This window comes from Luteolibacter algae (assembly GCF_042683045.1).
Lineage (GTDB): Bacteria > Verrucomicrobiota > Verrucomicrobiia > Verrucomicrobiales > Akkermansiaceae > Luteolibacter > Luteolibacter algae.
The window spans coordinates 172,457-229,634 of record NZ_JBHUIT010000001.1; the positions used below are offsets into that span (position 1 = coordinate 172,457).

The 57,178-nt window shown below is 52.6% G+C and carries 54 protein-coding genes and 1 tRNA gene (2 of these 55 cut by a window edge); 33 read left to right on the forward strand and 22 right to left on the reverse strand.

Translation table 11 applies throughout. The features are described from left to right. The 3 genes in view from ACFSSA_RS00810 to ACFSSA_RS00820 are tightly spaced (at most 21 nt apart) and all read left to right on the forward strand, a layout consistent with a single transcriptional unit that may run on beyond the window. A protein-coding gene (locus ACFSSA_RS00810; protein WP_386817864.1) for a hypothetical protein crosses the window boundary here: on the forward strand, positions 1-71 show its end. 436 nt of this gene lie to the left of the window's left edge; 71 of the gene's 507 nt are visible here — the last part of the coding sequence; its start codon lies off the left edge, out of view; it ends in the stop codon at positions 69-71. A 21-nt stretch (positions 72-92) separates the two neighbouring features. Beyond that, positions 93-767: a DUF1573 domain-containing protein gene (locus ACFSSA_RS00815; RefSeq protein WP_386817865.1), complete on the forward strand. Its 675-nt coding sequence runs from the start codon at positions 93-95 to the stop codon at positions 765-767. Next, entirely contained in the window at positions 764-1,204 is a 441-nt protein-coding gene (locus ACFSSA_RS00820) for a rhodanese-like domain-containing protein (RefSeq protein ID WP_386817866.1), read from the forward strand. Before ACFSSA_RS00815 ends, ACFSSA_RS00820 begins: the two co-directional genes overlap by 4 nt. Here ACFSSA_RS00820 and ACFSSA_RS00825 read toward each other — a convergent pair. Continuing rightward, positions 1,179-2,435 (reverse strand): hypothetical protein, encoded by a 1,257-nt coding sequence (locus ACFSSA_RS00825; protein ID WP_386817867.1) that lies wholly within the window; start codon positions 2,433-2,435, stop codon positions 1,179-1,181. The two genes, ACFSSA_RS00820 and ACFSSA_RS00825, sit on opposite strands and share 26 nt — an antisense overlap. 616 nt (positions 2,436-3,051) lie before the next feature. Here ACFSSA_RS00825 and ACFSSA_RS00830 point away from each other — a divergent pair. The 9 genes from ACFSSA_RS00830 to zigA all read left to right on the forward strand — a co-directional run bounded on the left by ACFSSA_RS00830 (position 3,052) and on the right by zigA (position 10,314). Further along, positions 3,052-3,384, forward strand: a complete 333-nt coding sequence (locus ACFSSA_RS00830) for an HU family DNA-binding protein (protein WP_386817868.1) — start codon at positions 3,052-3,054, stop codon at positions 3,382-3,384. Positions 3,385-3,398: 14 nt separating this feature from the next. Continuing rightward, positions 3,399-3,935: a septal ring lytic transglycosylase RlpA family protein gene (locus tag ACFSSA_RS00835; RefSeq protein WP_386817869.1), complete on the forward strand. Its 537-nt coding sequence runs from the start codon at positions 3,399-3,401 to the stop codon at positions 3,933-3,935. A gap of 64 nt (positions 3,936-3,999) precedes the next feature. Continuing rightward, positions 4,000-5,211: a tetraacyldisaccharide 4'-kinase gene (gene lpxK, locus ACFSSA_RS00840; protein ID WP_386817870.1), complete on the forward strand. Its 1,212-nt coding sequence runs from the start codon at positions 4,000-4,002 to the stop codon at positions 5,209-5,211. Positions 5,212-5,478: 267 nt separating this feature from the next. Then, complete coding sequence (locus ACFSSA_RS00845; RefSeq protein ID WP_386817871.1) at positions 5,479-6,447, forward strand: ABC transporter ATP-binding protein; 969 nt, start codon at positions 5,479-5,481, stop codon at positions 6,445-6,447. Between the two features lie 178 nt (positions 6,448-6,625). Then, on the forward strand, positions 6,626-7,225 hold the full coding sequence (locus tag ACFSSA_RS00850; RefSeq protein ID WP_386817872.1) for a hypothetical protein: 600 nt from the start codon (positions 6,626-6,628) through the stop codon (positions 7,223-7,225). Beyond that, the gene (locus tag ACFSSA_RS00855; protein ID WP_386817873.1) at positions 7,222-7,662 is read left to right on the forward strand and encodes a hypothetical protein; all 441 of its coding nucleotides are present in this window, start codon (positions 7,222-7,224) and stop codon (positions 7,660-7,662) included. Before ACFSSA_RS00850 ends, ACFSSA_RS00855 begins: the two co-directional genes overlap by 4 nt. Before the next feature lie 8 nt (positions 7,663-7,670). After that, positions 7,671-7,883: a hypothetical protein gene (locus ACFSSA_RS00860; RefSeq protein WP_386817874.1), complete on the forward strand. Its 213-nt coding sequence runs from the start codon at positions 7,671-7,673 to the stop codon at positions 7,881-7,883. Continuing rightward, positions 7,880-8,884, forward strand: coding sequence for a CobW family GTP-binding protein (locus tag ACFSSA_RS00865; protein WP_386817875.1), 1,005 nt, complete (start codon positions 7,880-7,882; stop codon positions 8,882-8,884). The genes ACFSSA_RS00860 and ACFSSA_RS00865 overlap by 4 nt, the downstream gene beginning before the upstream one ends. Positions 8,885-9,108: 224 nt before the next feature. Beyond that, positions 9,109-10,314, forward strand: a complete 1,206-nt coding sequence (gene zigA / locus ACFSSA_RS00870) for a zinc metallochaperone GTPase ZigA (RefSeq protein ID WP_386817876.1) — start codon at positions 9,109-9,111, stop codon at positions 10,312-10,314. A 15-nt stretch (positions 10,315-10,329) separates the two neighbouring features. Here zigA and ACFSSA_RS00875 read toward each other — a convergent pair whose 3' ends face one another. From ACFSSA_RS00875 to ACFSSA_RS00900, 6 genes are all read right to left on the reverse strand, one after another. Beyond that, positions 10,330-11,865 (reverse strand): YifB family Mg chelatase-like AAA ATPase, encoded by a 1,536-nt coding sequence (locus ACFSSA_RS00875; protein ID WP_386817877.1) that lies wholly within the window; start codon positions 11,863-11,865, stop codon positions 10,330-10,332. Positions 11,866-12,015: 150 nt separating this feature from the next. Beyond that, the gene (locus ACFSSA_RS00880) at positions 12,016-13,620 is read right to left on the reverse strand and encodes a sulfatase family protein (protein ID WP_386817878.1); all 1,605 of its coding nucleotides are present in this window, start codon (positions 13,618-13,620) and stop codon (positions 12,016-12,018) included. A 28-nt stretch (positions 13,621-13,648) separates the two neighbouring features. Then, entirely contained in the window at positions 13,649-14,770 is a 1,122-nt protein-coding gene (locus tag ACFSSA_RS00885; protein WP_386817879.1) for a glycoside hydrolase family protein, read from the reverse strand. A gap of 27 nt (positions 14,771-14,797) precedes the next feature. After that, positions 14,798-16,522 (reverse strand): sulfatase family protein, encoded by a 1,725-nt coding sequence (locus tag ACFSSA_RS00890; RefSeq protein WP_386817880.1) that lies wholly within the window; start codon positions 16,520-16,522, stop codon positions 14,798-14,800. A 93-nt stretch (positions 16,523-16,615) separates the two neighbouring features. Continuing rightward, positions 16,616-19,117, reverse strand: coding sequence for a DUF1588 domain-containing protein (locus ACFSSA_RS00895; RefSeq protein WP_386817881.1), 2,502 nt, complete (start codon positions 19,115-19,117; stop codon positions 16,616-16,618). After that, entirely contained in the window at positions 19,110-20,363 is a 1,254-nt protein-coding gene (locus ACFSSA_RS00900) for a DUF1552 domain-containing protein (RefSeq protein ID WP_386817882.1), read from the reverse strand. Before ACFSSA_RS00900 ends, ACFSSA_RS00895 begins: the two co-directional genes overlap by 8 nt. Before the next feature lie 100 nt (positions 20,364-20,463). Here ACFSSA_RS00900 and ACFSSA_RS00905 point away from each other — a divergent pair, with 100 nt between their 5' ends. From ACFSSA_RS00905 to ACFSSA_RS00915, 3 genes are read left to right on the forward strand one after another with little or no spacing between them, the layout of a single operon-like run. Further along, on the forward strand, positions 20,464-21,018 hold the full coding sequence (locus ACFSSA_RS00905; RefSeq protein ID WP_386817883.1) for a sigma-70 family RNA polymerase sigma factor: 555 nt from the start codon (positions 20,464-20,466) through the stop codon (positions 21,016-21,018). Continuing rightward, entirely contained in the window at positions 21,015-22,364 is a 1,350-nt protein-coding gene (locus tag ACFSSA_RS00910) for a FecR family protein (RefSeq protein ID WP_386817884.1), read from the forward strand. The genes ACFSSA_RS00905 and ACFSSA_RS00910 overlap by 4 nt, the downstream gene beginning before the upstream one ends. Positions 22,365-22,413: 49 nt before the next feature. After that, positions 22,414-23,091 (forward strand): pseudouridine synthase, encoded by a 678-nt coding sequence (locus ACFSSA_RS00915; RefSeq protein ID WP_386817885.1) that lies wholly within the window; start codon positions 22,414-22,416, stop codon positions 23,089-23,091. 25 nt (positions 23,092-23,116) lie between these two features. Here the strand turns inward: ACFSSA_RS00915 and lipB are convergent, their stop codons facing one another. From lipB to ruvC, 3 genes are all read right to left on the reverse strand, one after another. Next, positions 23,117-23,767: a lipoyl(octanoyl) transferase LipB gene (gene lipB, locus ACFSSA_RS00920; RefSeq protein WP_386817886.1), complete on the reverse strand. Its 651-nt coding sequence runs from the start codon at positions 23,765-23,767 to the stop codon at positions 23,117-23,119. Positions 23,768-24,018: 251 nt separating this feature from the next. Then, positions 24,019-24,615 (reverse strand): methyltransferase domain-containing protein, encoded by a 597-nt coding sequence (locus tag ACFSSA_RS00925; protein ID WP_386817887.1) that lies wholly within the window; start codon positions 24,613-24,615, stop codon positions 24,019-24,021. Between the two features lie 30 nt (positions 24,616-24,645). Then, entirely contained in the window at positions 24,646-25,176 is a 531-nt protein-coding gene (gene ruvC / locus ACFSSA_RS00930) for a crossover junction endodeoxyribonuclease RuvC (protein ID WP_386817888.1), read from the reverse strand. A 91-nt stretch (positions 25,177-25,267) separates the two neighbouring features. On the opposite strand from ruvC, the gene ACFSSA_RS00935 reads away from it, so the two are divergent. From ACFSSA_RS00935 to ACFSSA_RS00950, 4 genes are all read left to right on the forward strand, one after another. Continuing rightward, entirely contained in the window at positions 25,268-26,014 is a 747-nt protein-coding gene (locus ACFSSA_RS00935; RefSeq protein ID WP_386817889.1) for a hypothetical protein, read from the forward strand. Positions 26,015-26,209: 195 nt separating this feature from the next. Continuing rightward, on the forward strand, positions 26,210-26,896 hold the full coding sequence (locus tag ACFSSA_RS00940; protein ID WP_386817890.1) for a hypothetical protein: 687 nt from the start codon (positions 26,210-26,212) through the stop codon (positions 26,894-26,896). Between the two features lie 115 nt (positions 26,897-27,011). After that, positions 27,012-27,368, forward strand: coding sequence for a metallopeptidase family protein (locus ACFSSA_RS00945; RefSeq protein ID WP_386817891.1), 357 nt, complete (start codon positions 27,012-27,014; stop codon positions 27,366-27,368). Positions 27,369-27,387: 19 nt separating this feature from the next. Further along, complete coding sequence (locus tag ACFSSA_RS00950; protein ID WP_386817892.1) at positions 27,388-28,011, forward strand: hypothetical protein; 624 nt, start codon at positions 27,388-27,390, stop codon at positions 28,009-28,011. Here the strand turns inward: ACFSSA_RS00950 and ACFSSA_RS00955 are convergent. The 3 genes from ACFSSA_RS00955 to ACFSSA_RS00965 form a co-directional block, all read right to left on the reverse strand. Further along, entirely contained in the window at positions 28,008-28,925 is a 918-nt protein-coding gene (locus ACFSSA_RS00955; protein ID WP_386817893.1) for an AAA family ATPase, read from the reverse strand. The two genes, ACFSSA_RS00950 and ACFSSA_RS00955, sit on opposite strands and share 4 nt — an antisense overlap. After that, entirely contained in the window at positions 28,922-29,503 is a 582-nt protein-coding gene (gene purN / locus ACFSSA_RS00960; protein ID WP_386817894.1) for a phosphoribosylglycinamide formyltransferase, read from the reverse strand. Before purN ends, ACFSSA_RS00955 begins: the two co-directional genes overlap by 4 nt. Before the next feature lie 83 nt (positions 29,504-29,586). Then, positions 29,587-30,360: an IclR family transcriptional regulator gene (locus ACFSSA_RS00965; protein WP_386817895.1), complete on the reverse strand. Its 774-nt coding sequence runs from the start codon at positions 30,358-30,360 to the stop codon at positions 29,587-29,589. 189 nt (positions 30,361-30,549) lie between these two features. Between ACFSSA_RS00965 and ACFSSA_RS00970 the strand changes: the two genes are divergently transcribed. The 3 genes from ACFSSA_RS00970 (at position 30,550) to ACFSSA_RS00980 (ending at position 35,176) form a co-directional block, all read left to right on the forward strand. Further along, complete coding sequence (locus ACFSSA_RS00970) at positions 30,550-32,346, forward strand: cytochrome c peroxidase (protein WP_386817896.1); 1,797 nt, start codon at positions 30,550-30,552, stop codon at positions 32,344-32,346. Between the two features lie 134 nt (positions 32,347-32,480). After that, positions 32,481-32,915: a hypothetical protein gene (locus tag ACFSSA_RS00975; RefSeq protein ID WP_386817897.1), complete on the forward strand. Its 435-nt coding sequence runs from the start codon at positions 32,481-32,483 to the stop codon at positions 32,913-32,915. Next, on the forward strand, positions 32,912-35,176 hold the full coding sequence (locus ACFSSA_RS00980) for an HzsA-related protein (protein ID WP_386817898.1): 2,265 nt from the start codon (positions 32,912-32,914) through the stop codon (positions 35,174-35,176). Before ACFSSA_RS00975 ends, ACFSSA_RS00980 begins: the two co-directional genes overlap by 4 nt. 130 nt (positions 35,177-35,306) lie before the next feature. Here the strand turns inward: ACFSSA_RS00980 and ACFSSA_RS00985 are convergent, their stop codons facing one another. From ACFSSA_RS00985 to ACFSSA_RS01020, 8 genes are all read right to left on the reverse strand, one after another. Beyond that, a complete protein-coding gene (locus ACFSSA_RS00985) occupies positions 35,307-35,903 on the reverse strand; it encodes a hypothetical protein (RefSeq protein ID WP_386817899.1) in 597 nt (198 codons plus the stop codon). Positions 35,904-36,239: 336 nt separating this feature from the next. Continuing rightward, complete coding sequence (locus ACFSSA_RS00990) at positions 36,240-37,211, reverse strand: sulfatase-like hydrolase/transferase (RefSeq protein WP_386817900.1); 972 nt, start codon at positions 37,209-37,211, stop codon at positions 36,240-36,242. Between the two features lie 15 nt (positions 37,212-37,226). Then, on the reverse strand, positions 37,227-38,162 hold the full coding sequence (locus ACFSSA_RS00995) for a kappa-carrageenase (protein WP_386817901.1): 936 nt from the start codon (positions 38,160-38,162) through the stop codon (positions 37,227-37,229). A gap of 119 nt (positions 38,163-38,281) precedes the next feature. After that, positions 38,282-40,111: a sulfatase-like hydrolase/transferase gene (locus ACFSSA_RS01000; protein WP_386817902.1), complete on the reverse strand. Its 1,830-nt coding sequence runs from the start codon at positions 40,109-40,111 to the stop codon at positions 38,282-38,284. Between the two features lie 49 nt (positions 40,112-40,160). Next, a complete protein-coding gene (locus tag ACFSSA_RS01005) occupies positions 40,161-40,889 on the reverse strand; it encodes a 3-keto-alpha-glucoside-1,2-lyase-like domain-containing protein (protein WP_386817903.1) in 729 nt (242 codons plus the stop codon). Positions 40,890-40,912: 23 nt separating this feature from the next. Beyond that, positions 40,913-42,394 (reverse strand): sulfatase family protein, encoded by a 1,482-nt coding sequence (locus ACFSSA_RS01010; protein ID WP_386817904.1) that lies wholly within the window; start codon positions 42,392-42,394, stop codon positions 40,913-40,915. A 40-nt stretch (positions 42,395-42,434) separates the two neighbouring features. Next, positions 42,435-43,925 carry a sulfatase family protein gene (locus ACFSSA_RS01015; RefSeq protein ID WP_386817905.1) on the reverse strand — a complete coding sequence of 497 codons (1,491 nt, stop codon included), beginning with the start codon at positions 43,923-43,925 and terminating at the stop codon, positions 42,435-42,437. Positions 43,926-44,162: 237 nt separating this feature from the next. Further along, positions 44,163-46,280: a glycoside hydrolase family 36 protein gene (locus ACFSSA_RS01020; RefSeq protein WP_386817906.1), complete on the reverse strand. Its 2,118-nt coding sequence runs from the start codon at positions 46,278-46,280 to the stop codon at positions 44,163-44,165. A gap of 450 nt (positions 46,281-46,730) precedes the next feature. Between ACFSSA_RS01020 and ACFSSA_RS01025 the strand changes: the two genes are divergently transcribed. The 3 genes from ACFSSA_RS01025 to ACFSSA_RS01035 all read left to right on the forward strand — a co-directional run bounded on the left by ACFSSA_RS01025 (position 46,731) and on the right by ACFSSA_RS01035 (position 50,754). Further along, on the forward strand, positions 46,731-47,945 hold the full coding sequence (locus ACFSSA_RS01025) for a glycoside hydrolase family protein (protein ID WP_386817907.1): 1,215 nt from the start codon (positions 46,731-46,733) through the stop codon (positions 47,943-47,945). A gap of 193 nt (positions 47,946-48,138) precedes the next feature. Further along, positions 48,139-49,350, forward strand: coding sequence for a glycosyl hydrolase family 28-related protein (locus tag ACFSSA_RS01030; protein WP_386817908.1), 1,212 nt, complete (start codon positions 48,139-48,141; stop codon positions 49,348-49,350). Between the two features lie 75 nt (positions 49,351-49,425). Beyond that, positions 49,426-50,754, forward strand: coding sequence for a hypothetical protein (locus ACFSSA_RS01035; protein ID WP_386817909.1), 1,329 nt, complete (start codon positions 49,426-49,428; stop codon positions 50,752-50,754). Positions 50,755-50,783: 29 nt separating this feature from the next. Here the strand turns inward: ACFSSA_RS01035 and ACFSSA_RS01040 are convergent, their stop codons facing one another. Then, the gene (locus ACFSSA_RS01040; RefSeq protein WP_386817910.1) at positions 50,784-52,109 is read right to left on the reverse strand and encodes an NAD(P)/FAD-dependent oxidoreductase; all 1,326 of its coding nucleotides are present in this window, start codon (positions 52,107-52,109) and stop codon (positions 50,784-50,786) included. Between the two features lie 169 nt (positions 52,110-52,278). Between ACFSSA_RS01040 and ACFSSA_RS01045 the strand changes: the two genes are divergently transcribed. The 8 genes from ACFSSA_RS01045 to fusA form a co-directional block, all read left to right on the forward strand. Further along, positions 52,279-52,722 (forward strand): YHS domain-containing (seleno)protein, encoded by a 444-nt coding sequence (locus ACFSSA_RS01045; RefSeq protein WP_386817911.1) that lies wholly within the window; start codon positions 52,279-52,281, stop codon positions 52,720-52,722. A 166-nt stretch (positions 52,723-52,888) separates the two neighbouring features. Further along, positions 52,889-53,518, forward strand: a complete 630-nt coding sequence (locus ACFSSA_RS01050; RefSeq protein WP_386817912.1) for an RNA polymerase sigma factor — start codon at positions 52,889-52,891, stop codon at positions 53,516-53,518. Continuing rightward, positions 53,515-53,757 (forward strand): hypothetical protein, encoded by a 243-nt coding sequence (locus tag ACFSSA_RS01055; protein WP_386817913.1) that lies wholly within the window; start codon positions 53,515-53,517, stop codon positions 53,755-53,757. The genes ACFSSA_RS01050 and ACFSSA_RS01055 overlap by 4 nt, the downstream gene beginning before the upstream one ends. Positions 53,758-53,848: 91 nt before the next feature. Then, on the forward strand, positions 53,849-54,313 hold the full coding sequence (locus ACFSSA_RS01060) for a hypothetical protein (protein WP_386817914.1): 465 nt from the start codon (positions 53,849-53,851) through the stop codon (positions 54,311-54,313). A gap of 94 nt (positions 54,314-54,407) precedes the next feature. Continuing rightward, positions 54,408-54,482, forward strand: a tRNA-Met gene (locus ACFSSA_RS01065). 575 nt (positions 54,483-55,057) lie between these two features. Then, positions 55,058-55,441, forward strand: coding sequence for a 30S ribosomal protein S12 (gene rpsL, locus ACFSSA_RS01070; RefSeq protein WP_386817915.1), 384 nt, complete (start codon positions 55,058-55,060; stop codon positions 55,439-55,441). Between the two features lie 32 nt (positions 55,442-55,473). Then, positions 55,474-55,947, forward strand: a complete 474-nt coding sequence (gene rpsG, locus ACFSSA_RS01075; RefSeq protein ID WP_386817916.1) for a 30S ribosomal protein S7 — start codon at positions 55,474-55,476, stop codon at positions 55,945-55,947. Between the two features lie 40 nt (positions 55,948-55,987). Continuing rightward, a protein-coding gene (gene fusA / locus ACFSSA_RS01080; protein ID WP_386817956.1) for an elongation factor G crosses the window boundary here: on the forward strand, positions 55,988-57,178 show its 5' portion. Its footprint extends 957 nt past the window's final position; only the first 1,191 of its 2,148 coding nucleotides appear in the window; the start codon lies at positions 55,988-55,990; its stop codon lies off the right edge, out of view.

Sequence of the window (57,178 nt, forward strand, 5' to 3'; positions counted from 1 at the left end):
CCTTGTATGTCTTGGGGCCAGAGTGGCGCGGAGGGTGTTTAATCATCGCAGTCGCACTTGCGCCACAGTAGGTTCGGGTATCATATTGACGCATGAAATGTTTTTTCACGATATGGTTGGCACTGACAACTTTCCTCAGTGCCGCAGGCCTTAAATTCGAGAGTGAGCTTATTGAAGTGGACGCCGCAGTCGATGCGAGCGTTGTCACCAGTGACTTCAAGTTCACCAATAGCGGATCCGAGGATATCAAAATCGTGAACGCCGATGCCGGATGTTCATGTCTTTCGGTTCAGGTTGCCGGTGGAAAACTGATCTACAAGCCCGGTGAATCCGGTGTATTGCGCGCCACTTTTGAAGTCGGCAGCTTCCAGGGGGAAGTCAATAAACCTATTCTCATCTGGCTGGAGGGAGATAGCGAAGAAAAGCCATCCGCCCAGGTGATGCTCCGGGTCCATGTGCCTGTGATGATTAATCTTGAGCCGAAAACGCTTAAGTGGGAAGTCGGCGATCCGGCACAGCCGAAATCCATCGAAGTGACGATGGACTATGAAAAACCGATCAAGGTTCTATCGGTTTCCACGAGTAATACAGATTTTGAGTCTAAGCTGGTCGTCGTAGAAGAAGGAAAAAGCTACAAAATCGAGGTGACTCCTAAGACAACATCCTCTCCCAGCCTAACCATCGTTCGCATAGAAACCGATACGGATGTGAAAAAGCAGCGTGTTCAGCAGGCATTTGCCGTAATCCGGGCACCATTGAAAAAATGAAGACCTTGACGCAGTTGGCAATCATTGGAGTGCTCGCGTGTGCTGCCGCAGGAACGACTTTTTTGATAAAGGGGCCACCCGAGTCTCGTGTCATTTTCTGTGATCCATCGACTTTGCGGCCCGATGAAATTTGCCTGGCCGATGTGGAGAAGGATGCGCTTTGGATCGATGCCAGATCGCGCTCCGAATGGGAGAAAAATGGTTTGGATGGATCGATTTTATGGAATCTCGATCCAAATGAAGATTCCAATGCCTTCGAAGCGGAAGCGGCGATGCATCTTATCGATGCAAGGCAGGTCGTGGTTTACTGCGGAAGTGAAGCGTGTGGCACGAGCCGCCAGATTGCTGACAGAATCCGCAGCCTACAATTTGGGCCGGAGGTCAAAGTGCTGTTTGGCGGCTGGGAGGCGATCAAGGATTCCAATTCAAAGCCTTGATATCCAGTGCTTCCAGAAATGGTTTTTCTGGATCCTCCTCGGTGTTCCATCTCATAAAAACGGTGCAAGGCTTCGGCTGGCCGTAGGCTAGGCCAGAGGTTTCATCCTCCAACATATAACCGATTTTCGATTTTTTCCCAAAATACGCTTTGGCTATTTCTTTCGCATCTTCCCGTGCGAGAATTTTCAAAGTGAACTTCTTCTCGGGGTTCGGGACATCGTCATAGCAGAAGGCCCCCGCGGAGATGATTACTTGAAACGTGCCGGCGTCTTTGCCCGGGCTGGCGGCGAAATTTGCGAAACGTCCGCCGTATAAATCAAGGAAAGGATCCACCACGACCTTTGGTGGCCCGGTGCCGCGGGTGCGCACAAGCATCGTTTGGAGATTGGGAGTTCCCGACTCTGTGGCAAAGTCGACCAAGTAGTAATAATCGATTACCTGCTCGATGGAGTTCGTTTCCCGGACATCGACGGTGATCTTCTCAATCTCTGGAAGACTGCTGTTGAGAGGGGAATCGATGAGCTCACTTTCATCTCTCCTTGTCTCCAGATGTGGCATTCTTTCTTCCAGCGAATCCATTGACAGGAATTTTTCCAGTAAAGCGTTTGCGGCAATTCCTCCGTCAACGGCTTTTGCCTCCTGTTCAGGTGGCGTTTCTGAATTTGGTTCTGCGATGGCTGGCATCACCGGAGCTTCGGTAGGTAAAGCGGTATTTTCCGGATCGCCCGTTAAACTCTCGAAAGTGTCGCCCTCGTCTTTGGGAGGGGTAGCGGTTTCAGAAGGTTGGTTGGAATGTCTTGTGGAAGTATCCGGCTCACGTTGGAGGAAGGCTTTCATCCCAAGAACGACTCCCAGACTCAGAGCGAGAAATAGGGCGGGCACCATCAGGCGCAAGAGCCGGCTGCGACGGCGTCGAATCGGAGGGGCGGAGCCGTTTTCCGTGCGGACAGGTATATGACCGGATGGTTCGGCGCGGACTCTCGGCGGCGTGCTCGGGGGTTCTGCCCGATTGGGTAGCTGACGAGGCTCCGGCCGGAGAACTGTGGGGGGCACTTGGGGCTGCTGTGGCTCGTAGGAATCGGAGACGGGTAAGGTCTGTCTTGTGCTTTGATCAGGCGGAAGTGGATGGGATCCCTGAGGGGCATTTGGCTGGTGGTGATCCGCAGGAGGCCGACTGTCCTGGAGGGGAGCCTGCGGCGGGGCAGCTGGATAGGGAGCTTGGATCAGCACCTGGCAATATGGGCAGGGACCCGTGATGCCCGCAAGTTCAGCGGGGATCGTCAGGTGCGTGCTGCAAGACGGGCACAAAAATGTAATGGAATCCGAGGGGTTCAATAAAAGAGGGGATAGCAAAGCGATCAAATTCAGTCAATGCTTCAGAACTCTTAATGAAATTTTCAGAAACAGCGATCGTCTAGCGAAGATGGTCAGATATCTCCGTAAAGATTTCTCCGATCATAGACCTGCCGGAGCCAAATAGCGTGGGAATGAAGAAATAAAATAGTTATAGAAACGAAAAATAAAGGCCGATTATCTCTATGGGCCACATGAATAAAGGCATGCCGTTAAATACGCTTTTCGCCGCGGCTCGTTCACCCCTGGATCCGCCATATTCACAACCGTTGTAAGATGTGCTTCGGTCGCCAGACGCAAACAATAAAAACATATATCGTTATGGAATCATTGGGATGCTTGGGATTTATTGAGCTGTTTAATTCTTTCGTCTCCTTAGGCTGTGGATTTGTCTTGTATATTGAGTGAATACTATGGTTTTTTTTGGGAAAACTAAGCAAGGCGCGGTATTTAAAAGCCCTTTTTTGCAAAATTAACTTTTTAGAAATTAATCATGGCAACCATCACAAAACGCGAGCTAGTCATCCGGATTACCGATCAACTGGGAGTTAAAGGTGTGGATATCACACAGCAGCACGTGCAAGAAGTGGTTCAATCGCTAATCGATGAAATTACAGAAAGTCTTGCCCAAGGTGATGATGTGGTAATGAGGAACTTCGGCGCATTCCACGTGAAGGAGACGAAGGCAAAAGTCGGCCGGAATCCTCTGTTTCCCAGTAAAGATGTGCATATTCCCGCCCGTGCTGCTGTAAAGTTCAAGCCAGGCAAGGAGCTGAGAGACAAGGTGGCCACTACGTTACAAGTAATTCGTGAGCGGAAAGCCTGAGAATGCTTGTGGAAATGATAGGGGTGGACCGGGGAAATGGCAGCCTGCGGCTACCTACAATGGCGGTGTTGCTGATGATGGTTTTGACGGGTGTTTCCTGCTCATCGCGTCCCGGTGGCTATTCTGGATATATGACCCGTTCATATACGGTAAGAGGCCAGACATATCATCCTCTGAGCGTGGATGAAGCGCTCGGTTACACTGAGACAGGTGAATGCTCCTGGTATGATGAGTCCAGCTTCTTCGGCCTGAAAAGAGGGAATACCTCTTTGGGGGAGAAGGTTCAGAGATGGCATTTGACTGGTGCACATAAAACTCTGCCTCTGCCTGCGTTGGTAAAGGTAACCAATCTCGAAAACGGGAAATCGCTTAAGATCAGAATCAATGACCGTGGGCCCTTTATCGCCGGACGGCATCTCGATCTTACGCCCCGGGCTGCAAAGAAACTGGGTTTTTACGAGGATGGACTGACGCGCACCCGTCTTGAGGTGCTTTCCATCGGAGACGGGAAGTATGAACGAAAGTCCAGGCGGGGCTTCCTATTCTGGTGAGATGAGCAAAAGGGGGGCTTGTCTGTAAGCTCGTTAATCCCCAGCTTGTCTGCGCAAGAGATCCATGAAGGAAAGGATAGATGAGCTGGAGCAGTGGGGGGCGGATGTCATTTTTGGCCGGGCCAAGGGCTTTCGTGCCAGCTTGATGCGTGCGCTGATGTGGGGGCTTTCCGGTATTTTCCGTGCTCTTGTTCAGTTGCGCATCGCGCTCTTCCGCTGGGGGATCAAGCCTCAGGAATATTTGGGAACACAAGTGATCTCCATCGGGAACCTCACGGTGGGCGGAACAGGAAAGACACCCGTGGTGGAGCTGTTGGCCAAGTCACTCCGTGACCGTGGTCGGAAGGTGGCGATTCTATCGCGAGGTTATAAAAGCAAGAAACTCGACCAGCGGCAGAAATGGAATGATTCCGCCGGAAGGCCGATTCCCGCGGAACGTATGCCAAAAGTTGTTTCCACGGGTAGTGCGCTCTTGCTGGACTCCAAGTTTGCGGGTGACGAGCCTTTTATGCTTGCGAAGAATTTGGACGGAGTCGCGGTGATCGTTGACAAGGATCGGGCAAAGGGAGCTCGCTTTGCCATAGGAGAATTGGGTGCGGATACGCTGATGCTGGATGATGGGATGCAGAATTTTTACCTGGCACATTCCCTGGATGTCGTGCTCGTCGATTCACGCTCTCCCTTCGGAACCGAAAGTTTGCTGCCGCGCGGGACCTTGCGGGAACCGCCAAAAAATTTGCGCCGGGCCAGTTACATCTTGATCACCAAATGTGATGGTAGCTCGAATGCGGAACTGATCACCCGCATTCGGAAATACAATCCGACGGCCGATATCATCGAGTGCGCCCATGGCCCGATTCACTTGGAAAATCTATATACCCGGGAGAGAGAGTCATTGGAGTTTCTTGAAGGTAAATGGGTTGGTGCGATTAGCGCTATTGCTGTGCCGGAGAGTTTCGAGCGCTCGCTGGTGAAGTTAGGCGCAAGAGTGGAAATCAAACGGCGTTTCTCAGATCATCATCGGTTCAATCGCCGCGATGTTGATGATTTTATGCAGCGTTGCGTAGAGCGGGATATGGAAATCATTGTCACCACGGAAAAGGACGCCGTGCGTTTCCCCAGGCCTACCGAAATCAATGTGCCAATATATTTTTTGAGAATTGAGGTTCAGATACTCTCCGGCCAGGGGTATTGGGATCAGCTGATAGATAGAATTTGTGATGTGCCGCCCGTGCTGGATTCGGTATTAATGAACGTTGGAAAGTATCGCATTTAGCGGTCCCCCACGATTATTATGTTTACCAAACAAAATCGGTCTGTTCCGATGTTAGGCGAATAACCGTTAGTCAGTCTTGGAATTCGATCGCACATTCATCCCCGGAGAATCAGAAGCTTTGCATCTATCTGACTGGCTTTGCTCAAGCGTGGTGATGGGACGCGATACGAAATTTTTTCCAATGAGTAAGGAGATGGCTGCTGTGGAAATAGATGGCATTCTTGCAGAGGCTAAATACTTCCAGCACTGACCCCGCCAGTTTCAATTATGATGGAGTTCCCCGAAAACCAGTCCGCCAGACCAGCCGTAGACATACGTTCGCTGAGTGTCGATTATGGCGATCTGGTGGCAGTGAGCGATTTAACCTTGAGCATTCCCCAGGGGGAGGTCTGCGGTTTTCTCGGGCCACATGGTGCGGGAAAGACCAGCATCTTCAAAGTGATCGGAGGATTGATGAAGCCCAGGCAGGGCGAGGTGCTGATCGATGGTGGGGACATTCTCGGCGATGCCGAACGGATTGTGCGGGTAACCGCTTATTTACCTGATCTGGTGCCTATGCCATCGAACCTAAAGGTCGGGGAATATCTGGAAACCCGTGCTTCCGGATTGGTAACGGAAAAGTCATCTGAACCACTTGAGAGAGTGCCGGCATGCCTGGAAAATACCGGTCTGGCGCAGCTTCGTGAAACTTGCTGCAACACACTTTCACGAGGCCAATGGCAGAGAGTATTGATCGCGGAGAATCTGCTGCGCGATCCAAGGATTCTAATGCTTGATGAACTTGCCAGCGGACTTGATGCCCACGCGAGGGAGGAGATGAGCCTGGTGCTGAACAGAATCGCCCAAAGCGGGATTACGGTTCTCGTGAGTTCCAGTGTCTTGGAAGAAATCGCCGATATGTGCACATCGCTGTGCGTGATGAAACATGGAAAGCTGCTCACATTCGGCACTTTGGCTGAGGTTCGCGAAGCGTTGGAAAGTAATAAGCGGACCATCACCGTCACGCTTCTCAGCCGTCTGGAAGAAGCTGCCGTGTGGCTGGGTGCAAGGGCAGTTGTATCCGATCTTACGATAAAGGGAAACCAGTTGATCTTTAGCTTTACGGGCAGTGAAGATGCCCAAGCCGATCTGCTCGAGGGGATGGTAGATCTCGGCATGCGCATCCGCACCTATGAGGAAAAAGCCAGCAGGAATGCTACTTCCCGCCGGATCACGGAAATCGATAGGATTCAGTAGCGTCTGGCTATTTCTGAAAGGACGGAAAACAAATCAAGCCGTCTGCAAACCCTACTTTCGATATGTTCCCACTGACTGGGACTCGGACAGATGAAGTTACAGCGAGTCTTTTGATTCAAAATCTTATCTCAAGGTGCAAATTACTTGCGTTAATCCCTATTGCAAGTAATGTGCGTTTGTGTCTGAGGAGCGAGCGAACAAAAATGAGATCAATCCCGCGATCAAACGGGACCTGGAAAGCGCCTTGCGCCAGCAGATGTTCTATTGGGGAATGGATGCTTCCTTCTGGTCTGGAAACTTATTTTTGGAAAAAGGCTTTTCCAAGTCCCCATCAAGGGGATTGCAGGGAACCAGCTGTTATTCCTTGCCGTGGAAGGACGGTTCCATCGAATTGCACGGAGCTTGCGCGGGTTGGTATAACGCAGATGGAAATGACGGCTTTATTTACATCCGCACTTACGAGAGATGCTTCCACTGGCACGGAAATAATTTACCGGTGCCCGGCGATTGGGAGGCTGATTCCCTCTCACCTCTCGACCTGGAAAAATCTATGAATCTTTTAAGTCCCTTCCTCGAGTGGTGGCTGGACTTCGAAAGCTTCGTCCACAACAGGACGGAAAGAACCTACCGCAAAAAGTGTTTCAAAAAGTATAAATCTCTGCCCAAAGCAAGACCCTGGCTCAAGCCCCATGCCGGGATGGCGTGGCTTCAAAGCTTGCTGAACGACCCGCTTTCCGTCTCACGGGCGAAAAAATTCAATCGAACCCTCGTCGGATGAACAGTTTCCGAATTCCACAGATGGGGCGGAAAATCATTTCCATGGAGGTCGAACCAGACTCTGTGCCCGTAGTTGCATCTCCCGTTATCGAAGAGCCAAGACAGGAAAAGTCACGCATCTTAGGACGCTTGCTTGCAATCATAGGGGATCATTCCATTTCTGCAGAAAGAGTGGGGATAAAGCTTTCGCCGGAAGAGCTCAGACTCGTCTTCGAAGCCCTGCGCAACCATGCGATCAGCGGCACGGAGCCCGATTTTCCCAACCTCTCGGAAATCCAGCGCTACGTGCTTGGTAGCCTCTTTTCCGAGCTTGTCGAAGAGCCTAGCAATATCCTCTACGCCACACAAATCAGTCCGGACACAATCCGCTACGATGCAATGGAAGCAAATTTCTGGATCGAGTGCCTGGATCTTCTGGAGAAGACCCTCTGCCAATAACCACGCTCATGCACGTTTTTACAAATTACTACGAATGGCATAGCGCGATCACAGACCGCTGCGGAATAGTTCTTTCCCGTGCCTACTGTGACAAACGCTATAGCGCGCTCTCGGATCCCGAGATCCCATCCACCCGTCGGTTCAAGGAAACTTATGGAGAGGAATATCTCGATCAAGTGAAGGCGTGGTTCGCCCAAGCACAGAAAGAAGCCGCCGAATGATCGCACCTACAAAAAATATCACGCAACTCCGGACTCGTAAGCCCCTCATCCTTCTCACCGGATTTCTAGGGGCAGGGAAAACAACCTTTTTGCGCGCCCTGCTGAAAAGCACAGCCGATTTCCAGCTCCACGCCGATGTGATCCTCAACGATTACGAGAATGCCCACCTCGACTCGGAGACCCTGCGCGATCACGCCGCCACCGTGGAAGCAATCGCTGCTTCATGTGCCTGCTGCGAGGGGTTGGACTTTCTCATTGATCTCTCCGTCTCCGCATCCACTTCGCGTAATGATCTCCTTTTCATTGAGCTCAACGGCACTGCCGATCCGCTACCTCTACTTGAGTCCTTCACTCTACTGGAACCAAAACTCCTCCGCCAACCCAGATGGCAGGTTTGCGTGATAGACGCACGCACCTTCGGGCAATCCAGAGACCACCGATCCATTTGCGAACTCCAGCTAGAGACCGCCAGCCACTTTTTCCTAAGTCATACCGATGAGATCTCTCCAGTGGAGAGAAACATCCTCTACTCGAAAATCCGCGCAATCAATCCGGGAGCCAGTGAAACCACGCCCGGCCTGCTTGCCAGTGCCCTATCCAAGCTCTCGCATCGCCTCGCATGGACAAGCCCGCCAAAGAATTCAAAGATTAATGATTCGCTGTTTGAGCTAAAAGCCAAACGTCACGGCCACCTCGTCCACCAGTTTACCGGATGCCAGATCCTCTTGCCGGAAAAAGTTCGCAGGGATGATCTTTGGGCCTGGCTCGCGGCGCTGCCGAAAAATGTCATCCGCGCAAAAGCACTGGTTTCCATACAGAACGAACCGGACATACGGCGCCTGTTTGAGAGAGTCGGCACGGAACTTATGGCAGACCCGCTCGAAGTCCCTATCAGCCCCCGCGTCCCAAGCTCCGCCATCCTGATTGGCTCCGATCTCCATCCGCAGGAAATCATTTCCTCCGCCAAACGTATCCTCGGCGCCGAGTGCCACATGCCATGAACAGCGCAAGGCCACAACGTTGAGTTCGTTAAAATACCCCGGTTCGCGACATCCAGTGCGAAGAGCGCTGGTGGAATCCACACCGCACTCACCACCGGGATGCTCGTCGGGTATCCCCATCTCACCGTGTTCAAACACTTATTGCTACGGCAGGTTCCGAGTCCGCCGCCCGAACCGCCCGCAAAATCCGTTTGCCCTGAATCCAATCCCATCCCTGTGATCTTATGAACTCCACTGCCACGAAATTGCCTGTCACCGTCCTCTCCGGCTTCCTCGGAGCGGGAAAAACAACTCTGCTCAACCACATTCTCCGCAACCGCGAAGGAAAGCGTGTCGCCGTCATCGTCAATGACATGTCCGAGGTGAACATCGACGCCGACCTCGTCCGCAACGGCGATGCTGAACTCTCCCGCACCGAGGATAAAATGGTCGAGATGTCCAACGGCTGCATCTGCTGCACCCTGCGGGAGGATCTTCTGTTGGAGGTAGGTCGGCTGGCCAGCGAAGGGCGCTTCGATCACCTCGTCATCGAGTCAACCGGTGTCTCCGAGCCAATGCCGGTTGCCGAGACTTTCACTTTTACCGACGAGTCCGGAAAATCCCTAGGCGACATTGCGGAAATTGATACCATGGTCACCGTAGTTGATGCTTTCAATTTCCTCCGCGATTTTACAGCGATCGACAAACTCAAGGATAGAGGTGAAGAGATGGGTGAAGAGGACGAACGCACCATTGTGGATCTTCTCAACGATCAGATCGATTTTGCCAACGTGATTCTACTCAATAAAACGGATCTCGTTTCCGAAGAGGAAAAACACACCCTACATGGAATGATACGCGCACTGAATCCGCAGGCGGAAATCTACGATACTGTTGATTCTGAAATCCCTCTTTCCAAAGTCATGGGGACAAGGCTCTACGATCAGAAGCTTTCCGAGCAACACGAAGGTTGGCTCGATTCGCTGGTCGAGCACACACCCGAAACAGAAGAATACGGGATCTCGAACTTTGTTTACCGCAGTCGCATCCCCTTCCACCCCCAACGTATTTTCGATCTTTTTGCCCAGGAATGGCCGGGAGTGATTCGCTCAAAAGGTATCTTCTGGCTCGCGACCCGCCTGAAATTCGCCGGCTTCTGGTCTCAGGCTGGAGCCATCGGCAAGCATCAATGTGCGGGCCATTTCTGGTCAGCGGTTTCGAAAAAGCAGTGGCCGGAGGATCACCGCCATATCGATTCCGTTTGGGAGGAACCGAACGGAGATTGCCGCCAGGAAATAGTGCTTATCGGAATCGGGATGAATCGCGAGAAACTCATGGCGATGTTAGACTCTGCCCTACTAACTCCCGAGGAGTTCAACTCACCTTCAGAGCTTTGGACGAAAAGTTTCCCCGATCCATTTCCAAAGTGGAATATGGGGCTGCTGAATTGATAGTTACCCTAGCTTTCACTCGAACAGTCTCCTGTCGAGGGATCGGAACTGAATCGCTTCCAGAACTTCGTTTCCTGTGATGTTCTGCTTCCCCGCAAGGTCTGCAAGCGTGCGAGAAACTTTTAGAATGCGGTCGTGCGCACGGGCGGAAAAATTCATCTGCTCCATTGCATGTTCAAGATAGGCACGGCTCTCGGAATCGAGCTGACAACATTCCCGGACCTGCTTCGCTCCCATTGCGGAATTAGTGGAAATCTTCTCCTTCCTGAAGCGCCCGACCTGGATTTCGCGGGCTGCGGAGACTCTCCCGCGGATCGTGGCGGAGGATTCCCCCGTGACTTCCTCGCAGGCGAGCTCTTTGAAATCTACCAAAGGCACCTCGACGTGGATGTCGATGCGATCGAGGAGCGGTCCGCTGATTTTCTGCCGGTAGTTTTCAATCTGCCGCACGGAGCATCTGCATTGCCTTTTCGGATCTCCATAGAAACCGCATGGACAGGGATTCATCGCTGTTACAAGCATGAAGCTTGAGGGGAAAGTCAGAGATCCCGCCGCACGGCTTATGGTCACATGCCGGTCTTCAAGAGGTTGGCGCAAGACCTCCAGCGTCTGCCTGCGGAACTCCGGAAGCTCATCGAGAAAAAGCACTCCATGATGGGCCAGAGAGACTTCTCCGGGGCCCGGATTTGTGCCACCACCAAGCAAGCCCGCATCGGAAATGGTATGATGGGGAGCACGGTAGGGACGAACGGTGAGAAAAGAATTTTTTGTGTCGAGCATTCCGCTGATGGAATGGATTTTTGTGGTTTCGATCGCTTCCTCCTCGGTCATGTCCGGCATGATGGTGGGGATGCGCTTAGCCAACATCGACTTCCCGGTTCCCGGTGGCCCGACCATCAGTAAATTATGACCGCCCGCGGCAGATACTTCCAGAGCGCGCTTCACGTGCTGCTGGCCTTTGACCTCGTTGAAATCGACCTGATAGGTCCTGTGGCTTTCGAAAAACGCCCTCCGATCCAGCGTGAAGGGAGCAATGCTCTTTTCTCCGGATATGAAGTCCCACGCCTGTTTGAGGTTCTTTACTGGAATGATATCAATGCCTTCGATCACCGCCGCCTCCGGGGCATTTGCCGAGGGCACGAGAATCTGTTTCCTACCACGTGCGCGCGCTTCAAGTGCGATAGATAAAACACCTTTCACCGGCCGGACCATTCCATCCAGCCCCAGCTCGCCGACGATACAGAACTGATCGGTTTCGAGGATCTTGGTGCCACTCGCCCCGACCATTGCCAGAGCGATTGGCAGATCGAAGGAAGGGCCTTCCTTCTTCAAATCGGCCGGAGCCAGGTTTACTGTCTTGATCCCCAGATCCAAATCCAGCGCGGATGCGATGATTGCCGAGGTAACCCGTTGCGAGCTCTCCCGCACAGCTGCGTCCGGCAGTCCTACAATAATGACTCCGGGAGTTTCCGAACCGCGAGCGTTGACTTCCACTTCCACCTCTATGGCATCTACACCTCTCAACGCTGCTGAATACAATTTTGTGATCATCTGAACAGATTAAATCAAACGTGGGGTAGATTGATATGACAAGGAGAAATCTTGTTAGATGGTTAGAGGGAGGGACGGTGCGACAAAAAAGCCGCGCCGGATAAACCAGCGCGGCAGAGCTTGTGACTTTGAAAAAAAGGTGCTGGGAATCTATTCCGCGTTCTTATCTTTTTTGGATTTTCCGGCCTTCTTCTTTTTACCCGTTTCCTGCTTGGAGCTGCCATCTGGATTCGGCAGCCATGTCATCTGCGGCCACCAGGCTTTTCCTTCGAGCTTCTGTGGCTCTCCGGGGGTGCTACGTCCGGCTGTGATGATTTCCGTAAGTTGTTTCTTCAGGGATTCCACGATTTCCGGATGGGTTTTGGAGAGATTCGTCGATTCCACCGCGTCGGTTTCCATATCGAAAAGCAGCACGCTGTCCGGATTGACGATAGGCTTGTCCTTCGGGTTGCCGCGGGGGGAGCCGCCTTTGTCATCCAGCATCAGCTTCCATTTTCCGCGACGGACCGCGAAGACACCCTTATCGGAATGGTGGACGATGAGACGGTTTTGCACACCGGGGATAGGCTCCTGCTTCAGCGCCGGGAGAAAGCTCACGCTGTCTTCTGCAATATTGTCCGGCAGTTTTTTCCCGAGTATATCCGCACAGGTGGCGAAGAGGTCAGTCGTGCAGATTGGTTGATCGGAGGAAGTTCCCGCCTTGAGACCCGCCGGCCAGCGAACAATGAATGGAACGCGGTGGCCGCCTTCCCATGTGGTGCCTTTGAGACCGCGGTAAATCCAACTGGTGAAGTGACCCTTTTCCTGCATCGTCTTCACTCCTGCTTTTGGCGAGGTGCCGTTGTCCGCTGTGAAAATCACGATGGTGTTGTCCGCAATGTTGAGTTCCTCCAGGGTTTTCATTACCTCCCCGACAGCCCAATCCGTCTCCATCACGAAGTCGCCATGGTCATTTAGACCACTTTTGCCGGCGAAATCCTTGCTGGGAACGATAGGAGAATGGGGCGAGTTCAAAGGCATGTAGACGAAAAATGGCTTCTCCGCGTGGGCTCGGATCCAATCACAGGTTTTTGCGGTAAATGTGGGGAGCACCTGGTCTTGGACAAATTCTTTGGAAGACCAGCCTGGATTCGCACCGATGAAGCCCCGCTCCCTAACTGCCTCCGCATTGGGAAGAAATTCCAGGGTTCCCTGAATCCGGCGACCGTCAATGAAGGCATGTGGCTCCATGTTCAGCGATCCGGCGATCCCGAAATAATAGTCAAAACCGACATCCAGCGGACCATTTTCGATGGGTGCGGACATATCAAATGCTGCCTTCTTACCTTTTCCACCTTCATTTTTTTTCCAGTCCATGCCGAGATGCCATTTTCCGATACACGCGGTTTGATAGCCTTGTTTTTTGAGGAAACTGGCAACAGTCTCGCGTTCCGGATCGATCATGTGTGGGCTCAGTCCCCCGAGGACGCCCTCTTTCTTGGCCGTGCGCCATGAGTAGCGCCCCGTTAAAATCCCGTAGCGGGTGGGTGTGCAAACGGAGGATCCGGTGTGGGGATCCATAAATTTCATGCCTTCCGCAGCAAGCTGGTCAAGGTGGGGCGTAGGAATTTTTCCATCCTTGTTGTAGGCGCGGACATCGCCGGGCCCGAGGTCATCCGCGAGGATGTAAACGATGTTTGGCTGCTCTGCCGCGTGAAGCGAAGCTGTGAGGAAAATTGCCGCGAGAATTGACTGCGGGAGGATTGTTTTTTTCATGAGTGGTAATGGCGTGGAGGTAGCGTTTTTACTGATTCGTGGATTCCCGGGAGATTCTGCTTTGCATGTCCCGGTCAAAGGCGACCCCATCGAAAGGGACGACTACGATCTTGCTGCCGTGTCTGTCATTGGCGCGGTCCTGGCCTTTTCCGACATCAATCACGGAAAAGAGAAAGTGTGAGACATGGCCGTCCTCGACAACCGCTGTCGGGCGCTCGACATACGTCCAGTCATTGATCGTGCCATCCTTGTATCTGAAAATTTTGGTCTCATCTTTTTTGAAGGCGATCCCGCGATACTTCCAGTCGTTGATCCCGTCCTCTGAGGTGAAGTGGTGGGAGGTTTTCGATGGCCAGTGGTTGTAAACGATGTGGTAGAGCCCGCCGCTATACCAGACGGTCGGGTCTTCGTTTTTTTCCTGAGGAAGCTCGGGATAATTCCGATAAACCCTGTCTCCCATGATTTTGTAGGGCCCGAGAATTCCATCCTCGCTGAGCATCGGGGCCGTGGAGCGGGCGATGATCATGTATTTTCCATCCGGCCGCAGCAGAATCTTCACATTGGACATGCGTCCGTTCTGATTGTAGCGGGCAAGTCCCGGATCGAAGCCGTTGGCATCCCATTTTATTTGCCCGAGAAGCTCGAACGGTCCGTCGGGGGAGTCCGAGACAAAGACTTCGCCATGGGTAATTTCGCTGGTGACGATTGCATAGCGTCCGTCGTGCATGCGGAGCCCCATGACATTGTGGCCCATTCCTTCCCGCCACTGGGGATAGGCGAGACCTTCATCCACGTATGGCCCCATGATATCATTGCTGACGGCATGGATGCCCTTTGATCCGAGGTGCCAGCCTTCACTATGGGAAAGCGATTGATCCCAGCGGCTGGCATAGAGATGAAAACGGCCATCATCATCTTTCACCACGCCTCCGTCCCAGTAACAGAACCGAGTCATTTCCGGGTCCTCAAGCCCGTTCTTGATATCGCGTGGCAGGACATTCGGATCGCCCCAAATGCCTTCTGATACAAGAGGGGCCTGCGGTTCCATCGGTAGGAAATAATCCACGAGGGATTTCTCGGCCGCTGCCACCGAGGTGGCGCAGATCGCGGAGAGAACGTAGAGGGCGGGAAGCGTTTTTGAAAAATTCATGATGAGACCCGGAGATGCCTTTCGGGGTTACTTCGCGTTGGCCTTTGCCTTTTTTCCGGCTTTCCCGTTCTGCTTTTTGGGGGAGTTTTCCTGTTTTCGTGCCTTCGTCTTGGATTGAAGGTATTCGTGTGAAATTTCGATCGCCCGGGCGCGTTTCTCGGGGCCGTAGTTCCAGAATTCATCAATCACTTTGTTGAAGGCGAATTTCGGATCGTCTTCGCCCAGCTCGGCGCGGCGGTTTTTGAGTTCCTGTTTGAGTTCTTCAATCACACCGGCGTATTCGGGATTATCATAAACGTTGTTATCTTCAGTCGGGTCCTTTTTGAGATCGTAAAGCTCCCATGCGGGTGGGGTTTCCGCCTGATCGCTATTGATTGGAGCTCCATAATACTGGATGAGTTTGTATTGCTTCGTGCGGATGGCGATGCATGCCGGATTGTCATGGGAGGCCATGTGCATCCAGTAGTGATAGTAGGCCGCTTTTTTCCAATCCTGTGGCTCGGCACCGGTTTCCAGGATGCTCTTGAAGCTTTTTCCCTGCATGTAGGAAGGTGTTTTCACGCCTGCGAAATCAAGGATTGTCGGAGCGTAATCGATATTCTCTACGATGGCATCGATCTTGCCGGGCTTAATCGTCTCCGGGTAGCGGACGATGAAGGGCATACGCATGGATTCCTCATAGGGCCAACGCTTGTCCATGAAGTCGTGTTCCCCGAGATAGAATCCCTGGTCACCGGTGTAGATGATGATGGTGTTGTCATAGAGCCCTTCCGCTTTGAGATAATCGATGACGCGCTTGAGATTATCGTCCACGCCTTTGACACAGCGGAGGTAGGCCTTGAGGTAGCCCTGATAGGCATCGCCTTGGATTTCCGCTTCGCTTTTTGTGAGATCGAGGTCTTTTGCCCATGCGCCACTGTTTGTGTAGTTGCGGCGGGGATTGCGCAGGCCGATGGATGTGCCGATGTAGGGGATCAGCTCGTCATTCGCGCCGCGTGTGGCGAGCGAACCGGAGTGTTCACCACGCTGCCGCATGTTTGCTGGCTCCGGGATAGTGACATCCGCGAGGTATTCTTCGTAGCGAGGCGCATACTCAAACATGTCGTGAGGCGCTTTGAAATGGAGGCTCAGGTAAAACGGCTTTTCCGGATTACGTTTCGTTTCGAACCATTCCAATGCGGAATCCGCAATACAATCGGACGAATGTCCTTCCATTTTGACCGCGCTTTGGAGGGTGATCGTTTGTCCCCCGGATCGATACGGCTGGGTGCCGGTCTGGCCTTTTTCGAGAAAAATGGGGTTGTGGTATTTGCCCTGGCCGGGGAGCACCTTGTAATAATGAAACGCCTCGGGAAGTGCGTCCAGGTGCCACTTGCCGACGATGGCTGTATCGTAGCCGGCTTTGTCCAGCTCCAGGGCAAGGTATTGTTTTTCCTTGGGAAGTGGATCGCCGAGGGTGGGGCAGCCGTTCACGGCGCTGCTTTGACCCGTCATGATGGAGGCGCGGCTCGGGGTGCAAATCGCGTTTTGGCAGAAAGCATTTTCCATCAGAATCCCTTCTTTGGCGATGGAGTCTATGGTTGGGGTCGGGTTTAAAACTGCCAGTCTACCTCCGTATGCTCCGATGGATTGGGAGGTGTGGTCATCAGACATGACGAAGAGGATGTTCGGCCGTTTGGGAGCGGCGGGCAGGGCGCTGGCGGTAAGCAGCCCGATGCCGAGGGTGAGCGGGATTTTGGATAGGAGTTTCATGAGTAAAAAAATTCTGTGAATGGGAGCTAGGTAATACGCGGGTGGGGATCGGCTTTGTGCATTGAATCAAATTTTTCCCTGGGAGCCCCCCGCTCAACGCTGTCTGAAGAGAGGGCTGTCGATGATTGCGGCAATGGTATCGACGATGCGATAGTCGTGAGCCGCGGAAACTTCGAGGATGTTGTTGATTTCGACAAAATCCGTATTGAGCGGCTCCTCGCCATTGGCATATAGCAGGAATTTCGAGATGAAACAGCGGACGAAACGGTCGCGATTCGCATCCGTCATAATCTGCTCCCGGAAGCCTCTGATATCGTCGTAGGCGGCACCGCTGCGGAATGAAGCGCTCGCATCGACCGGGATATTGATGCTTTTGAGGATCTTTTTCCGGGATTTCACGGTGGCGTTCTCGTCAAGCGGCGTGGTGTCCGGCACGGTGTAGAAGTCCCGCCACGCGCCTGTCGGATCGAAGCTCTCGAAGGCGTAGCCCCACGGATCTATGGTTTCATGACAGCTGGTACAGGTGGGATCACTGGTGTGCGCGGCAAGGATTTCCTTGATCGATTTCGCCTGGCGGACATCCGGCTCCGTGATGAGCACATCGGCAGGTGGGGGAGTGGGAGTGATACCCATGAGGTTTTCCATCACATAGACGGCGCGATGAATCGGAGAGGTGGAGAGGGTGTCCGCCGTGGAGGTCAGGAAGCTGCCCATGCCTAGCAGTCCTCCGCGTCTACCATCGGTGAAATGATATTTGCGCAGCTTGGAATCTTCCGGCACGCCTTCCACTCCATAGATTTCCGCCAGATCCGCATTGATAAAGCTGTAATCCGCGGAAAGCAGCTCTGGAAGAGGGATGTTGTTCAGCATCGCGTGGCGGAAAAACGTCAGGGTCTCGTTTACCATATCCTCGCTGAGCCGTTTGCGGTGATACAACCGATATTGCTCGGGATCCGGAGCCATGAAGTTGATGTTTCCAAGTTCCAGCCAAGCGGTCGGGAACTCGCGGATAAATTCATCCGCCTGATTCCGGGAAATAAGATTTTTCAGGTTCTCACGGACCTTTGTGAAGGAATCCAGCTCTCCCTTCTGCACCTGCGAAACCAGCGAAGGCGTAGGGAGGGTGCTGCGAAGCAAGTAGCTGTATTTCGTGGCGAACCGGGATGCAGGAGGAACATCTTCTACGCCGATCATGAGAAAAGCAGGTGATGCCAATATGGCGACGATACCTTCTTTCAGAGCTCCGATATGTCCCAAGCTATCAACCTTCGAGGCGACGATATCCACAATGGTGTCCAGTTCTCCCTCGCGCACGGGGCGGCGCCAGGCTCTTTCGGCAATGGGTTGCAGGATTTCCAGGGCATTTGCGGCATCCGGGTTGCTGCCGATGAGCGCAACCTGCCTTTCGGACGGCCATGTTTCAAAGATGGGTCCCACGATTTCCGCGCTGAAAATACGGGGACGGGCACCCTCCCAGTATTCCGTCCAGCTCTGCCAGCGATCCACGTTTCGTTCCCGCTTTCTGACTTTCCCATATTTCAGTTCCTCTCTGATTTTGGCGGCGATGGAGGCATATCTCTGCGGATCGTTCTCCTTCAGGTGATCTGGTGCGATTCCATATTGGAATTTGAAATTCCCGTTGCCGCGTAGTGTAAATCCATCAGTCGGATTTCTTAGTTCCAGCCGCGTTCCAGCTGCCAACCAATCATCGATTTCGATCTCCATCATCTCCTCGTCCGGAAGATCGTAGGTATGAATTTCGTCTCCGAGATGGACGCTCAGCTGAATCGGATCGCCTTCGTAAATACCGGTGAACTTTGTGTCATAGACTGTCCGGTCCTTCCCGGTGGCGCGGATTTTGATCCGGTATCTTCCTGTTTCCGGCACGGTCTGGAAGTTTTTGAAATATGCGGGCAAGCGGGGATCGAGGAAATCGAATGAGCCGTCCTTGCTATGCACGATGTCCCGGGAAACATTTTGATTCAACGAGCCGCGGCGGATGTCCTCCGCGCTTACCTTGTAGGTTTTGACCTCCGGCTTTTCCCCTTCGAGTATCGTCGCATCCACGATTTTGCGGATGGACTCGATATACTGCTCCAGATGATAGCGGCTGAAGCCCAACGTCTCTCCGTGCGTGTCAAAGCCGTGGTGCAGAGTGTCTCCGACAAGGTTATCCATCGGCTGGTTTGTGCCGATGCTGTCCAATAGGAGTGCGTCCCGGACACTGTTGGAGAACTCGCGATTGTTCAGTCGCCGCGGCTTCGCGTGGGCGACAGGAGCCGAGCCTTCGTCGTGCTCGCGAATTTTTGCCTCCAGGTAGGCAATGATTATTTCACGATCCCCGGAGGTTAGCTTGCTGTCTTCCTCGGGAGGCATCTCCTCTGCGCTGACGTAGTCGAGACAATCCAGCCAGCGCTCCAGATTTTCAGAATCCGGCGCGTCTTTCAGGTATTCCAGCTTGAATTTGCCTTTGGCTTTTTCGTCGTTATGACAATCGAAACAATGGATCTGCATCAGCTCGGGGCTAGCCGGGAGCGCGGGTGCGAGGGCGAGAATTGTAAGGGCTGAAATAGCGCCTTTGTTGAACTTATGCATACTTTAGATCGAATGTTCCGGTGCTGGTATTGAAGGTGTCCCGCTCGATGCCGAAGCGCTGAAGCAAGGTGACGTAGAGGTTGCAGAGTGGCATGTTGTTGCCTCCGGGGCTGATGGTGTCCACGTAGCCGAGGTGTTTGAATCCACCGCCTGCGACAAGGATCGGTAGGTTGCGATTCGAGTGCGTGCCGCCATAGCCCATGCCGCTGCCGAAGAGGACGATGGTATGATCTAGCATGGAGCCTTCGGCATTGGGTTCTTGGATGGAATCAAGCTTCTTCAGGCAGCGCGAGAGCAGGGAAATCTGGAAGGACTCGATCGCCACCAGCTGGGCGGTGATGTTTTCCATTTTCCCATTGTGGGTGCAGCCGTGATAGCTGCGGGTAACGCCTTCCACATCCGTGTAGCTGAGATCCGTGGGAAAGGCGACGCTGGCGACCCGGGTGAGATCGGTCTCAAAGGCGTAGCCGATCATATCGAAAATTGCATTGTAACGATTTTCGATCGTGACCTCCGAATGTGAGAAATGTTCCGAGATATCGAACGCGGGCTTGTCGCGGCCTATCCAGGTGGCGCGGTTGGCAAAAGTTTTCTCCAAATCGCGCACAGAGCTTTGGTATTGGTCGATACGCTCGCGGTCCGATTGACTGACGGATCTCTTCAATGAGGAAAATTGTTCCGAGACGCTATCGAGGATGCTGCCATTGCGGGCTATGATCTCTTTACGAATGGCTTTTTCCTTATCGGAAAGATTGACGAACAGGTGGTCGAAAAGTTTCTGGGGATCCGTGAAAATAGCATCCTCCACTCCGTTTTCCGTCCAGCTCATACGAATACCGCTGCCGAGTCCGGCGCCAATCGATGGGTAGCGGACGCTGGTCGCCGTGTGGCGCGCCATCAGCTGGTCTATTGAAATGTTTTTCTCCGGATAGGCCAGGCTGTCCGCCGGAAGGATACCGCTGAGAAAGGAGACTTCCCGGCCGTGCCCGCTCACCATTCCGTGATCGGTATGAGCCAGAATGGTCAGCCGGTCCTTTACCCATTCCAGCGAACTCAAGGTGGGAGAGAGCTCGAAGTCTTTCCCGAATTTTTTCGGGAAAAAGTAATCCGGATGCATGCCGAAGGGATTTCCCACAACAAGGAAGCGGACGGGTGATTTCTGCTCGGGAAGTGCAAAGGATTCCAATAAAGGAAGCGCTAATACTCCTCCGAGGCCTTTGATGAATCTACGGCGGTTGCTGTTCATACAGCCTTACTCCGGGATGCCGGGAAATTGGCCGCATTTTTTCTATCATCGGTGGAAGTGAGAAAAAAGGGTGGCTAGTTTGATAATGATTGGGAGTAGGATGATGAGCATGGATCAGGACCGCGAGCGCGAAGGACAATTTCTTCAAATATTCCTAAGAAACGAGGAGGACTTGAAGTGCTATGCGCGTGCCCTTTTGCCGAGCTGGGAGGCGGTGGATGACGTGATGCAGGAAGTCAGTTTGATCGTCTGGCGGAAGATGGATCAGCTGCGGGATCCAAGCGAATTTCTGCCGTGGGCGAAGGTGATCGTGCGTTTCGAGTGTCTGAAGGCGCGGCGCACCGTTGCGCGGGACAGGCACTGGTTTTCCGATGAGGTTTTCGAATTGCTGGCGGATCATGAGTTTGATCCCGATGAGGATTTACTAACGCGTGAGCGGGAGGCGCTCGAGAGTTGTTTGGGGAAAATGGACAAGGCCCAGCGGGAGCTGGTGCTGCTGCCATATCGTGGTCATGGTGGAGTAAGCCAGCTTGCGGACGAGACCGGCAGGCCGGCAAATGCGCTCTATAAAAAAATCAGGAGGCTTAGGGAAAAGCTCACGCAATGCGTCTGCCAGCAGCTGGCGGGGCCGGGCCTGGAAGGAGGCCGGATATGAACCACGATCGTTTTCACAAGCTCGTCGCACTTTTTCAGACAGATGGCATTTCCGATGCCGAATTCGCCGAGCTGGAGGAGATGCTGCGCAACACGCCGGAGGCACGGCAAATCTTCCACCAGATAAGCCGCATCGATACCCGCTTGCGGCGCGAAGCGTCCAACCCGGTTTCCGTGGAGGAAGAGGATTCGAACGAGAACGTGATTTCGTTTTTCCAGCGCTACTCGTTTGTGGCAACGGCAGCGATCCTTATGCTCACAACGGCGCTGTTATGGATGCATTTTTCCAAACCAAAAGTCATTGCGGAGCTTGTCTCCACAGAAGAGGCATCCTGGGAAAGCACGCTGCCCACAGAAGCGGGCTCCAAGCTCTCGAAGGGATCGCTCAAGCTAACAACGGGCATCGCCACGATCCGATTCCAATCCGGGGCAGAGCTCATGCTGGAAGCTCCGGCGAAGCTTACGCTGGAGACACCGATGCTGGCCAGCCTGGCCTACGGATCTGCAGTGATGAATGTCCCGCATTCGGCGATAGGCTTTACCTTGAAAACACCTGATGGCTATGCGGTGGATCACGGCACTTCTTTTGCTGTCAGGGCCGGAGAGGGCGTGGATGGATCCACCTTTGAGGTGATCGAAGGAGAAATATCGGTGCATCTCTCCTCCACGGGGGAGCAGGTGAGGCTGCGCCGGGCCCAATCCGCATCGATCAGCGGGGACAAGCTCTCCGTGCATGATGATGCGCTCACGGAGCCGGTAAGGAAATCCCCCGGCAAGCGGATGCTGCGGATCGGGACCAATGGGAAATGCACATCTGTGATCCGGAACAACGGCCGCGCCAAATGGTTGGATCCCGAGCTCCTGATGGTCAGATACCGCCACAAGGCCGGGTCACATGATCGGCGGGCGACATTTGCCTTTGATCTCTCCGGCGTGAATCTCCAGCGCATGAAAGGTGTGAGACTGCGGCTGAACCAGGTCCCGAGCGGTATCGGCTTTGCGGCGCGTTTACCGGAGATCAATCAATTTGAAATCTACGGCATTACCAATCCGGAAAAAACCGGTTGGCAATCAGAGCCGAGGTGGGAGGATTCACCTTCCCCCGAGGATGGTGTGCTGCTGGGCTCCTTCGAGATTCCGCGCAGCAAGCAGCGGGGCGTATGCACCATCAATACCCCGGAGCTCCTTGATTTCATTAAGGAGAGGCAGCAATCCCAGGTGAAATTTCTTCTCGTGCGGACGACCGGGCAGATTGCTGGGGATGTTACAGGTTTGGTCCATTCTTTCGCCAGTGATCTACATCCCGAGACTTCCGGGCCGACCCTGGAGTTCGAGCTAGGGAAGTGAGAGAGGATCTTCTCGTTGTTTCTGCGGAACGGTGATGCAGCATAGGTCCATGTCGCCGCTCACCATTCTTTTTGAAGACGAACACTTCGTCGCCATCGACAAGCCGGCCGGCATGCTGGTGCATCCGGGACGGGCGCCGGAAGACGTGGAGTGGATCGCAATGAAACGGTTGAGGGATCAATTGGGCAGAAAGGTTTATCCCGCCCATCGGCTGGATCGGCCGACTTCGGGAGTGCTCCTGTTTGCCCTGGATAAAATGTCCGCAGGCTTGGCGCAGCAGGCATTTGAAAAACGGCAGGTTGTAAAGACCTACCATGCGATCGTTCCCGGCCGGGCTCCCCGGCAGTGGATCTGCGAAAGTCCGTTGCGCAATTCGCCCGAGGAGGAATTGCGGCCGGCGAGGACGTGCTTCGAGCTGCTAGCGAGCACACCGGAAGGACGGTTTTCCGCAGAGCCGGAGCTGAGCCTAAGTTTGCTGAAAAGCACGCCAATGACCGGGCGCTTCCATCAGATCCGTCGGCATCTTCTAGAAGCCGGTTTTCCTATCGTCGGGGACTTCCGGTATGCGGAAATCTCACGGAGCCATCAGCTTGGTGAAATTCTCGGCATTGGAACGCGGATGCTCCTGCAGGCGAAGACCTTGGAGCTGACGCATCCGGTGACGCTGGAAAAGCTGACGATTGAGGCGCCTGCGGACAGGGATTTTATCAGATGCTTTCCGGTGTAACGTAAGGTGGGAAGCGATTTCTCTCTCAGGTTTGGTTTTCCGCAGAAATACCGGTCGGGGAGCCGAGGAATTCCATCAATCGGGCGGCTATGGCAGAAGTGGCGGTCTCCATATCCAGCTTCTGGGAGGTTTCCGCTTCCAGGCAGGTCATACTGACTCCATCAAGCCCGCAGGGAGTGATCGATAAAAACGCAGGCAACGATTGACGTGTGACATTGATCGCAAAGCCATGCATGGAGATCCATTTTCGCACGCCAACACCGATAGAGGCGAGCTTGCGGTTTTCCACCCACACGCCCGTCAGGCCATCGCGCCTTCCCGCTTTGATGCCGAGATCGGAGCAAGCGGCGATCAGCGCATCTTCAATCAGGCGGAGATGAAGGTGAAGATCACGACCGCGGGGATTGAGATCGAGAATCGGGTAGCCGACGAGCTGGCCCGGCCCATGATAGGTCGCCTGGCCGCCACGATTTGTTTCAAAAACCGGATGTGGAAGCCCAGCGGAGCCCCGGAGAGAAGATTGGTCACGGAGGCGGCCTATGGTGTAAACCGGCTCGTGCTGAAGCAGGAAAAGCGTATCACCGCACTCCCCGGCGAGAATCTGCGCCACGGTTTCCTCCTGTAATGCCAGACCTTCGGGATAGGCGAGGAACTCGGCTAAATTGATGATATTCACTATGGCAGGAGGGATTATGGATGCGGATTCGGGCTTTGGCTACCGTGGTGGACTTGGGTGAGTCCTTCGGAATCTTTCTGAGGGATGTATTGTTGGTCCAGCGGCATTCCGCGGGGCATTCGCTCAAGTTCTTGAGGAGAAAGGTCTGCGGTGCACGAGATAGTGGTTCCGCCAAGCAAGAGGATGAAAGCCCATTTCATAAGCACGGACTATCTGGATGTGCCTGCCACGCGGCAAGGGCAAAGGGCGGGTCATTTCCTGCGGTAGATCGCCAGCCATTCATCGCCCTCTCTGCCCGGGTAGCTGCGGCTTGGGACCCAGGAATGGATGCGCTCGAAATGTCCCTCAAAGTGCTGGTCGATTTCCTCAATCGTGGAATTGAACGGCGGCCCCTGGTCTTCCTCGCCGGGCCCTTGTGGAGTGAGAAAGAAAACCCCGATGAGATGGCCCCCGGGTGGAATGAGTGCGGAACAGGCGGCGGCGTATGCCGGGCGCTGGGAGGGATCTATGGCGCAGAAGCAGGTATGCTCCCAGATGGCGGCAAAGGTTTTGCCATTTTGCCACTCTGGTTTCAGGAAATCCCCCAGGGTATAGGTTTCATCGGCTACAGTTGGAAAAGCTCTGGCGCGTGAAATGGCCTCTGGAGCCAGATCCACACCCATGGCGGAAATTCCGGCATCAGCCAAAGCCCGCACATCGTGTCCGCTTCCACAGCCGGGGACCAATACCACTCCGTCACCCCATATTTCGCGATCCGTTTTCTCCAGGAGTTCCAGCAAAGGCGGTGCGGGATTGCCCTTTTCCCACGGAGTATCTCCGGATTTGTAGCGCTCGTTCCAGTCTGTCATAAAAGCAATTTAGTCCGGTCAAGCCGCAGGTCAAATCAAGCGGCGATCCAAAAGTTTCGCCCGTAGCGGATCCGCCGATTGCAGATGGGCGAGCGCAATGGCCAATGCGTCGGCAGCGTCGGAAGATGGAGTCTCAGCAAGGCCAAGCAGCGCCCTGACCATAAAGGCGACCTGCGCTTTATCCGCTGTGCCTTTGCCCACTACGGCCATTTTGATCTTTTTAGGTGAATATTCGTATACCGGCAGACCGTAATCCGCCGCGGCAATGAGAGCAGCGGCGCGTGCAGCACCCATGGAAATGGCTGTGCGGTGGGATTGGACGAAAATAATGCCCTCCACCGCGACTTCATCCGGCTGATATTGCTGGATGAGATTGGTCAAATGGCTCCGAATAGCGGAAAGAGCGCCGGACTGGATGATTTTCTTCGGCACATGAATGACGTCGTAAGTAATGACGGTAGGTTTGCGCGGATCTCCCTCCAGGATGGCATAGCCTGTATTGCGGACGGCGGGATCAATGGCGAGAACGCGCATGGGTGGAGTAAGCAGGCTCAAAGCCATGCATGAAAGCGGGAAATCTTCCCTTCCGGGTGCGATTGCACGACTGGCTTTTCAGCATTGTAACTTTCCGGTGCATTTAGAGACTTTCCGCGTGAACAAATTTTTCCTCATACTGCTGGTTTGGACTCTGTTCGCGGTGAATTCGACCGCCCAGCGGCTGCCGGATTCCGATATCCCCAAGGCTCCACTGACAGGGCTTTCTGATAAATTCGGCGTGCTCCGCAACAGTCCGTCCATTGCGGAGAGAATTGTCCAACAGCTTCAAGAGCTTAAAATCCAGCACGGCTTCCAGCTCTATCTATATATGGAGCCTTCGCTGATGGGTTCCTCGGCAATCGATCTCGCGGCGCAGCTGCAGGAGGCATGGCTACCGGATGGCGGGGGATTGGTTATCGTCTTTGAATCGGACACGAAAAAGATTGGCTTGGGCAGGCAGTTGGAAACGACGGAAGCCTCCCTGCGCAGCCTCGAAAGCGTGCCGGCGTATACGCAGGTGGAGATTATCACAAATTCTCTGATGGCGGCGAACAAAGAGCAGAATACCGAAGCCTACCTGGAGCTTCTGGTCACAGATCTTTGCGAAAATTTCGACCAATATTTCCAACGTAAGAAGGCCCCGGCAAATAGCGACCGTTCGTTGCGACTGGCGTTGATCACCGTGGGTGCGCTTTCCTTACTGGCCCTTGCGGGCATAGGGTTGGGCTGGCTAATGGGCAAATCAGATGCGAAACAGGCGGAAACCAGAGGATTTCCCCAATACGATATCCCGGAGCGTCTGGGAGCGCCGTATGGAGGAGGGTGCGGTGGATGCCATCACTTCGGTCCACGGAATAGCTAAGAAAAGCGGTAAGATTTATTCTTTTCCATCTGATTTCCAGAGATCCGTTTCTCTGTCGTCGAATGCTCTTCTCTCTGTTAGATTGTGCGTTTTTCCGCCGGAAAATAGGGCGTGGGTAGCGCTGGAATGATTGGAATCAAAGCGGATTGAAACACGTTGACCGGATCTGTTCGGCATGCCAGTTTTTAGAGCGTAATGAATTTGCTCTCCCTATCCATCGCCCCTATCGCCTTGGCGATTGTGGCTTGTGAAACGATGAACGCTCCTATCAGCAGTTCTAGTTTTGATCCTCTTCGTCCGCCAGGTAGCTCATCGCAATCCTCAAACTCCAGCTATGGTCCCGAGTATTCTCCAGGTCAGTTTGTTAGCGCGACGATTGATAACACGGCGTTCTATAAAGATAAGCCGAAGGATAATCAGGATGCCGACAAGCTCCTCGCACGCGGCACACAGATGAAAATTGTATCTGCGGACTCGAGCTATGTGAAGGTGGAGCTGGATAGTGGTGAAGTCGGCTATGTGCCATCTGTGATGGTCTCCACTGGTGCGGCCCCCGAGGTGATGCCACTGGATGGTGCGTATCAGGTTTATCCTCCGCTTCCGAATACCGGCGGCCCCCTGGAGCCTTTGCCAATCGTAGATCCGAATGGATTGCCGCCGGAGGGTGCGATCCCCGCGATCATTGACCCGGATGCTCCGATTGTTCCTGTCGCCCCGACACTTGATCCCGTCCCTGACCTAAAGCCCGTGGAAGAGGCTCCGGCTCCAACGGCTGGCGAGGCGCTTGATGCCACGACCGATGCAGCCAAGGAGGCCGCTGCTGATGCGACTGAAGACGCTGCGGATGAGTTGAAAGAGAAGACAGCTCCGGCTGGTCAATAGTAGTCACTTCCAGATCTTATTTTAAACAATCCCGGCGGAAAATCATCTGCCCGGGATTTTTTTGTGCTCCCGTATTTGGGATTGTTGCAAATGAAACGGCCGACTAAACAGTGGTATGGAATTCGAAAAATTATGCGAGCTTGCTGCTGGTGAGGTGAAAATGATTGTGGATGTTTTGCCCGAAGAAGTCCGCCCACAAGCGGCAGGCTGCCCGGTTTACTACGAGGCCAAGCCTCTGGAAGGCGAATCGATCGAAGAAGACGCTTTGGGAGTATTCCAAGGCACCCCCATCGTTGATGAGGATCAAACCGGCAATCCGCCCAGAATCCGGATATTTGTAGAAAACATGTGGGAGTATGCCGAGCGCGATGAACAAGATTTCTTGGATGAAGTCGGCACGACCTATCTCCACGAGCTGAGTCATTATCTCGGCTGGGATGAAGAGGAAGTGGGAGAATTTGATCTGGAATAACCGTTTTCGCTGAAATCCTATGACTCCGCACCCTCCAGCACTTCCGCGTTCTCCCCAGGATCTGAAGAAGGAATCGAAACTCGATACTCTTTCGGTTCTGCACTACGTCATGAGTGGCCTCAACCTACTGATGGTTCTTTTCATCATCCTTCATGGATTGATCATGATCACCGTTTTTTCCTCCTTTATTGCTACCTCTGGCGTGGCAGAACCGGGCAGGAGCCCGAGGGCCGTTGGCTTGGATGAATTGCCTGCGCCTCAAACGGCGAACTCTGGTATTGCCGGTGAAAAAGCTCCGGAGCTAGCCGAAGAAAACGAAACGACCGGGGTAACAGAACCGCCATCCACGACGCCCGCCGCAGGAAACGGACAGTCAGCCGAGCCTGATATCCCAAAATTTGTGCTACCTATCATGTATCTGTTGTATTTTACCCTGGGGCTGGCTGGGGCGGCTCTGGCAGTGGGTAACTTTCTTTCCGGAAGGTATCTGAAACGTCGGGAAAAGCGCAGGTTTTGCACCGTGGTTGCCGCAGTCAATTGCCTGCATTTTCCTTTGGGGACAGCTCTGGGAGTCTTCACGCTAGTGACACTAACCGGCCCGGAAATGGATGAACTCTATGCGGCTCATTCAAAAGCCCGCTAGGGAATGGCGGTGACGGCCAAGGCGTGCTCAATAAGCTCCATCGAGTCATGATCCTGTTCGGATAAAATTCTATGCCGCATCACCGGGGCAAAGATGGCCTGCACGTGGTCCGGATAGACTGCCGGCGCTGATTCCAGAAACGCATTAGCCCGGGCTGCTTTCAAAAGGGCCAGCGAGGCGCGGATCGAGACACTCTGGTCAGAGCCTGCCAGCTTTCTCAATTCCTCGCAGAGTGTGGTTATATAAGCCGCGATGGGTCTCGAAATCGGCAAATCCGCAGCTTTTTTCTGAAGCTTCAGGATGGTTTCCGCGTCGATTTCCAACGGAGCCGATTTTACCTCGCCGCTTTTTCTGGAAGCGTGTGCCATGACGATCTCGATCTGCGTGGCGGCATCCGGCAGTGACATTTCCATAGATAGCAGGAATCTGTCCAGCTGTGGCTCGGGAAGCGGGAAGGTGCCTGTCGTGTGGGTATCGTTCTGGGTCGCGATGACAAGAAACGGCTTGGGTAATTGATGGCTCACTCCGTCGATGGTTACCTGGCCTTCGTTCATGCTCTCCAGGAGGGCGGATTGGACACGCGGTGAGGTCCGGTTGATTTCATCTGCCAGCAGGCAATTTGCAAAAACGGGGCCGGGAACAAATTCCATGCTATCCCGGCTGGCGCGGAAAAGGTTGTAGCCGAGCAAATCCGCTGGAAGCAGGTCCGGAGTGAACTGAACCCGTTTGAAAACGCCTCCGATGGAGCTTGCAAGAGTGTGGGCAAGGGTTGTTTTCCCGATTCCAGGCGCTCCTTCTATAAGGACGTGGCCATCGGCCAAAAGAGCGGTCAGAAGGAGCTTCGCGGAATTTTCCGAGCCGATTACCGTCTCGCTGAGAAGGCGAAGCAGTGGGTCAAGAGCGAATGGGTTCATAGATTGTTCTCACTGGCAAACTTGCTGATGGCCTCCGGATAGAGCTGATGCTCGACGATCTGGATTCTGGCATGGAGTGTTTCGGCGGTATCGTAGGGGAGGATCGGCACGACTTCCTGCTCCAGAATCGGGCCGGTATCCATGCCGGCATCCACCAGATGGACGGTGACGCCGGTTTCCGGCGCGGCGGCATCGATGGCCTGCTTCCACGCTTCCATCCCGGGAAATGCAGGTAACAGAGAGGGATGGATATTGAGAATGCGCTGGTGGTAGGCATCTAGCAGAGGCTTTTTTACCAATCTCATAAAACCGGCCAGACATACGAGATCAACACCTGCGCGTTTCAGCTTTGCGGCGGTTTCTTCCTGCGCCTCCTCAGGAAAGCGCGTGCGATGGGGTGAGCAATCGATGACCTCGGTATGAATTCCCTGGGATCTTGCCCTTTCCAGAATGAAAGCATCCGGATTGTCGGATAAAACGATGGCGATTCTCGCACGGAGTTTACCTTTCTGGATGGCATCAAAAATCGCCTGCATGTTTGAGCCGGATCCAGAGCCGAGTATTCCAAGAGTGAGCATGCCTCTGGTTTAAACGACAGCCCGGTTCTGCCAAGAAGCAAGTTCCGCGGATTTCTCCACGTTTCTATGGCTTCCCTGTCCCATCAGGGCAGCAAAAAACCAAATTTCCGAGAAATTTTCTCTGCGGTGGAGAGCAGCTTTGCTCCGATATCCTCGAAACGGTCTGCTGTGATATTGAATGAGCTGCCGGTGGCCCAGATCATGGCAATCGGGTAATTGCGGTGATCACGGATAACCGTGCCGATGCAATGGCAGCCTTCGAATTCTTCTGCCATATCGATCGCGTAGCCACGTTTGCGGATGATTTCCATTTGCTCACGCATTGCTTTTTTTGTCGTGATGGTGCGGCTGTTGAACTTGACCATGTTCAGCTTCGACATCAATTCCTCTGCTTCCTCCGGCGGAAGAAACGCCAATAATGCCTTGCCGGGAGCCCCGGAATGGAGATTAAAGCGAGTGCCAAGATCGACGGAGAATTTAAACGGAGAGCCCCCGATGGCTTGCTCCAGTATCACTCCCGTGGTGCCTTCCAGAACGGCGAGATAAATGGAGGCATTGACCTGATCGCGCAGCTCGCGCATTTCATCTATGGATTTTTCCACCAAGTGTGAGTCTCCCATGGCGCTGGCTCCGAGGATCATCATTTTCCGGGTGAGGTAATAGCAACGGGAAGTTTCGTCGCGTGCGATGTAGCCTTCTTCCATCAAGGTCATCGTGATCCGGTAAACGCTGTTTTTGGAAATCGCCAAGGCATCAATGAGTTCTTTCTGCGTCAATCCCTGGGGCTTTTCAGAGAGCATTTGGAGAATGCTCAGCGCTCTTTCTAGATTGGGGACGTGGAATTTACTCTCTGCCATGGTATGGGAAGGCATTAGTCGCCGCTGAGCGGACAGGTGTCCCGCTTTATTTTATGGAACGGAGTCAATTTGGAAAAAAGACACAAATTTAGACTTTAGGGATAGATTTGTGACCTTTCGCCCGGTATAAATCCTGAACGTATTTTAGAGAAAAGTCGTTCTCTTCCCGAAAATAGCTCCGCACCAACTTTGAAAATTATACTCCATCTGGCGATCTTTGCCTGCTCCGCATTTGTTGCGGCGGCGGAGATGTATCTATCTCCCGTGGATCTCGATGTGCTGGGAGAGTCCCGGCTTTTCGTCACCTGCGGAACAGGGAAGCGGCTGCTTGAGATGGATGCGGAGAGCTTGGAGGTGACTAGACAAATCGACTTTCCGGCGGAATTGACCGCCACTGCAATCTCGGCGGATGGGAGCACGTTTTATGTAACGGGAGGTGTTGCCGACGGAAAAGTTTTCATCGTGGATGCCGCCTCTTGGAAGATTACCCACACAATTGCCGCCGGGCACAGTCCGATGGCACCAGTGCTTTCGGCGGATGGCGCGAAGCTCTATGTATGCAATCGGTTCTCGAATGAAGTCTCAGTTTTCGATACCCGGTCGCGGAAACTCATTTCACAGATTCCGGTCGGACGGGAGCCGGTTTCAGCCGACTTGTCAGCTGATGGAACGATTTTGTTTGTGGCGAATCATCTCCCGGAAGGTCGCGCCGACACGGATTATACCGCCGCTGAAATATCAGCGATTGACCTTGGCCGGGAAGAAGTCGCGACAATTCCGCTGGTAAACGGAGCCGGCGGTCTGCGTGGCATCAAGGTCTCGCCGGACGGGAAATTCGTTTTGGCCACTCATTACGTGGCACGCTTTCAGGTTCCCTTGACCCAATTGGAGCGAGGATGGGCATCCACGGATGCGGTGAGTGTGATCCGCGTCGCCGATAGGGCTTTGCTGCACACGGTTTTACTGGATGACCTGATGTTGGACTTTCCAACCCCCTGGGCGTTGGATTTTTCAGCCAATGGAAAAAAAGTGATCGTAAGTGCCGCAGGTAGTCAGGAGATCGGAGTGGTGGATTTTCCGAAATTGATCGAAAAGGCGGAGAGAGAAGCGGAAGCGGGGAGGTCGATGCAGGTGAGCAACGACCTTAGCTTTGCCTCCGGGATAAGAAAGAGAGTCACCCTGAAAGGAAACGGGCCGAGATCGCTATTGGTGAGTGGTCGGAAAGCTTACGTGGGAGGCTATTTCAGCGACTCTGTGGAGGTCGTGGAATTTTCGGGAGATCCCGGCGGAGAGCATCGGATCCAGGCACTGACTTCCGGACACACGCCGGATATGGCGAGACGCGGGGAAATGCTTTTCAACGATGCGCGCTTGAGTCTCCAACAGTGGATGAGCTGTGCAACCTGTCATCCGGACGGGCGCAGCGATGCGCTGAATTGGGACCGGAGCTATGACGGAATCGGGAATCCAAAGAATGTGAAAAGCGTTTTGAATGCCGACCGGATTGCTCCGACCACGTGGATGGGGCTTTTGGACGACAGCCATGCAAGTGTCCGCTCGGCGCTCAGAAAAACCTTGTTTTCCGCGGCCCCGGAAGAGGATGCCAGAGCGCTGGATGCGTATATCGCGTCGCTGCAGCCGGTGCCCAGCCCGTATTTGGAAAATGGTGAGCCGAGTGTTTCGGCGCGTCGGGGGAAATTGCTCTTTGAAGAACTCCGGTGCGCCGGATGTCACTCCGGCGAGCTGTTTACGGACGGCAATCCGGAAGATGTAGGCACAACGGGAGCGGGGGTGGATCAGGACATGGAGGTTGTGACTCCGGCGCTGACCGAACTTTGGAGAAATGCCCCGTATCTGCACGATGGACGCGCGGCTACCGTGCGCGAGATCATCACCACCGACTCCCATGCGGATATGAAAAAACGAGCCGGAAATCTAGAAGAGACCCAGATCGATGACCTCACCGAATATTTGCTCTCACTCTGATGACAGACCCGATGATTTTCAGATCGTGAACCCTTCCATTTCCAGTAGAATAGAATTTCCCGGAATCTGAATTTTTGTGGGAATACCCAAGCCCTTAGACCGCAGCCGTTTCAAACCAAAATACATCGAAGACCATGAAACCCTTTAGAAATTACCCCAGACGCTGGCAGGATGCAATGGCAGCCACTGCCATCTTTGCAATGGCTTTGACAACGGTGGGCAAGGCTGCCCAACAACAGCCACAGCAGATCAACACGCTCCGCTCCCTGCATGATGCCATCACTTATCTTTCCTCCACGTTTGGCGAGGCGTATCCGAATGGCGGGGAATATCTCCGGCGCCTGGAAGAGATCACGGATGCTACATCGGATGAATACAGGGCATTGCAGCGGGAGGCTCTATTGAATCATCCGGATGTCATCGGGCATGACTGGTTGATTGAGGTGAGGGATCAGTATTGGCGAAATCACGGCCCGATGAATACTCTTTTCCAGAACGGAGACGATCATCGGTTGGGAGGCGGCGGGGTGAAAAACTGGAGCAGCATAGGCGGGGCCGGCTGGAGGTGATATCGATTGGTGAGGATGGAATCGCGAAGCGGAAAAAAATCCTGGGTGAGGAGAAGGAGGGTATTTTCAGGGATGCGGATATCAGCTTCGACGGGAAGAAAATCCTCTACAGCATGCGTCGCTCCAAAGGCGATGACTATCATCTTTATGAAATGGATGTGGACGGTGGAAATGTAACGCATCTCACCTTTGGCAGCATGATTGCGGATGTGGATCCGATCTATCTGCCGGATGGAAAGATTCTTTTCAGCTCCACCCGGGATCCGAAGTTTTGTCAATGCAACCGGCATATATCCCAGAACCTCTTCCGGATGGATGCGGATGGAGCAAATATCCTTCAGGTCAGTGGCAATGGTCTTTCGGATTTCCACTCCAGCTTGATGCCGGATGGCCGGGTGATGTATTCCCGCTGGGAGTATGTGGATCGCCACTTCGGACCTTCGCTCGGGCTATGGACCAGTAATCCCGATGGCACCCGGCATGCGCTCTTCATGGGAAACAACGCGTGGAGCCCCGGCTCCATGTTGGATGCCCGTGTGATCCCCGGGACAGACAAAGTGGTCTGTATTTACGGGGCGACTCATGATTTGCCGTGGGGCGCGATGGTGGTTGTCGATCGGTCCAAAGGAATGGAGGGCACCGAGCCAATTGATCACATGTGGCCTGACTCGGCGAGAAGGTTGGTCGGTGAGAACAACGATGCCTATAACCAGTCTCTTCAAAACCGGCGCTCTGTGGATAAGATGAGGAACATGAAAGTCCGCTACGAGGATCCGTTTCCTGTACATAATTTGAAGGAAGGAAAGGGAGGCGGTTACTTTTTTATGGTCTCCAAGTCGCTCAGCCCTGAAGTGACTCATTCATACGGAAAAGTGCCGAAGGGTTCGGGGAAAATGGGAATCGTGCTGGCTGATGTGTTTGGGAACGAAGTTCTCGTTTATGAATCAGGTGATCCGGTTCTCGGGACCTTCGGGGCGCTCCCGATTGGCCCACGGAAGGTGCCGCCTGCCATTCCAGACACCGTGGATTATACGAAAGATCACGGTTTTCTTTACGTGAATGATGTATATCTGGGCACGGGCAAAGAAATGGCCGAAGTCGAGCGAGGCAGCATCAAATACCTGCGGATTATCGACGCTCCGGCACGGCGCACCTACGATGAACGCGGAGTTTGGAATGTGGATGCCCAGCAGGTGACTGCGATGAACTGGAATCTCACGAACAACAAACGCATTCTGGGAGATGTTCCCGTTGAGGAAGACGGCTCGGCATTTTTCAAAATCCCGGCGGATACATTTGTTCAAATTCATGCGCTCGACGAAAATAAGCAGATGGTGCAAGCAATGCGCTCGGGGACGATCGTCCGCCCCGGTGAAACGCAGGGATGCATCGGCTGCCATGAGGACCGGGTGAGCGCTCCGAGCGCTACGAACGCGGTGCCGCTGGCCACGAAACGCGCTCCCAGTGAGCTGCAGGCATGGATCAAGGGCAAGGATGTCAAAAAGCCGGAACCGTTCAACTATCTCACGGAAGTTCAGCCGATTTTCGATAAAAACTGTATATCCTGCCACGATCATGGAAAAGAGGCCGGCGAGATTTTGAATCTTTCCGGGGATCTGAGCTTTCCATTTAATGTATCCTATCACGAGCTGATGGTTCGTTCCGGAGCCCGTTATTCGGGACCGGAGGAGAAGATGGTGAACTTTGTGGGAGACGGGCCGCCGGGTGTTCTCCCGGCATTCGCCTGGGGTTCCCACCGCAGCAAGCTGGTGCGCGTGCTCAAGGAAGGGCATCATGGCGTGGAACTCTCTGATGCCGAGATGCAGACGATCACCGGCCGGATCGATGTGAACGCGGTTTATTACGGAAGTTATACCTCCTACTATCCGGGGCGTAATCCGATACTTGCCCTGAAAGATGGTAAGAAGAAAAACGACCTGGTTTTCGGAGACCTGGCGGAAGCGGGGAAAATGAAAGAACATATCCTTGGCAAAGGGCACTTGGTGAACTTTAGCCGTCCGGAGCTTAGCCCGGTGCTGGATATGAAAAGGAATCCGGAAGAACGCGCCCTGGCATTGTCCTATATCAAGGAGGCGGGAGAGCTATTGAAGGAAATACCACGTGAAGATCAGACCAATCTTGAAGTGCCCAAATCTGCGATGGATCTCCACAATCTCGGACGTTTGGGTGCGACAAAGCATGAAAATGCGGAGTCCGTGAAGGCCTACATAGACGGAATCAAATACTACCAATTCAAATAAGAAGTCAAAAGCAGTCTATCCGCGTGAATCTTCGGTTTTAACCGGGCCCCCAGTGGGATTTTCTACTCTGAAACGGAGGAGAAAATTTCCGGTTTCCACCCTTTCACCATGAGAGGGTGGAGTCATGTTTTTACAGCTGCGGGATGATATCCGCGGGAATATCCAGCTGCTTATCGTCGGCACCCAGGGAAAAATCACTGATGTGGAAGGTGTTTTCCTGCTTCCAGTCCACCTCGAGCCTTCTGTCGCCGAGAACGATGTTCCCAAGTTTTTGGCGGAAAAAGTTCACTAGCTTTTCGTAGCGGGCATCGCCGGCAAGGTTGTGGCGTTCCATCGGATCAATACGGAGATCGAAGAATGCGATTTCGACTTCGTTCGGAGAGGCTTCCAATGCCCAGCGGATATTTTCGCCGGGAGCGTGCCCGTATTTGTCACCCGGTTTGCCATTTTTCTCCCGTGTGCGCATGGAGAAGGCAAAATCATTAGACCGGAGATATGCCCGCGGACCGTAAACGTGGTTCATTTCGCCTAGCACATAGGCGAGTTTTTTTGCTGAACCTGCGACAACCTTTTGAAGCGGCCGCCCATCGAGGTGGGAATATTCCGGCTGTGTCACGTCCAGGCCGGCAGCAGTGTAAATGGTGGGGGCGAAATCGACAAATTCGATAAAATCCCGGTTCACCGTGCCCGGAGGAAAAGCGGTTTTATCTGACGATACGACGATCACCGCATCGTGGTTCGAGGTATCGTAGGGTCCGAATTTTGCCTCGATTCCCTGTTCTCCGAGGTGCCAGCCATGATCGCCGCAGACATAGATGATGAGATAATCCCTTCCCTACTTTTGGCTGAAATCCTTGAATTTCTCCACGGCTTCTCCGACGAGTGAATCGCCGAATGTGCAGAAGGCATAGTAATCGCGGATGGCCTGTCGTTTCTGAGCTGGTTCAAGATGATCAAAACGATTTTTTTCGTGAAGGATCTGAGCTGACGAGGGAGGACTTTGAGTTCCTCCATGCTGAATTCCGGAATCTCATATTGCTTGCCTTTGTAAAGGTCTCGAAATTCACGCGGAGGAAGAACCGGAGTGTGGGGGGAAGTGAAACCCGAGATTGAGAAACCCAGGCTTCTTCTCCGGAGGTCCGTGGGTTTTCAGTCCGTAAGCGGTTTCGTATCCACGGCCGGGATGATCCAGGAATCGTTCAAACTCTCCAACCGTCCATCCGTCCAGGGTTTTGTCCGGCGTCTGGGTGCTTTCGCCTCCGATGATGTGCCCGCCATCCGGAGAGGAATAGAGAATTTCCTGTTCGCGCTCGATTGCGGTTTTCAGTTGCTTCTCGGAGGCTGGTATTTCAGCCGGGGCTGGCGCTTCGGAATGCTTTTTTCTTTTTCCGCCATCTGCTGACGTCTCATCGCCGGAGAGATATGCTTTGACGCTGCCGTCGGGATAGAACCAGCGCTCTTCGTTTCCCACCGGTTGGGATTTTCCGTCGATTTTTGCGTAGCGCTTGTCGCGGAAATAATCGGTGAGTCCATTCTTCTGAAGACTGTTTTTTGCATCCACTTCAAAATCCCAGAAGCCGATGTTGTTCCAGGTAACTCCAGGGCCCCATTTGAAGATGTAATAGCCGGTTTTTCCGAAAACGGCTGTGCTATAGCCTGTATCCCGCATGACCTCCGGGACAACAGGTTTGAAGGTAGAGACCGCATTATGGGTCTGTTCAAAGCCGTAGATCCCGCTACGGAATGGGTAGCGGCCTGTGATCATTGAGCCACGGGAAGGGGCGCAGGCCGGAGAATTGCAATAAGCGCGGGTGAAAAGAACACCTTCCTGCGCCAACTTATCGATCTCCGGTGAGGAGACAAAACCAAGTGGACTTTCCTCCCTGCCCGTTACCGCACGATTGTAGCATGCGAGCGAGTCCGGGCGCTGATCATCCGTGATGATCCAGAGAATGTTTGGCGGTTCCCCGCCGGATTGGGCAAAGCCTACCGATGGGGAAAGGATGAGGAGTGCAAGAAGGTGCCTGAGTATCATAAATCGTTGCGGGAGTTATTCCCGGGTCCAGCAGCGGACGTAGTCGACCTCCATGTGGGTAGGGAAGCCTTCCGGCGTCGCATTTTCCGGGACTGGTTCACGGCCGTCCTCACCAGCCCATGCGATGAGGGGAGGGCGGGCTTCCATGGTGAAGGTGACGGTCATCGGCAGGTGCCAGTAGAGATTTTCCGCTTCGGCGACTTTGATGCCATCGATATACCACGTGATCTTCTCCGGAGTGTTCTCGCAGGCATAGATGTGGAAATCATCGCGTGGATCCCACGGGGCCATGTAGCTGTGCTTGCAGAGATCCGGGAGGTGCTGGGGACGTTGCCAGATTTCTTTGCCGTCTTTGATGATGCGGGTGTGGAGGTTGCAATCAATCTGATTGGGTGGGCTTCCGCCCTTCAGTTCTTTTTCATAGCCGTTTTGGAGCATCTCCACGATATCGATCTCGCTATAGGTGACGTGCGGATACTTTGGGTTGGTGGCACCGCCGGTGCTATACAGCCAGAAGGCCGGGCAGAGACCGGGGAAACGGCTACAGCCTTTGATGCGTGTCTCAAAATAACCGTAGGTTGTGCGCTTGGAGGACTGGAGGATGCCAAATTTGTAGAAATACTCTCTACCCTTTTTATCGGTATGGGGCTCGTAGGTGGCCTTGATGATCAGATTGCCGTCTTTCTGGAAGACGTTTTCCGGAGTCCAGGCACGCTCGCCCCAAGGGGCCAGTCTGTGATGCCATTTGCCGGAGTTGATCTCTGGCGCATTGAAATCATCCGTCAATTCCGGATCCAGAATCCACTTTTTGGAAGTGTCTGGTTCTTTCAGGAATGGCTGGGGGGTAGTTGTTTTTTGCTCTGCTTCCTGGGCAACAAGCGGGGTGGTGAGTGGCAGGAGCAAGGCGGAAATTGCTATAAAAGCAGGCTTCAATAAGGAGTGTAGACTCATATGCGTGAGGTGATTGGTTTCGATAAGTGGTTGTCCATAGTCCCAAGTGTAACGGGAATGATACACTTGAGACGTTGGCAATCGAAACGATCTTGCAAATTGTCTACAATATTTTCGAATTATTGGGTTTTCGCCTCCAGCTGGGGAAGCTCCAGGATGCCATCATCAGCACCCGGAGCAAAATTGCTGAGGACGACTTCATCTCCTCCTGCTCTGCTCCATTTCACCTCAACACGACCGTCTCCGAGGACGATATCCTGGAGCTTTTTACGCATCGCATCGATCACCGGACGATAGTATGGATCTGCCGCGAGATTGTGGGTTTCATCGGGATCGACCCGAAGATCGAAAAACATCGGATCAACCTTATCCAAATCCTGTTTCAAAGCCCAATCGATGTTCTTTCCATCAATATTTTTAGGACGGATTTTCATGGAGAATTTGTAGTCCTTGGTGCGGATGAGCGCGCATGGGCCGATTACCGGAGTGGGCTCCGCAATGGTGTAGTCTCGGGGAGTATCTTTTCCACTGGCTACCAGAGCGAGATCCCGGCCATCCAGATAATCATACTCAGGTTTTGAGATATCGATTCCCGCTGCTGCGAAGAACGTAGGTGACATATCGACAAAGGTGGTGAGATCGGTAACGACCTTGTCCGCCGGGAACTTCGTTTTATCGGAAGATGCCACGATGATGGGGTCTTTGAGATCTGTATCGAACGGGCCGAATTTTTTGATCATCCCGTGTTCGTTGAGTCTCCAGCCGTGGTCGCCGCAAACGTAGAGAACCAGCCAGGGTCTTTGTTGGGACTCGGAGTATTCGATAAAAGCATCGACTGTCTTGCCGACGAGAGAATCGCCATAGGCACAGAAGGCAAAATAATCGGAGATCATCTGCTGTTTCTCCTCGCTGGTGTAGTGGTTGCTACCGGCCGTCTTGTAGAGCTTCTGGATCTGGGGAGGGAAATTCTCCAGTTCTTCCGAGGAAAATTCCGGGACATCATAGGTGAAGCCGCTGAACATTTTACGGAACTCCTCGGGTGGGAGCACAGGTGTGTGTGGGAAATCGAAGCCGCAGTGAACAAACAGTGGCTTGTCGGTGGCAGGTCCCGCAACTTTCTTCCCATTGACGGTCGTGAACTTCTGATCCGGATGTTTCAGATAGTCTATAAGGGAGATGCTGAACGATCCGTCTCGGGTTTTATCACCGGGCTGGGGATTGACTCCACCTATGATTTCTCCATCAGCAACGCCTTTTTCGGAGCTCTGACCCGGACGGTAGTCGCGGAATAAGTCCAGTTTCCTGGCGATGTCCCGGTGAGTGGTGGATTCAGGCTCCGGCTTGTCTGTCCAAACGGCTACATCTCCGTTTTCAAAATAGAAGGTCTCGGTCTTCTCTTTTGTTTTCCAGTCGGTCTCATTGCTCCAATCGATCAGTTTTTTCGTGGCAAATTCTTTGCGGTAACCGAGATCGACATCGTAAAGTTTGCTCGGCTCCCCTTTTTTGAGATCCTCCACATAGCGGATCCCGCGTTTTCCCACGGTCACAGTCTGGTAACCTGCCGCATCACGCATTACCTGCGGGACGAGCGGATGCCAGTGTTCCATCCCTTTGGGATTGTAATACTCAAAGCCATAAACGCCCGTGCGGTGCGAATAGCGACCGGTGTGCATGCTTGTGCGGGACGGGGCACAGCTGGGGTTCTGGTTATAGGTATTGATATAGGTCGTGCCCATTTTCGCGAGCCGATCGACATTCGGAGACATGACTTTGCCCAGCGCACTGTCATCACGATCGTGAACCATGCGGTTGAAGGCATTGATGGAGTCCCAGCGCTGATCGTCCGTGATAACCCAAAGGATATTGGGGGCTTTGGGCTCGGCCGCTTTCAAGGAGGTGGGAAGGACCATACACAGGAGTGCAGGCAGGTATTTTGGAAGAACTTTCATGGATAAAGAATGTGAGTGATGAGAGGGGTTTGATTGGCTCCGGGATTGCCTATTTGGGATTTTGGTAGATTGCGAGATTGTCGAAATCGATGGTGCTTCCGTTTACCGTAAAGCCGAATTTGGTTTTGGTAGGATGAGAGATCCCCGGTGATTTGAGGCTCGTGATGAGTTTCCCATCGAGATAGGCCTCCATGAGATCCCCGACCAGCCGGACACGCATGGTATACCACTGACCGGTTTCCAGATCGACTGCCGCGGATGACTGGGTGTGGGAGAGAAATTCCTCGAGTTTCTTCTTTTCCGCAGCCGGTAGGTCCTTGTTCTGCCGTTGCCCACGGATCTCCAGGTTCATATTACCGGTTTTATCATCACCGATCACGATGCGTTTTGGGAAGATGGAAACCCGGCAGATATGGCCCGCGTGAACTGATTTCTCGTTCTTGTCATCGATGACGAAGTTGAAGCTCTTTCCGCCTGTGAACCGGAAATCAAACTTCACGTCCAAATCATCGAACTTATGCTCCTTACGTATGACACAGCCATGGCTTTCCTTGGTCTGGCGTGCGATGAGGATGCCGTCCTCTACGGTCCATGACTTATCATCGCCGAGAGAGGTCACATAGTTTTTTCCAACTTCTGAACGGTTTTCAAAATCGTCGGAGAAAATAATTTCTGACTGTTCCTCAGCATTCAGCGAGCAGCTCGCGAGAAGGAAAGCCGCGATGAACAGCGGGCGACCGCCCCGGAGCACGGAAATGGATGTGGTGATTTTTTTCATGGTGATGAATAGGGAGCAATCGGCTACTCGATGATGACAGGAGCGGTTTTTTTGGCTTTCTCCAGAAGTTCCTTGCGGAGTTCCTCATACATCTGAAGGCGCTTCTTCTGGTATTGTCCGGATTCCAGGAAGGAGTTTGCGATGTTTCCGGAGTTCCACTCATTCCAGAGTTTTGCCATTTCCGCGCGGCGCTCCGGGGACTCATCCACAATATCCTTGGATTCGAATGGGTCTGACTCCATGTCGTAGAGTTCCGTCTTTGTCGCACCGTGGTTTTCCAAAAGGTATTTGGTCGTCTCGGTCCTGACGGCCCATGAGCTGCCATTCTGCGTCCGCCAGAAGAGGGCTGCATGTGGGGACCCTTTTGTTTCCCGGGTAAGAAAGGGAATCAGGTTCTTTCCGTCGAGTGGATGCCCGGAGCTATCGCCATCCGCAAGTGCGACTGCGGTAGCTGAAATATCCAGTGATGACACGAGACCATCAAAGGTGCCGGGATTTTTGAGACCGGCGGGCCAGTGGATCAGGAAGGGCACGTGGGAGCCCCCTTCGTGCATGCTGCCTTTGCCATCACGGAAATTTCCGTTGTCGGTGTATTGATTGATTTTGCCTTTGGTTTCTTTGCGCGCACCTCCGTTGTCCGAGAGAAAGAAGATCAATGTGTTATCGTATTTACCGGATTCTTTCAGAGCCTCGACAACCAAGCCGATTCCACGGTCCATTTCATCGACCATCGCTGCGTAAACCCTGCGATCCTTGTCCTTGATATGTGAATACTTCTCAATCGTCGCCTTCGGTGCCTCCAGCGGCTGGTGGGGGGCATTGTAAGCGAGATAGAGGCAGAAAGGGTTTGTGCCCTCTTTCACAAATTTGGCGGCGTCTTTGCTGAGCGCCGTGGTCAGGTATTCGTTGAACTCAGCTGATTGATTGTTGCGCATGAGCGGCTGGAAGCATCCTTCGTTTGCGCTGTAATGAGGTTTTCCGTCAGGAAGTGTGAGCGGGTGATTGGTGGTTACGCCATCGGGAAAATAGGAATGTCCGCCGGAAAGAAATCCGTAGAAATAGTCGAAACCACGATTATTCGGATGGAAGGGTGGCGAGCCACCCAGGTGCCATTTTCCGATGATTCCAGTATGGTAATCAGCCTTTTTCAGACGGGTGGCAAAGGTCTTTTCGGTGAGGGGTAATCCGCTATGCAGATCGAAGGGAGAATTGGTCAAATTGATCTCCAGCCCGAAACGTGCCTGATAGCGGCCTGTGATAAGTCCGGCGCGGGATGGCCCGCAATACGGGTGGGTTACATAACCGTTTTTACAGACGATTCCATTCTCGGCGAGCGCATCAAGATTAGGAGTGAAAATCTCCTTGGAGCCAGTAAAGCCGAGATCGGCATATCCGAGATCGTCCGCTAGAATAACGAGGATATTCGGTTTTTCAGCGGCGATAGAGGTGTTGACGATACATAAAAAGGATAGTGCTAGCTTTGTGATGGAATTGAATTTTGACATCGGTATTCGGGCGTGGAGAGGTAAGTGATGGGGGTTGTGGTTAGTCGATTTGCAGAGGTTTGACTTTTGCGGCTTTCTCGAGCTGTTGCTTGCGCAGATCTTCGTAGAACTTCAGGCGGGCGCGTTGATAGGCTTCCGCTTGTAGATATTCGTTGGCCTTGTTGCCGGCGTTCCACTCGTTCCAGAGTTTTGCAAGCTCCGCGCGGCGTTCCGGCTGTTGCTCGAGAATGTTATTCTTTTCGTATGGATCCGCAGACATATCGTAGAGCTCCTTCTTATTGCTCTGCATGAGGAACTTGGAGTTCTCGGTCCGCACGGCCCAGGCCTTGCCGTTGTTTTCCCTCCAGAAAAGCGCGGAGTGAGGTGAGCCTGTGGTTTCGCCGGTGAGGTAGGGAATCAGGTTCACTCCTTCCAGTTTCTCGCCGGAGGTATCACCTCCACCCAATGCTACAGCTGTCGCGGCAATATCGAGTGAGGATACCAGTCCATCGAATTTTCCCGGATTCTTCAGCTTCGCCGGCCAGTGGACGATATAGGGAACATGGGAGCCGCCCTCACGCATGCTGCCTTTGCCATCCCGGAAGGGGCCGCTGCTGGAATAGTTTTCGCGGTCGGTTTTCCCGTATTTCATGGAGGCGCCATTGTCCGAGAGGAAGAAGATCAGCGTGTTTTCGAATTTGCCGGATTCCTTCAGTGCTGCGACGATCATGCCGATCCCGCAGTCCATTTCATCAATAATCGCGGCATAGACGCGGCGGTTTTTATCTTCGATATGGGAGTATTTCGCGATGATCTCTTCAGGTGCCTGAAGCGGCTGGTGGGGTGCGTTATAAGCAAGATAAAGACAAAATGGCTCCGTGCCCTTCTTTACGAACTTGACCGCATCCTTGCTGAGGGCGGTGGTCAGATATTCCTCAAATTCCGCGTTTTTGTTGTTCCGGGAAAGCGGCAGATCGCTGCCTTCGTTTGCAGTGTAGATGGGGTCGCCATCAGGAGTGGTCAGGGGGCGGGTAGTGGTAACGCTGCTGGGAAAGTAGGAATGCCCGCCGGAAAGAAACCCATAGAAATAATCAAAGCCCCGTTCGTTCGGGTGGAACGGGGGAGCAGCGCCGAGGTGCCATTTGCCGATGATGCCTGTGCGGTAATTGGCCTTCTTTAGCCGGGTGGCGAAGGTCTTCTCGCTCAAAGGTAGGCCGCTGTGGGTATCAAATGGAGAATTGGTGAGATTGATCTCCAGGCCGAACCTGGCTTGGTAGCGGCCTGTAATGAGGCCAGCGCGCGATGGGCCGCAGTAGGCATGCGTGACATAGGCATTGGTGCAGCTGATGCCGTTTGCCGCTAACTTGTCTAAATTCGGCGTGCGGATATCCTTGGCTCCTGTGAAGCCGACATCGCCGTATCCGAGGTCATCTGCAAGAATGACAAGAATATTGGGTTTTTCCCCGGCAGTAGCGAGGTCAGATGGAATGGCCGCCATTAGCAGGCCGAATCCATAGAGGAACAGAGATTTTAAATTATGCGGGGATTTCATGACGTTTCAGTAATTCCGGGTTCTTTCCAGAGAGCCTTGGGAAGGGTATACTGAGCTTACCGCCACCTATTTGTAAAAAAAATCAAACCTGCCACATTTTTATCTCTCCCTGACGAGAATTAACCGAGATTTTCCCGCGCATACTTTCGCCGGATTTTATGGCGAAGGTATCCGGTAGCGGGAAATGGAGTTTGTTTCTGATTGGCTCTATCGCATCGGCCAATCGGATCCAATTCGCTATCTACGATTGATTTCAAAGAGTTCTCCCTGAAATCGATCGGGAAAAGATACTTTGAAACCTTTGGTCGCCAATTGCTCGCCCGTTCCTCTAAATACGATCTCGCCGGTAGTTGCCAGAATCGCCTCATAGTCAGAGTCCGGATCCAGATGATCCACGGTCACCCACGTTTCCGCTTGGTGGGATTCCTGTTTAAACACCCCGACGATTCCTCCGGATTTTGTTTCGGTATTTATCCGCTGGAAGCCATCCCAATGTCCCACCTGCGGTTCACCAAAGCCGGATAAATCTTGGCGAAAGGTCATAAAATCATGCTTTTTCTGCATCGCCTTCAACCAATCCGCCGTGGCTTTTATCTCCTTGCGTTGCTCCGGGGTCAGCTTACGCGGGTCTCCCAGAACAATCGGTAAAGATCCGGCGAGGGATTTGAAGGAATACATGAAATTGGGGTCATCGAGACTCTGATTGCCGATGACCAGAGAGGCTGCAGGTATCGTGGGTGTTCTGGACCAGGCAAGGTTGCGCACTCTAAGGGCGCCTTTTGGGGATTGGTTCACGTAATTGGAAAGCCAGTTCCCATCGGCGTGCTTGCACATATCGAAATCGATCAGGTGGAGGGCACCCATTGTTTCAAAGGTGCAGTCGATAAAGAGGTTGGGCGCGGCATCATGCAGTTCATCAAACAACTGCCAGGTGGCCTGATACATCTCCAGCATGGATTCGTTACGGTCCTTGTGATCATGATGCGGAGAATGACAGCCGGAGCGTGTTTTGTCGGAAGTGTAGGCACCTGTTACTGCAGCAAAGTCACCTTTGATATATTCCAATCCGTAGTCATTGACCATGCCGAGTATCACATCCCGGATGTAATCCTTCCAGCCGGTGGTCATACACATCGATTTCGATTCCCAGCCGTATAGCTGCTCCTCATCGGAATGGAGATTTATATCATCACCGTTCGCCTTTTTCACGGTCCATTCCGGATGCTTTTTGTAAACTTCGCTTTTCGTTTCCGAAGAACATAGGCTGATCCACACTCCGGGTTTCATACCCTTCGATTTTATGTAGTCGAAAACGGGTTTCAGTCCGTTTGGAAACTTTTCCTTATCGACTCCCCAGTCGCCATAGGAGTCTTGCCAGCCATCATCAATAATGAATTCTTCTATTCCTATGTCGGCGCAGGCGTCCACCAATTCATAGATCATCTTTTCATTGATGTTATGCTTAAATGGCTCCCATGTATTATATATGAAAACAGGTTTTTGGTCGACTTTGAAAATGCGGCACCCCATATGATTCCTTACGAAATTATTGATTGAGGTGTTCACGCAGCTCATCGGCTCATCACTATCCGAATAGAGACCGGAAAATACCCAAGTGCTTTCCCAGTTTTCATCCGGTTTTATCCATTGGCGGAAGCCAAAGGTTTGATCGATGTGGGTTAAGCCGGAGGTGATCAGACTTGGCTGCTGGAAGGCTGAAGTTCGTTTCATTACCCCCGGTGCCTCATTTCCTACGAAGATGCCTCTTCGTGATGTATGATGGTGCACCACCATTACAGGATCGTGCCATTCTCCGATAAACTGTCCCAGGTGCTTTTGTCGGGCATAATCGTTCATCACCCAACAATCCGTCCCGACTCCACCACCGATAAACTTCAGTCGTTCAATATCAAGAGATTCGATTTTGAGCTCGGAATTACCTCTGTTGAAAAATTCGATCTTTTTCCTGATGATCGGGGATTCCTCATAAATCAGGTAGGTGATACCAATCTCCAGGCCGGGGTTATTTTTCGATTTCAAATTCAGTTGGATCCCGTCTTTTACCGGTTGGTGGGAAACGTATTCCCAACCACTCATGCCGGTGATTGGCATGTCATTCAGGAGAAAGGAAAACTCATCCGATTTGGAAACGAACTCCCGGTCCTTCCCAAGTAAACGGAAGCTATTGGTTGTAAGACTGCCATCTTTATTGAGAGATATTTGACGTTGGATGACATCGTTCTGTAATGATAGCACGTTATCTTTGTAAATGATGGTGACTTCGGAATATGCTAGGCCGATTAGTGCGATCGAGTAGCGCGCTATGCGTAGAAGGGAGAAGTTTTTTTTATGCATATTATATTTAGTCGGTATATTTACGGGGGGGCAAGCGGTGTAGGACGGGCAGGCTATATTGAGCTATTTCCAGATTCTGAAACCGTGATGCTCCAGAAAGATAATGAACTACAGATGTTTACGGAAATTTCTTTCGGGCGATGTGCTTGATGCGCTTCTAGAAGAGGTGGATTCTCCGGCCGAATCATCGATTTGCAACGGCCTGTGATTGATCCATTAGATTGCCGACAGTTTGATATAAAGGAACTTAGGTATTTTCTGGAGGCAGCCGGGTGCCTTGCTATTCGCGGGTAGCCAGTGAGGGGGGGGGGTGATGCGGAAATGTGTATTTTTTGTAACGAAATTTTGGTCGTTATATTTCTTGAGTTAAATCTGTTGGAAGTGTTCATATTCGTTTCAATAGGGATTCGGGTAAATCTGGAATGCTCTATTGAAATCAAAAACCCAAATATGAAAAGAATCAAAAAACCGCTGAATACAGCATTGGTTTTGGCTGCGCTATCACTAACCAATCATGTGGCACGCGCTGCATATAGTGAACCGGCGAGCTACACGAATGCTCCTACAACGATCACTCTCGGTTCGCCGGGATACGAAACTACCGGCGCGGACGATTCCGCGGCTTTTTCCGATGCGATAAACGATGTCGCCGCTGCGGGCGGCGGGATTGTCTGGGTGCCGGAAGGAGATTATAGCCTGGTCGGAGTGGAAATGAAATCGAACGTCCATCTACGGATCAGGACTGGTTCCATTCTGAGAATGCAAGCGGAAGGGCTGATGTTCTGGTTCGGCGGGGGAATTGAAAATGTCAGCATCCGAGGTGCCGGCGGCCGATTCACCGTGAACATGGGGAACTTCGATACATCCCGCTTTATTACTGGAAACGGCGTAGATAATATGCTGGTAGCAAATATCGACATCGAGGATCCTCACGAAACAGTTTATAGCAGTATCAGTCTCGGATGGGATCGGATACGTGACGAGACCCCCAGCAATGTCACTGTTAGGAATATCTCCTGCCTGAATAAGGAACACTACGGTTACGGGATTATCCAGGCACAGGCTGCGAGTGATTCGTTTTTCACAAACCTAGAAGGTCACGGTGGAGTTCCCGTGCGGCTGGAGACGGGCTGGAAGCTAATGAATCTCGCCAAAAGGGGAGGCGTGTTTAATATCAAAGCAACAAATATCACTTCCAAAGATGGCCAGGCTGCGGTGATGATGCAGCCCCACACCATTACCAATGGAGATGTGTTCATCAATCACGTGAATTCCGTCGGGAGCGAATTCACTGTGGTTCTCGAAAAGGGAGGAACATGGAAGTATAGTGCTCAGGAAGTGCAGGATTACGGTCTGGCCACCGGGACCTTTGGTATGATCAGTGTGGGAAATGCCCATGGTGCCTATCACTCCAGCGGAGTTCCGACCCGCTATTCACGTTTGGATAATTACACGCCTTCCGAGCTCCAGAAGGTCTTCCGGGATCCTGGTAAAATATCCGGACACAGCGGTCCATCGATCGCGGTTGTTGGAAATTACGGAGATAGCAGCTCGCTGACTACCTGGAATATTTCAGGAACAGGAGGCTATGTGAATCCGCTTATCTCGGACGAGGATGATGAATACAATCATTCCTCGGCAGATAAAAAGCGTCCTTCGCTCTGAGTCTGATATAGCGGCGGGCGTGCCTCGCGTCCGTCGCTCGGAGCGTTTCGGCTGCGGCCATGTTATTAGAGAGATATGATTTATCTCTATGAGTTATCCCTGGAGTCTTCTTGTTGTGAGATCGGAGATTTCTCTGATTTTTAGGACCGAGAAGATTTATTTTGGATATGCGTGTGAATCTATTATTTGAATTATGAAAATTATTAAATCTGATGTTAGTGTTTTAAGTGTTACTGCTGTTATTTCATGTATGATTGCTCAGCCGGTATTGGCTGCATATAGTGAGCCTGCAAGCTACACGAATCCTCCTGAAACCATAAATCTAGGGAGCGTGGGTTACGAAACGATTGGCTGGGATGACTCCGCCGCATTTCGTAACGCGATTGATGACGTCGCGGCTGCCGGTGGTGGCGTGGTGTGGGTGCCGAACGGAGATTACAGGCTTTCCGCAGTTTCCATGAAGTCGAATGTTCATTTGAAAATTCACAAGAATGCAACGCTGACGCTGCATAGTGAGACAAGTATGTTCAATTTCACCGGCGGGATAAGAAATACCAGTATTCGTGGCATCGGGGGGCGGTTTACTGTCAAAATACCCGATTACAATTCCGCCCGGTTCGTTTACGCAACCGGCGTGAACAATATGATGGTCACAAATGTTGATATCGAAGATCCATTCGAAACGATCTATAGCAGCTTTGAGCTGACCTGGGATCGCGTAAGAAATGAAACTCCGAAAAATCTGACGATTAGTAACATCTCATGCTTAAATAAGGAGCATTATGGATATGGAATCATCCAGGCCCAGGCTGCGAGTGACAGTTACTTCTTTAATCTGGAAGGTCATGGTGGCGTGCCTGTGCGATTGGAAACTGGCTGGACTCTGATGAATTTGGCGAAAGAAGGAGGGGTTTTCAATATCAAGGCGACCAATATCACGTCCGAGGACGGGCAGGCGGCGGTGATGATGCAGCCGCATACCAGATCCAATGGCGATGTTTTCCTGAATTTCATCGATGCCGTGGGAAGCGAATTCGCGGTAAGCCTGGAGAAAGGTGGAACGTGGAAATACACAGCCCAGCAAATTGCGGACTACAATCTAGGCACGGGTAACTTCGGAAAAGTGAGCATCGGTAACGCTCATGCGGTCTACCGTGGTTCCGGTGTGCCGACACGTTATGCACACCTAGATTTCTATCCCGAATCCGAGCTCCTCAAGGTGTTCCGGGATGGGAACGAAATCGAAGGATACAGCGGGCCATCAATTGCAACCTTTGGAAATCATGGGGATGCGAACCAGCTGATCACCTGGAAGATCACAGCTTCGCCGGGCTTTGTAAATCCTCCGATTTCCACAGAGGATTACAATCATCCGAATTCTAAAAAGAATCGTCCGTCGCTTTAAAAGGGCGTGATTCCACATAGGCAGCCACATCCTTCGACGGTGTGGCTGCTTCCATTAGCTTTCTCCAGATTCTCTATGATGAAGACCCAAACCTTATTGCAAATTTCAACACTTTTACTCGTCGGTGGCACCGGTTTCTTTCTGGGAAAACAAACTGCTGCGGATCAAGTCGGGCTTTTGGTCGCTGGCTTGGTCGATGGACAGGGTGCAGGCTCCGGCAACCACCGCACTCCATCGCGAGCCGATGCGATGAGCCATAAAAAGCTTTCCGGTGCTGGTAATTTGATGAGCGAGCGCTTGCAACAATACCAGGGACTGCCGTCGGCCGAATTGCGACGTGAAGCAAAGGCGCTTGGAAAAATGTCTTTGGCAGAGCAAGCCATGTTTGCTCCTGCGCTCTTTGCCGCCTTGGCGGAGATTGATCCAGCAGCTGCTTTGCTGGCCGCCAGCGATTTTAAAGCTTCGAAGGAAAGTCTCATAGCCATGGTTCTGGCGGCCTGGACCGAAAAGTCCCCGCTGGAGGCTGCGGATTTTTACAAGAAAAATGAGCTGACATTGTTCAATCGGAATTACCTCAATCCCTGGGATCAAGTCAGCGGCTCCGAGACAGTGGCGATGGCCTTGGCTGGGATAGATCCCGCCGGAGCATTGCGTTGGGCTAAAGAACTGGGCGATCTAGCGGATCAAGGTGAAGCGATCAGCGGAATTTTCAAGCTTCAGACTGAATCTTCACCGCAAGCTGCGCTCGCAATGCTGGAGGGACTTTCGGAAGGTGAGAAAGAGCACGCGCTCAAAGCTATTGCCAGCACATGGTCGGAAACCGATATTGCCGGAGCGATTGATTGGGTGAATTCGCTCGATGAGCATGAGCATCCGCTGGTTCTTCCGCTCATCATCCGCGGCATGGCACAAAGTGACCCCGCGGTGGCTTCGGGATACTTGAAATACATTTCGGGAAACCGGGATCAAGTGATCGGGGATATCATCAGATCTTGGGGAGATAAGGACCCTCAGGCAGCCGCAGAGTGGATGGTAAGGGGGACAAGCGTGGAGGAGCAAAATTTCCTGATGGCACCTTTGCTGACAAAATGGGTTGGCGAGGATGTCAAAATGGCACGCGGTTGGGTGCTGGAGCAGAATAAAGGAGCATCGAAAGATGCAGCGGTTGCCGCGTATGTGAGAGCGACAGCAAGTGGTATCGAGAAGCCCTTGGATCTCGTGGATATGGCCAGCAAGGAAATTACGGACCCTACGAAGCGCGAGCGCGTGATCACTGATGCGCTGGTTTCGTGGGCTAGGAAAGAACCACAGGCATCAAAAGCTTTTGCGGAAAACTACGGCCTTTCCAACAAAGCGCTTGCGAGCTTTTTGCATCGGGTAAACGCCCAATCTCCATTGGATTGAGCGTTTCAGAAAGAGCAAAACTCCACCGGCTATTCATGCTGGGGCTTGTCTGTGGTGAAGCCCGGCGGGTGAACGATGATCCGGGCCTGTGGCTTGTTGCTGATGTAGGAAAATGCCCAGCCCAGCAGCACCGCAAGCTTGTTCCGGAAGCCAATCAGGAAGAGTATGTGGACCAGTAACCACGCCACCCATGCGAAATAACCGTTCATTCGCAAGTTCCCCGCTTTGAGAACAGCGGCATTTTTGCCGATGATGGCCATCATGCCCTTATCGTTGTATTTGAAAAGCGGGCGGAGATCGTGCTTCCGATCGGCGAATTTTGTTTTCTCCAGCCGCAGCTCCTCCTTGAGCACATCTGCCACGTGCTTGCCCATTTGAACTGCCGCGGGAGCGACACCCGGAACGAATATATCGTTTTTGTCACGCATGTTGGTGAGATCTCCCACGACAAAAATATCCCGATTATTCGGGAGTGAAAGGTCCAGTCCGGGAGTTACCCGCCCGGCTCTGTCCGTCTCCACACCCAGATATTTTGTCAGCGGGGTCGCTGCAATGCCGGCTGCCCATACGATGGCTTCCGCCTCGAGATGTGTGCCGTCCTGGAAGTTCAACCGACCTTTCAAGACATCTGTGACACGCATTTGGTTGCGAACCTCCACGCCCAGCTTCGTAAGGCGCATCTTCGCATATTGGGATTGTTCCAGATCATAATGCTCCAAGATTTCCGGGGAATTTTCGATCAGGATCACCCTCAGTTTGGATGTATCAATACGGCGGAAATTGCTTTTCAGAGAGCGGTGGATCAAGTCCGCACATGCTCCGGCAAGCTCCACACCAGTAGGGCCACCGCCGACGATCGCCACTGTCATCAGGCGCTCACGCTCCGCATAGTCCGTGGTGAGCTCGGCACGCTCCAGATTGGCAAGTATTTTCCTCCGGATATCCTGTGCATCTGCCAGGGATTTCAGGCCAAGAGAGTTTTCCTCCCATTGATCGTTTCCGAAAAACCCGGTTTTTGCACCGGCGGCAAGCATCATGTAATCGAAATGATATATCTTTCCGGAAGCGCCTGTAACGGTTTTCTGTTCCGGTGAAATGAATGTCACTTCATCCATAAGCACTGTGACATTGCGGGCGTGGGCCAGGATTTGGCGGATGGATCGGGCGATATCCGGTGCCGCCAGCGAGGCGGTTGCCACCTGATAGAGTAAAGGCTGGAAAAGGTGATGGTTAGTTCTATCGAGCAAAGTGATCTCGAAACGTGTGTCATTTGCCAGCCTTCGCGCGCACTCAAGCCCGGCGAAGCCGCCACCGATGATCAATAACTTCCGTGGAATACTATCCTTGTGAGGCATGCTGGCAACCATGCCACTCTTTTAGAATAAGGGCAAACTGAGCTTGTGAATTTTTTCACAAAGTTTGGCCGGATGTTTTTTTGAAATTTGTGGGTAAGAAAATCTTCGGTGGGGAGCTCTTACGATTACCGGGCAACAAATCATCCGGTGGAAAACAAAAGATAAAGATATGAAAACATTATTAAAAGCAATGGCAGCCGCCCTCATTCTCGCCGCAACAGCGCATGCTGGAGAAAAAGTCAATGTATCAGGTGCCAGCGGGATTGCGCTGAATGGCTACGATCCGGTCGCGTTTTTTACAGAGAAAAAGGCGGTTCATGGCAATCCGTCGATCTCGGCAAAGCACGAGGGCGCCACCTATCTTTTTGCAAGTGAGGCGGACAAAAAGGCGTTCGTGGCGCATCCGGAGAAGTATGTGCCCCAATTCGGAGGCTATTGCGCCTATGGTGTGGCTGTCGGGGCGGTTTTCCCTGTTGATATCGAGACTTGGCAAGTTCGGGACGGGAAGCTCTACCTCAATCTGAATCCAGAGATCCTGAAGGAGTTCAATAAGGATTTCGCAGGGAATATAGCGAAGGCCGGAGAGAACTGGCCAAAAGTGATTGCGGAATAAGATTGCAGATTTTTCTGCGTTCAAGACTGGGAATTTCTAGGAGATGGAAATAGACATTCCTTGTTTGATGCAGTCCGGCTGAAACCGGAGCGATCTGTAAACTGCCTCATTGTGGTCTGCGGTAGAATATGTCCGCGCAGCCTCAATGAGGTATTTCCACGACACGATGAATATAGGAAATTTGCGATTGGAAGAGCGTTTGGCGGCTGATTCCCCCGACCGGGAGACTGCCATCGTGGAGCTGCGGGCACTGCTGATGAAAGCCTTGCATTCAGGATTGTCCGGGAGAGCGGGAGCCGATCACGCTTTTATTGAGGATGTGACGCAAATGGCCTTGTTGAAAATTCTTGATAAACTCGATAGTTTCAAAGGATTGAGTCAGTTCAGCTCTTGGGCGATCACGATTGCGATCCGGACTGCGTTTACCCAATTGCGTCGCAAAGAATGGAAGCAAATCTCATTGGAGGAGCTGAGAAATGGAAACGGGAATCTTCCAGGGGAGGTCGATCATTCTCCCCAACCCGTCGAAACCAATGCGCGGTCGCAAATTGAGGAGGTGATGTTGAGGCTCATCCGGACCGAACTTACTCCGCGCCAGCGTGATGTGCTTTTAATGGAACTGGCGGAAGTGCCACAAGACCAGATCGTTAAAATACTAGGAAGCAATCGCAATGCGGTTTACAAACTTTTTCACGATGCCCGGAAGTCGCTCAAGCGGGCACTGGAAGCCCATGGATATGGCAGGCAGGATATCGCAGAGCTCTATTCGGAAACCTCCAGACATTTTCTCCAATGAATCTTTCCTCTGATCAAATCAATGGCTTGGTGAAGCTGATAGGAAATACGCGTGAAGAAGAGCGCACTTGTGATGAATGCTTGGAGAGTATCGCTGTCTTTGCAGAAAACGAGCTCCTCAACCGGCCTGTGCCGGATGCATTGAAGGCTGTGGAGCATCATATTTCCATCTGTGCGGAATGCTGCGAAGAATATGAGGTTTTGCTGGCTGCTCTCAGCGGCCTGCGGGAAGACGTGTAAGACGGCTCTTTCTCACCTTGGGGTAAGTCCTGCACCACCTGGTGGTAAGGGGACTTGCCAGAAAATTCCAACAGTGCTTCTCTGCGGGCGAATGCACATAAGATTTACCGAACAGGAACTGGTCACGCTTGTGGAGATGCTGAGCCTGGCAGCGAATGTCGCATCCTGGAATCAGCAGGAATCCGCTGATCAGAAATTGGCGGAATATGAGAGCTTTGAGAGTAAGATGCTCGAAAAGGCAGCCAATAATGGCCTGGCGAGTATGATCGAATTTGATGAGGAGACCCAGCGCTTCCGGGTCAGACGGGATCTTGAAGAAAAGACATTCTATCATGAATGTTACGAGGAGTTCCGCAATGAAAGCTTTTGGGATGAGCTGACGGTGCGTCTGGCGGACAGGGATTTGGCACGCTCCATAGGGCAAAAAGCGTGGGAATGCATGACCGAAGAGCAGCGCCGCGAGAAGACCATCGGTTGGGAGAAACGCTATTGGGAAGAGTTCAGCCGGAACGGTATAGAAAGGGTGGTTGTGCTCACGCCACCGGATGAGGGATGAATTTTTTTCGAAAAGGTGATTTCTTCTGATTGACAATTCACTTGGATTGAGGCAAGTCCTTCGCCCCGCCACTTGTTGGCGTATCCGGAATCTTGGCAGAGTAGCTCAGTGGTAGAGCAGAGGACTCATAAGCCTTTGGTCGGCGGTTCAAATCCGCCCTTTGCCACCAGATTTCGTTTCAATGATCCCCGCTGTTTGGGGTGTTGATCGTCTGAGTATTGTGATAGCTGCATATTGCGCGTATTTGTTGCGTATGCTTTCCAAGTGATCCACTTCTTGTCATGACTTGCATAGCGTCTATTTGGAGTCCGGGGGATAGGTGAATTATTTGAAAATTCTGCTGTACAAGTTTTACCAGATCTAGTTGTTTGTCCTGGAAGTGCATTCCACACAGGGTATAAAAACCTGTTTTTATCAGAGAGTCGCCGGATTCCAAGGTGATCTCCCCCAAAGACCTACAGTCCCTGACCTGATTGGAACCTTTATCCCAGAAGGATTCGAAGTGTTCCAAGGAGTTTTTTCAAAAAAAAGCCAAAAAGGACTTGTCAGATCGGGCGAAAAGAATAAAGTCCCGCCCCCCACAACAAGGCTGACCGAATTTAACGAAAAGGTTCACGCTGAAAACAGGGGATATTATCGGGTGCGCTCCGGAAAAAAGCGAATACGGGTTTTTGAAAGCCCCGTCTTCGTGCCGGTTTGTCCCAACAACTTTTTTAAGACAAATCCAGAAACACGAAGGAAATCATGCCGACCATTAATCAGCTCGTTCGCAAAGGACGCCACGTTCCAGTCGAGAAGTCGAAATCGCCTGCTCTCGTAAACTGCCCGCAGCGCCGCGGTGTTTGTCTCCAGGTAATGACCCGGACGCCAAAGAAGCCGAACTCCGCTCTCCGTAAGGTCGCTAAGGTGCGTCTCACCAACGGTTTCGAAGTTATCGCCTATATCGGTGGTGAGGGTCACAACCTTCAGGAGCACTCCATTGTTCTTGTTCGTGGTGGTCGGGTAAAGGACCTTCCAGGTGTTCGTTATCACATTGTCCGTGGCTCGCTCGATACTCTCGGAGTTGATAAGCGTCGTCAGGCTCGCTCCAAATACGGCGCGAAGCGTCCGAAGGAAGCCAAGAAGTAATTAATTTTCCGTAACACTTATCTCTAAAAGTTATGCCACGTCGCAAAAGAATTTTCACCAAGCCGGATCGTCGCGATCCACGTTACGACAGTGCTGTTGTCGGTCACCTTATCACCAAGGTGATGCAAGACGGTAAGCGTTCACTCGCTCAGCGCATTGTATATGCTGCAATCGATCGTGCGAACGAAGGGACTGATACTGTGGATCCTCTGGAAGTTATCACCCGTGCGGTTGAGAATTCCAAGCCGCGCGTTGAGGTTAAATCCCGCCGTGTTGGTGGTGCTACCTACCAGGTTCCTCTCGAAGTTGATCCGGAGCGTTCCGAGTCCCTCGCGATGCGCTGGCTCGTAAACTACGCACGTGGCCGCAAAGGCACTCCGATGCATGTAGCTCTCGCGAATGAAATCAAAGACGCTGCCAATAATCAGGGTGCGGCTGTCCGTAAGCGTGACGATGTTCACAAGATGGCTCAGGCAAACCGCGCGTTTGCTCACTTCCGCTTCTAATATTCCTCTATCGAAAATCTCTCCTGCGATCTAATCGCCAATTGTTGTGAATCCTAATAGTCCAGAACGTCCATATTCGCTCGAGCGGACCCGTAATATCGGGATCGCCGCGCATATTGACGCGGGAAAGACCACTCTCACCGAGCGGATTCTTTTCTATACTGGTATGATTCATAAGATTGGTGAGGTCCACGATGGTGCCGCCACCACCGATTGGATGGAGCAGGAGCGTGAGAGAGGTATCACCATTACTTCCGCAGCTGTTACTACTGAATGGTGGCAGCGCACGGAGGAGGGGAGTGTTAAACTCTTCCCGGAAGAGAAACAACGTATCAACATCATCGATACCCCAGGTCACGTTGACTTTACTGCAGAGGTTGAGCGTTCCTTGAGGGTTCTGGATGGTGCAATCGTTGTTTTTGATGCGGTTGCCGGAGTGCAGCCGCAGACTGAAACAGTTTGGCGTCAAGCTACAAAATATAACGTTCCACGTTTGGTTTTCGTCAATAAGATGGACCGTGTGGGTGCTGACTTTGGTAACGTTGTTGCTGAAGTCCGTGAAAAACTAGGAGCAAACGCTGCTAGTATCCTTATTCCGATCGGTTCGGAGGATGCGCTCATCGGTCAAATTGACGTGGTGAACCAAAAAGCGGTGTATTTCTCTGATGACGATACATTTGGCTCAACCTTCACGGTGAAAGAGCTTGAGGGTGATCTTGCAGATATCGGAAAAGCCGCATATGACGAGCTTCTGAATGCCGTTGCCGATATCGATGACGCAGTCGGTGAAAAGTTTCTCAATGAGGAAGAAATCTCCCATGAGGAACTCAAGCAAGGGATTCGCCGCGCGACGATTGCGAATAAGCTTGTCCCCGTTGCCGGTGGCTCTGCTTTTAAGAACAAGGGAGTTCAATATCTTCTCGACGCTGTAATCGATTACCTGCCATCACCGCTCGATATTCCATCAGCAATCGGGATGGATCCTGAAAATGAGGAGTTGGAGATCGAAATTCCAACAACGGATCATGCGAAATTCGCCGCCCTGGCATTCAAACTCTGGGCGGATAAATACGTCGGGAAGTTGGTTTTCTTCCGCGTGTATTCGGGAGTCATCCGTAAGGGGGATACCGTTTACAATCCCCGCACCCGCAAATCAGAGCGTGTAGGTCGCTTGATCCGTATCCAGGCTGATGAACATAAAGATATTGATGCCTGTTTCGCAGGAGATATC

Excerpts from the sequence above, each read along its gene's own strand:
- ACFSSA_RS00815 (WP_386817865.1), top strand. The coding sequence starts at position 93 with ATGAAATGTTTTTTCACGATATGGTTGGCACTGACAACTTTCCTCAGT.
- ACFSSA_RS00820 (WP_386817866.1), top strand. The coding sequence starts at position 764 with ATGAAGACCTTGACGCAGTTGGCAATCATTGGAGTGCTCGCGTGTGCT.
- ACFSSA_RS00830 (WP_386817868.1), top strand. The coding sequence starts at position 3,052 with ATGGCAACCATCACAAAACGCGAGCTAGTCATCCGGATTACCGATCAA.
- ACFSSA_RS00835 (WP_386817869.1), top strand. The coding sequence starts at position 3,399 with ATGATAGGGGTGGACCGGGGAAATGGCAGCCTGCGGCTACCTACAATG.
- lpxK (WP_386817870.1), top strand. The coding sequence starts at position 4,000 with ATGAAGGAAAGGATAGATGAGCTGGAGCAGTGGGGGGCGGATGTCATT.
- ACFSSA_RS00845 (WP_386817871.1), top strand. The coding sequence starts at position 5,479 with ATGATGGAGTTCCCCGAAAACCAGTCCGCCAGACCAGCCGTAGACATA.
- ACFSSA_RS00855 (WP_386817873.1), top strand. The coding sequence starts at position 7,222 with ATGAACAGTTTCCGAATTCCACAGATGGGGCGGAAAATCATTTCCATG.
- ACFSSA_RS00860 (WP_386817874.1), top strand. The coding sequence starts at position 7,671 with ATGCACGTTTTTACAAATTACTACGAATGGCATAGCGCGATCACAGAC.
- ACFSSA_RS00865 (WP_386817875.1), top strand. The coding sequence starts at position 7,880 with ATGATCGCACCTACAAAAAATATCACGCAACTCCGGACTCGTAAGCCC.
- zigA (WP_386817876.1), top strand. The coding sequence starts at position 9,109 with ATGAACTCCACTGCCACGAAATTGCCTGTCACCGTCCTCTCCGGCTTC.
- ACFSSA_RS00875 (WP_386817877.1), bottom strand. The coding sequence starts at position 11,865 with ATGATCACAAAATTGTATTCAGCAGCGTTGAGAGGTGTAGATGCCATA.
- ACFSSA_RS00880 (WP_386817878.1), bottom strand. The coding sequence starts at position 13,620 with ATGAAAAAAACAATCCTCCCGCAGTCAATTCTCGCGGCAATTTTCCTC.
- ACFSSA_RS00885 (WP_386817879.1), bottom strand. The coding sequence starts at position 14,770 with ATGAATTTTTCAAAAACGCTTCCCGCCCTCTACGTTCTCTCCGCGATC.
- ACFSSA_RS00890 (WP_386817880.1), bottom strand. The coding sequence starts at position 16,522 with ATGAAACTCCTATCCAAAATCCCGCTCACCCTCGGCATCGGGCTGCTT.
- ACFSSA_RS00895 (WP_386817881.1), bottom strand. The coding sequence starts at position 19,117 with ATGCATAAGTTCAACAAAGGCGCTATTTCAGCCCTTACAATTCTCGCC.
- ACFSSA_RS00900 (WP_386817882.1), bottom strand. The coding sequence starts at position 20,363 with ATGAACAGCAACCGCCGTAGATTCATCAAAGGCCTCGGAGGAGTATTA.
- ACFSSA_RS00905 (WP_386817883.1), top strand. The coding sequence starts at position 20,464 with ATGATGAGCATGGATCAGGACCGCGAGCGCGAAGGACAATTTCTTCAA.
- ACFSSA_RS00910 (WP_386817884.1), top strand. The coding sequence starts at position 21,015 with ATGAACCACGATCGTTTTCACAAGCTCGTCGCACTTTTTCAGACAGAT.
- ACFSSA_RS00915 (WP_386817885.1), top strand. The coding sequence starts at position 22,414 with ATGTCGCCGCTCACCATTCTTTTTGAAGACGAACACTTCGTCGCCATC.
- ACFSSA_RS00925 (WP_386817887.1), bottom strand. The coding sequence starts at position 24,615 with ATGACAGACTGGAACGAGCGCTACAAATCCGGAGATACTCCGTGGGAA.
- ruvC (WP_386817888.1), bottom strand. The coding sequence starts at position 25,176 with ATGGCTTTGAGCCTGCTTACTCCACCCATGCGCGTTCTCGCCATTGAT.
- ACFSSA_RS00940 (WP_386817890.1), top strand. The coding sequence starts at position 26,210 with ATGAATTTGCTCTCCCTATCCATCGCCCCTATCGCCTTGGCGATTGTG.
- ACFSSA_RS00945 (WP_386817891.1), top strand. The coding sequence starts at position 27,012 with ATGGAATTCGAAAAATTATGCGAGCTTGCTGCTGGTGAGGTGAAAATG.
- ACFSSA_RS00950 (WP_386817892.1), top strand. The coding sequence starts at position 27,388 with ATGACTCCGCACCCTCCAGCACTTCCGCGTTCTCCCCAGGATCTGAAG.
- ACFSSA_RS00955 (WP_386817893.1), bottom strand. The coding sequence starts at position 28,925 with ATGAACCCATTCGCTCTTGACCCACTGCTTCGCCTTCTCAGCGAGACG.
- purN (WP_386817894.1), bottom strand. The coding sequence starts at position 29,503 with ATGCTCACTCTTGGAATACTCGGCTCTGGATCCGGCTCAAACATGCAG.
- ACFSSA_RS00965 (WP_386817895.1), bottom strand. The coding sequence starts at position 30,360 with ATGGCAGAGAGTAAATTCCACGTCCCCAATCTAGAAAGAGCGCTGAGC.
- ACFSSA_RS00975 (WP_386817897.1), top strand. The coding sequence starts at position 32,481 with ATGAAACCCTTTAGAAATTACCCCAGACGCTGGCAGGATGCAATGGCA.
- ACFSSA_RS00990 (WP_386817900.1), bottom strand. The coding sequence starts at position 37,211 with ATGATACTCAGGCACCTTCTTGCACTCCTCATCCTTTCCCCATCGGTA.
- ACFSSA_RS00995 (WP_386817901.1), bottom strand. The coding sequence starts at position 38,162 with ATGAGTCTACACTCCTTATTGAAGCCTGCTTTTATAGCAATTTCCGCC.
- ACFSSA_RS01000 (WP_386817902.1), bottom strand. The coding sequence starts at position 40,111 with ATGAAAGTTCTTCCAAAATACCTGCCTGCACTCCTGTGTATGGTCCTT.
- ACFSSA_RS01005 (WP_386817903.1), bottom strand. The coding sequence starts at position 40,889 with ATGAAAAAAATCACCACATCCATTTCCGTGCTCCGGGGCGGTCGCCCG.
- ACFSSA_RS01010 (WP_386817904.1), bottom strand. The coding sequence starts at position 42,394 with ATGTCAAAATTCAATTCCATCACAAAGCTAGCACTATCCTTTTTATGT.
- ACFSSA_RS01015 (WP_386817905.1), bottom strand. The coding sequence starts at position 43,925 with ATGAAATCCCCGCATAATTTAAAATCTCTGTTCCTCTATGGATTCGGC.
- ACFSSA_RS01020 (WP_386817906.1), bottom strand. The coding sequence starts at position 46,280 with ATGCATAAAAAAAACTTCTCCCTTCTACGCATAGCGCGCTACTCGATC.
- ACFSSA_RS01025 (WP_386817907.1), top strand. The coding sequence starts at position 46,731 with ATGAAAAGAATCAAAAAACCGCTGAATACAGCATTGGTTTTGGCTGCG.
- ACFSSA_RS01030 (WP_386817908.1), top strand. The coding sequence starts at position 48,139 with ATGAAAATTATTAAATCTGATGTTAGTGTTTTAAGTGTTACTGCTGTT.
- ACFSSA_RS01035 (WP_386817909.1), top strand. The coding sequence starts at position 49,426 with ATGATGAAGACCCAAACCTTATTGCAAATTTCAACACTTTTACTCGTC.
- ACFSSA_RS01040 (WP_386817910.1), bottom strand. The coding sequence starts at position 52,109 with ATGCCTCACAAGGATAGTATTCCACGGAAGTTATTGATCATCGGTGGC.
- ACFSSA_RS01045 (WP_386817911.1), top strand. The coding sequence starts at position 52,279 with ATGAAAACATTATTAAAAGCAATGGCAGCCGCCCTCATTCTCGCCGCA.
- ACFSSA_RS01050 (WP_386817912.1), top strand. The coding sequence starts at position 52,889 with ATGAATATAGGAAATTTGCGATTGGAAGAGCGTTTGGCGGCTGATTCC.
- ACFSSA_RS01055 (WP_386817913.1), top strand. The coding sequence starts at position 53,515 with ATGAATCTTTCCTCTGATCAAATCAATGGCTTGGTGAAGCTGATAGGA.
- ACFSSA_RS01060 (WP_386817914.1), top strand. The coding sequence starts at position 53,849 with ATGCACATAAGATTTACCGAACAGGAACTGGTCACGCTTGTGGAGATG.
- rpsL (WP_386817915.1), top strand. The coding sequence starts at position 55,058 with ATGCCGACCATTAATCAGCTCGTTCGCAAAGGACGCCACGTTCCAGTC.
- rpsG (WP_386817916.1), top strand. The coding sequence starts at position 55,474 with ATGCCACGTCGCAAAAGAATTTTCACCAAGCCGGATCGTCGCGATCCA.